General features: G+C 43.9%; 46 protein-coding genes, 2 tRNA genes and 3 rRNA genes (1 of these 51 running past the window's edge). 34 read left to right on the top strand and 17 right to left on the bottom strand.

From position 1 onward, the window contains the following. Positions 1-328, bottom strand: partial view of a YjjG family noncanonical pyrimidine nucleotidase gene (locus ACEN82_RS00255; RefSeq protein ID WP_413321901.1) — the beginning only. Its footprint begins 368 nt before the window's first position; only the first 328 of its 696 coding nucleotides appear in the window; the start codon lies at positions 326-328; the stop codon falls past the left edge of the window. Between the two features lie 165 nt (positions 329-493). Beyond that, positions 494-1138: a uracil phosphoribosyltransferase gene (gene upp / locus ACEN82_RS00250; RefSeq protein ID WP_413321900.1), complete on the bottom strand. Its 645-nt coding sequence runs from the start codon at positions 1136-1138 to the stop codon at positions 494-496. Between the two features lie 132 nt (positions 1139-1270). Between upp and ACEN82_RS00245 the strand changes: the two genes are divergently transcribed. The 6 genes from ACEN82_RS00245 to ACEN82_RS00220 all read left to right on the top strand — a co-directional run bounded on the left by ACEN82_RS00245 (position 1271) and on the right by ACEN82_RS00220 (position 7686). Next, positions 1271-1768, top strand: a complete 498-nt coding sequence (locus ACEN82_RS00245) for a GNAT family N-acetyltransferase (RefSeq protein ID WP_413321899.1) — start codon at positions 1271-1273, stop codon at positions 1766-1768. A 10-nt stretch (positions 1769-1778) separates the two neighbouring features. Continuing rightward, positions 1779-2258: a MarR family transcriptional regulator gene (locus ACEN82_RS00240; RefSeq protein ID WP_274990207.1), complete on the top strand. Its 480-nt coding sequence runs from the start codon at positions 1779-1781 to the stop codon at positions 2256-2258. 106 nt (positions 2259-2364) lie between these two features. Beyond that, the gene (uvrB, locus tag ACEN82_RS00235) at positions 2365-4389 is read left to right on the top strand and encodes an excinuclease ABC subunit UvrB (protein WP_091174530.1); all 2025 of its coding nucleotides are present in this window, start codon (positions 2365-2367) and stop codon (positions 4387-4389) included. Between the two features lie 163 nt (positions 4390-4552). Continuing rightward, positions 4553-4807 (top strand): DUF4834 family protein, encoded by a 255-nt coding sequence (locus ACEN82_RS00230; protein ID WP_091174527.1) that lies wholly within the window; start codon positions 4553-4555, stop codon positions 4805-4807. Between the two features lie 16 nt (positions 4808-4823). Next, positions 4824-5120 (top strand): hypothetical protein, encoded by a 297-nt coding sequence (locus tag ACEN82_RS00225; RefSeq protein ID WP_090534932.1) that lies wholly within the window; start codon positions 4824-4826, stop codon positions 5118-5120. A gap of 85 nt (positions 5121-5205) precedes the next feature. Then, positions 5206-7686: a hypothetical protein gene (locus tag ACEN82_RS00220; protein ID WP_413321898.1), complete on the top strand. Its 2481-nt coding sequence runs from the start codon at positions 5206-5208 to the stop codon at positions 7684-7686. A gap of 282 nt (positions 7687-7968) precedes the next feature. On the opposite strand, the gene ACEN82_RS00215 is transcribed toward ACEN82_RS00220, so the two are convergent. Next, complete coding sequence (locus ACEN82_RS00215; RefSeq protein ID WP_413321897.1) at positions 7969-8721, bottom strand: glycosyltransferase family 2 protein; 753 nt, start codon at positions 8719-8721, stop codon at positions 7969-7971. Further along, a complete protein-coding gene (locus tag ACEN82_RS00210; protein WP_413321896.1) occupies positions 8714-9997 on the bottom strand; it encodes a glycosyltransferase family 4 protein in 1284 nt (427 codons plus the stop codon). The genes ACEN82_RS00215 and ACEN82_RS00210 overlap by 8 nt, the downstream gene beginning before the upstream one ends. Before the next feature lie 37 nt (positions 9998-10034). On the opposite strand from ACEN82_RS00210, the gene ACEN82_RS00205 reads away from it, so the two are divergent. The 3 genes from ACEN82_RS00205 (at position 10035) to ACEN82_RS00195 (ending at position 16617) form a co-directional block, all read left to right on the top strand. Next, positions 10035-13244 carry a S41 family peptidase gene (locus tag ACEN82_RS00205; RefSeq protein ID WP_413321895.1) on the top strand — a complete coding sequence of 1070 codons (3210 nt, stop codon included), beginning with the start codon at positions 10035-10037 and terminating at the stop codon, positions 13242-13244. Positions 13245-13334: 90 nt separating this feature from the next. Next, complete coding sequence (locus ACEN82_RS00200) at positions 13335-14216, top strand: CPBP family intramembrane glutamic endopeptidase (protein WP_413321894.1); 882 nt, start codon at positions 13335-13337, stop codon at positions 14214-14216. 133 nt (positions 14217-14349) lie between these two features. Next, positions 14350-16617, top strand: a complete 2268-nt coding sequence (locus tag ACEN82_RS00195) for an aconitate hydratase (protein WP_413321893.1) — start codon at positions 14350-14352, stop codon at positions 16615-16617. A gap of 326 nt (positions 16618-16943) precedes the next feature. On the opposite strand, the gene nagB is transcribed toward ACEN82_RS00195, so the two are convergent. Together nagB and ACEN82_RS00185 are read right to left on the bottom strand one after the other, a co-directional pair. Further along, positions 16944-18863, bottom strand: coding sequence for a glucosamine-6-phosphate deaminase (nagB, locus tag ACEN82_RS00190; protein ID WP_413321892.1), 1920 nt, complete (start codon positions 18861-18863; stop codon positions 16944-16946). Between the two features lie 1293 nt (positions 18864-20156). Further along, the gene (locus tag ACEN82_RS00185; protein ID WP_495644055.1) at positions 20157-22052 is read right to left on the bottom strand and encodes a Kelch repeat-containing protein; all 1896 of its coding nucleotides are present in this window, start codon (positions 22050-22052) and stop codon (positions 20157-20159) included. Between ACEN82_RS00185 and istA the strand changes: the two genes are divergently transcribed. The 22 genes from istA (at position 22051) to ACEN82_RS00075 (ending at position 43010) form a co-directional block, all read left to right on the top strand. Further along, complete coding sequence (gene istA, locus ACEN82_RS00180; protein WP_495644054.1) at positions 22051-23580, top strand: IS21 family transposase; 1530 nt, start codon at positions 22051-22053, stop codon at positions 23578-23580. The two genes, ACEN82_RS00185 and istA, sit on opposite strands and share 2 nt — an antisense overlap. A gap of 20 nt (positions 23581-23600) precedes the next feature. Next, complete coding sequence (gene istB / locus ACEN82_RS00175; protein WP_495644019.1) at positions 23601-24347, top strand: IS21-like element helper ATPase IstB; 747 nt, start codon at positions 23601-23603, stop codon at positions 24345-24347. A gap of 315 nt (positions 24348-24662) precedes the next feature. Continuing rightward, entirely contained in the window at positions 24663-24812 is a 150-nt protein-coding gene (locus tag ACEN82_RS00170) for a hypothetical protein (protein ID WP_413322719.1), read from the top strand. A gap of 48 nt (positions 24813-24860) precedes the next feature. Then, positions 24861-25190, top strand: coding sequence for a hypothetical protein (locus tag ACEN82_RS00165; RefSeq protein WP_413322718.1), 330 nt, complete (start codon positions 24861-24863; stop codon positions 25188-25190). Positions 25191-25359: 169 nt separating this feature from the next. Then, positions 25360-27162, top strand: coding sequence for a tape measure protein (locus tag ACEN82_RS00160; RefSeq protein ID WP_413322717.1), 1803 nt, complete (start codon positions 25360-25362; stop codon positions 27160-27162). Beyond that, entirely contained in the window at positions 27162-27809 is a 648-nt protein-coding gene (locus ACEN82_RS00155; protein ID WP_413322716.1) for a DUF6046 domain-containing protein, read from the top strand. Before ACEN82_RS00160 ends, ACEN82_RS00155 begins: the two co-directional genes overlap by 1 nt. Next, positions 27809-28804, top strand: a complete 996-nt coding sequence (locus tag ACEN82_RS00150; RefSeq protein WP_413322715.1) for a hypothetical protein — start codon at positions 27809-27811, stop codon at positions 28802-28804. The genes ACEN82_RS00155 and ACEN82_RS00150 overlap by 1 nt, the downstream gene beginning before the upstream one ends. Next, on the top strand, positions 28797-29264 hold the full coding sequence (locus tag ACEN82_RS00145; RefSeq protein ID WP_413322714.1) for a hypothetical protein: 468 nt from the start codon (positions 28797-28799) through the stop codon (positions 29262-29264). Before ACEN82_RS00150 ends, ACEN82_RS00145 begins: the two co-directional genes overlap by 8 nt. Further along, on the top strand, positions 29261-29485 hold the full coding sequence (locus tag ACEN82_RS00140) for a hypothetical protein (RefSeq protein ID WP_413322713.1): 225 nt from the start codon (positions 29261-29263) through the stop codon (positions 29483-29485). The genes ACEN82_RS00145 and ACEN82_RS00140 overlap by 4 nt, the downstream gene beginning before the upstream one ends. Next, positions 29482-29769, top strand: a complete 288-nt coding sequence (locus ACEN82_RS00135) for a hypothetical protein (RefSeq protein WP_413322712.1) — start codon at positions 29482-29484, stop codon at positions 29767-29769. Before ACEN82_RS00140 ends, ACEN82_RS00135 begins: the two co-directional genes overlap by 4 nt. Next, complete coding sequence (locus tag ACEN82_RS00130; protein ID WP_413322711.1) at positions 29759-30076, top strand: hypothetical protein; 318 nt, start codon at positions 29759-29761, stop codon at positions 30074-30076. Before ACEN82_RS00135 ends, ACEN82_RS00130 begins: the two co-directional genes overlap by 11 nt. Continuing rightward, complete coding sequence (locus ACEN82_RS00125) at positions 30077-30910, top strand: hypothetical protein (RefSeq protein WP_413322710.1); 834 nt, start codon at positions 30077-30079, stop codon at positions 30908-30910. Continuing rightward, positions 30897-31370 (top strand): hypothetical protein, encoded by a 474-nt coding sequence (locus ACEN82_RS00120; protein ID WP_413322709.1) that lies wholly within the window; start codon positions 30897-30899, stop codon positions 31368-31370. The genes ACEN82_RS00125 and ACEN82_RS00120 overlap by 14 nt, the downstream gene beginning before the upstream one ends. Continuing rightward, the gene (locus ACEN82_RS00115) at positions 31367-32185 is read left to right on the top strand and encodes a hypothetical protein (protein ID WP_413322708.1); all 819 of its coding nucleotides are present in this window, start codon (positions 31367-31369) and stop codon (positions 32183-32185) included. Before ACEN82_RS00120 ends, ACEN82_RS00115 begins: the two co-directional genes overlap by 4 nt. Beyond that, positions 32182-32601: a hypothetical protein gene (locus ACEN82_RS00110; protein WP_413322707.1), complete on the top strand. Its 420-nt coding sequence runs from the start codon at positions 32182-32184 to the stop codon at positions 32599-32601. Before ACEN82_RS00115 ends, ACEN82_RS00110 begins: the two co-directional genes overlap by 4 nt. A gap of 8 nt (positions 32602-32609) precedes the next feature. Continuing rightward, positions 32610-34682, top strand: a complete 2073-nt coding sequence (locus tag ACEN82_RS00105) for an SGNH/GDSL hydrolase family protein (RefSeq protein WP_413322706.1) — start codon at positions 32610-32612, stop codon at positions 34680-34682. Between the two features lie 34 nt (positions 34683-34716). Further along, on the top strand, positions 34717-35391 hold the full coding sequence (locus ACEN82_RS00100; protein WP_413322705.1) for an SGNH/GDSL hydrolase family protein: 675 nt from the start codon (positions 34717-34719) through the stop codon (positions 35389-35391). Between the two features lie 411 nt (positions 35392-35802). After that, on the top strand, positions 35803-37128 hold the full coding sequence (locus ACEN82_RS00095) for an efflux RND transporter periplasmic adaptor subunit (protein ID WP_413322704.1): 1326 nt from the start codon (positions 35803-35805) through the stop codon (positions 37126-37128). Further along, complete coding sequence (locus tag ACEN82_RS00090) at positions 37128-37877, top strand: ABC transporter ATP-binding protein (RefSeq protein WP_413322703.1); 750 nt, start codon at positions 37128-37130, stop codon at positions 37875-37877. Before ACEN82_RS00095 ends, ACEN82_RS00090 begins: the two co-directional genes overlap by 1 nt. A 12-nt stretch (positions 37878-37889) precedes the next feature. Further along, on the top strand, positions 37890-39107 hold the full coding sequence (locus ACEN82_RS00085) for an ABC transporter permease (RefSeq protein ID WP_413322702.1): 1218 nt from the start codon (positions 37890-37892) through the stop codon (positions 39105-39107). 318 nt (positions 39108-39425) lie between these two features. After that, positions 39426-42227 (top strand): outer membrane beta-barrel family protein, encoded by a 2802-nt coding sequence (locus ACEN82_RS00080; RefSeq protein WP_413322701.1) that lies wholly within the window; start codon positions 39426-39428, stop codon positions 42225-42227. A 6-nt stretch (positions 42228-42233) separates the two neighbouring features. Continuing rightward, the gene (locus ACEN82_RS00075) at positions 42234-43010 is read left to right on the top strand and encodes a GLPGLI family protein (RefSeq protein WP_413322700.1); all 777 of its coding nucleotides are present in this window, start codon (positions 42234-42236) and stop codon (positions 43008-43010) included. 128 nt (positions 43011-43138) lie between these two features. Here ACEN82_RS00075 and ACEN82_RS00070 read toward each other — a convergent pair whose 3' ends face one another. Genes ACEN82_RS00070 through ACEN82_RS00050 form a run of 5 tightly spaced genes read right to left on the bottom strand, consistent with a single transcriptional unit; the run spans position 43139 to position 48506 of the window. Further along, positions 43139-43927, bottom strand: coding sequence for an SDR family oxidoreductase (locus ACEN82_RS00070; protein WP_413322699.1), 789 nt, complete (start codon positions 43925-43927; stop codon positions 43139-43141). Between the two features lie 19 nt (positions 43928-43946). Beyond that, on the bottom strand, positions 43947-45227 hold the full coding sequence (gene fucP, locus ACEN82_RS00065) for an L-fucose:H+ symporter permease (protein WP_413322698.1): 1281 nt from the start codon (positions 45225-45227) through the stop codon (positions 43947-43949). Between the two features lie 32 nt (positions 45228-45259). Next, on the bottom strand, positions 45260-46477 hold the full coding sequence (locus ACEN82_RS00060; RefSeq protein WP_413322697.1) for a DUF6786 family protein: 1218 nt from the start codon (positions 46475-46477) through the stop codon (positions 45260-45262). Between the two features lie 5 nt (positions 46478-46482). Then, positions 46483-47334 carry a fumarylacetoacetate hydrolase family protein gene (locus ACEN82_RS00055; protein WP_413322696.1) on the bottom strand — a complete coding sequence of 284 codons (852 nt, stop codon included), beginning with the start codon at positions 47332-47334 and terminating at the stop codon, positions 46483-46485. Beyond that, a complete protein-coding gene (locus ACEN82_RS00050) occupies positions 47334-48506 on the bottom strand; it encodes a glycoside hydrolase family 172 protein (RefSeq protein ID WP_413322695.1) in 1173 nt (390 codons plus the stop codon). Before ACEN82_RS00050 ends, ACEN82_RS00055 begins: the two co-directional genes overlap by 1 nt. Before the next feature lie 284 nt (positions 48507-48790). Between ACEN82_RS00050 and ACEN82_RS00045 the strand changes: the two genes are divergently transcribed. The 3 genes from ACEN82_RS00045 to ACEN82_RS00035 all read left to right on the top strand — a co-directional run bounded on the left by ACEN82_RS00045 (position 48791) and on the right by ACEN82_RS00035 (position 50559). Beyond that, positions 48791-49375 carry a Crp/Fnr family transcriptional regulator gene (locus ACEN82_RS00045; protein WP_413322694.1) on the top strand — a complete coding sequence of 195 codons (585 nt, stop codon included), beginning with the start codon at positions 48791-48793 and terminating at the stop codon, positions 49373-49375. A 160-nt stretch (positions 49376-49535) separates the two neighbouring features. Next, positions 49536-50252 carry a pirin family protein gene (locus tag ACEN82_RS00040; protein WP_413322693.1) on the top strand — a complete coding sequence of 239 codons (717 nt, stop codon included), beginning with the start codon at positions 49536-49538 and terminating at the stop codon, positions 50250-50252. A gap of 4 nt (positions 50253-50256) precedes the next feature. Beyond that, on the top strand, positions 50257-50559 hold the full coding sequence (locus ACEN82_RS00035) for a hypothetical protein (RefSeq protein WP_413322692.1): 303 nt from the start codon (positions 50257-50259) through the stop codon (positions 50557-50559). A gap of 5 nt (positions 50560-50564) precedes the next feature. On the opposite strand, the gene ACEN82_RS00030 is transcribed toward ACEN82_RS00035, so the two are convergent. From ACEN82_RS00030 to ACEN82_RS00005, 6 genes are all read right to left on the bottom strand, one after another. Beyond that, positions 50565-51392, bottom strand: a complete 828-nt coding sequence (locus ACEN82_RS00030; protein ID WP_413322691.1) for a glycine-rich domain-containing protein — start codon at positions 51390-51392, stop codon at positions 50565-50567. Between the two features lie 401 nt (positions 51393-51793). Continuing rightward, a 5S ribosomal RNA gene (gene rrf / locus ACEN82_RS00025) occupies positions 51794-51905 on the bottom strand. A 198-nt stretch (positions 51906-52103) separates the two neighbouring features. Then, positions 52104-54982: ribosomal RNA gene (locus ACEN82_RS00020) — 23S ribosomal RNA — on the bottom strand. 279 nt (positions 54983-55261) lie between these two features. After that, positions 55262-55334, bottom strand: a tRNA-Ala gene (locus tag ACEN82_RS00015). A 97-nt stretch (positions 55335-55431) separates the two neighbouring features. After that, a tRNA-Ile gene (locus ACEN82_RS00010) sits at positions 55432-55506 on the bottom strand. 212 nt (positions 55507-55718) lie between these two features. Further along, a 16S ribosomal RNA gene (locus ACEN82_RS00005) occupies positions 55719-57237 on the bottom strand. Together the 16S, 23S and 5S rRNA genes with 2 tRNA genes alongside form the textbook arrangement of a ribosomal RNA operon. Between the last annotated feature and the right edge of the window lie 434 nt (positions 57238-57671).

Genomic DNA, 57671 nt, shown 5'->3' with positions numbered 1-57671 from the left:
GAAACAAGTTGGTTTTGGTGGGGCAAAGCTTTACATAAGCATCCTCAAAATCAAGCGGCATCAGGTCGGGATGCAAACCAAGATCAGTAAAGGTTGATTTGAAACGGGCCTCCCGCAGTTCATCTTTGGTGATCTCGCCGATATGATACTGTGCCCAAAGGCGATGATTGTTACGGGTATAAGTTTCGATGAACAATTCGGCAGACTGCAGGCCAATTTCGCCAAGCTGGTGAATAACATATAACTCATGCAGGGCCTCTTCGGCATTTTTATCAAAATCCCAGATGGTATGGTCGAGATCAAAGAAGATGTGTTTGTATTGTTTCATGTCGGATTTCGGATGTTCGATTTCGAATTTTTTTCCCTGCTTAAAAATTCAAAATTAAGAATTTCAATATTACTAAATCCGAAATCCCAATTCCGAAATTCGAAATCAAAATAAATCCCAAATCAAACTAAATCCGAAATCGAACATTCGAAATCCGAAATCAAACTACACTTTTTCCCCAAATGCCAGGTCGCCCGCATCACCCAGGCCGGGTACAATATAAGCTTTGCTGGTCATTTCGTCATCAACAGCGCAGAGCCACAGCTTGGCTTTTGGGAGATTTGCCTTTACATGTGCTACACCTTCGGTGCTGGCAATTACCGCGGCAATGTGCAGCTCCTTTATTTTATATTGAGCCATCAACTCCTTACAAACCGATACAATACTTTGCCCGGTAGCCAGCATGGTATCGCACAAAATAAAGATCTTATCATCAAGGTTAGGGGTTGAGATATGATCCACCTGGATCAAAAAGTTGCCGTTGCGTTTCACCTTGCGATAAGCTGTGATAAATGCAGAGGGCGACCGGTCGAAAACCTGCATAAAACCCTGGTGAAAAGGCAGGCCGGCGCGCAATATAATACCCAGCACCGGTTCATCGGCCGGCATATTAACACTGGCTGTACCTAAGGGGGTTTGAATTTCTTTGGTTTCGTAATATAATGATTTGCTCAGCTCATAAGCCAATACGGCTCCTAACCTTTCCTGGTTCCGCCTAAAACGTGCCTTATCCTGCTGAATAACGGCATCCCGTAATTCGGCAAGGAACTGGTTGGCAATGGTATTGGTTTTATTGAGGATGAAAATCATGCTTAAATTTAAGCGTTTTTAAGCAATAGTATCACTATTTGTTTATTAAATGTCATACCGCACCATGGGAAGGATAATAAATTTTGAATATATGTAGTTAACTACGTAGATTTGTACATAAATATTAAAGTTATGGATACTACACCTGTTATCAGCTCACTCAACAATACTTATTGCCAGCAGATCATTGATATCATTTTACCAATTCAGCAAATAGAATTTAATGTGCCTATCACGCTTGAAGCCCAGCCCGACCTGCTTGATATTGAAACCAATTACCACCAAACCGGCGGTAACTTTTGGGGAGCTACCTACAAGGAACAACTTGTTGGCACCATTGCCCTTATTGCTTTTGATAACAATGCAGCTGCGATACGCAAAATGTTTGTGCTTAAAGAATACCGCGGCAAAGAGCTGGGCATCGCGCAGTTACTACTTAATAATCTCATTGACTATTGTAAACAAAACAACATTGCCCACATTTATTTAGGCACAGTTGAGATGCTGAAAGCCGCTCATCGCTTTTATGAAAAAAATGGCTTTACCCGCCTTGCCAAACAGGATTTGCCTGAATCATTCCCGCTTATGGCTGCGGATACTATTTTTTATGAGTTACATTTGAACAATTAACAGCGGTATAATGAATGTTATTGACGAATCGGGAATTTTAGCAATTTCAACAAGGTTGCAGCGCCTGGCCGAGCAGTTGCGCAAAGATGGTGTGCTCGTATACAAAGCCAGTAATATTGATTTTGAACCCAAATGGTTTCCTGTTATTTACACTTTACACTTTAAGCCGCTTTTAAGCGTAGTGGAAATCGCCGCTGAAATTGGCTACACCCACCCTTCAACCATCAGTCTGTTAAAGGAATTGGAAAAAGAGAAATTGATCCGATCAAAAAAGGACAAGGCCGACGAAAGGAAGCGTCTTATCATGTTAACAACAAAAGGCCAGGAACTTATTGAACGTATGAAACCCGTTTGGGAAATTATGAAAGCGGCCGCCGCGGAAATTGCCGATACCCAAAACAACCTGATGAAGGCTATTATTGAAGCCGAAGAGAAAATAAAGCAGCAGAGTTTTTTGGATAGGGCGTTGCGTTTAAAGGCGGAAATGTAATTTATTACCCTCCGCACAACAATGTTGACATACGGTTGTCATTACCATGTACTTATTTTGATTTGCAAACCCTGTTTCTGGATTATTTGTATTTTTACATAACAACATGGATTTTCAATTAACATCTCAATATAAACCAACCGGCGATCAGCCTGAAGCTATAAGGCAGCTGGTTGAAGGTATCAACAACGGCGACCCCTATCAAACCCTTTTGGGGGTTACCGGATCGGGCAAAACCTTTACGGTTGCCAATATTATAGCACAAACGCAAAAACCTACGCTGATCCTGAGCCACAACAAAACATTAGCGGCACAGCTTTATGGCGAGTTTAAGCAGTTCTTTCCCGAAAACGCGGTGAACTACTTTGTGTCTTACTATGACTATTATCAGCCGGAGGCTTTCATCCCTACCACCAACACCTACATTGAAAAGGACCTGCAGATAAACGAGGAGATAGAAAAGCTTCGTTTACGTACTACTTCGGCTTTAATGTCAGGCAGGCGCGATGTGATCGTGGTATCGTCTATATCCTGCATTTACGGTATGGGCAACCCCGATGATTTTGCCGACTCGGTTTTCAAATTTGCCGTAGGTACCCGTATCAGCAGGAATGCTTTTTTACATCGCCTGGTCGAAATTTTATACGCCCGCACCACTGCCGATTTTAAACGAGGAACATTCAGGGTTAAGGGTGATACCGTCGATATTTTTCCGGCTTACCTGGATTATGCCTACCGCATCTCCTTTTTTGGCGACGATATTGAAGAGTTAAGCGCCTTTGATATCGGCACCGGTAAAACCATCGAAAAAATGACACACATGGTGGTTTATCCGGCCAACCTGTACGTTGCCCCCCGCGAGCGTTTTTTACAATCCATCTGGGCGATACAGGAAGAGCTGGAAACCCGCAAAAAACAGTTTATTGATGACGGCCGATTCCTGGAAGCCAAACGGCTGGAAGAAAGGGTTAATTATGACCTGGAAATGATCCGCGAACTGGGCTACTGTTCGGGCATCGAAAACTACTCCCGCTTTTTTGACGGGCGCAAGCCCGGTGCCAGGCCATTCTGCTTGCTTGATTATTTCCCCGAAGATTACCTGATGGTGATTGACGAAAGTCACGTAACCGTTCCGCAGATCAGAGCGATGTATGGAGGTGACCGTTCGCGCAAGATCTCGCTGGTTGACTATGGCTTCCGCCTGCCGGCAGCTTTGGATAACCGTCCGCTTAATTTCCAGGAGTTTGAAAACCTTGCCCCGCAAACCGTTTATGTAAGCGCTACTCCCGGCGATTTTGAACTTGAAAAATCAGGTGGTGTGGTGGTAGAACAGGTAATCCGCCCTACCGGTTTGCTTGATCCGGTGATTGACGTTCGCCCGGTAATAAACCAGGTGGATGACCTGCTTGACGAAGTAGATAAAACAATTAAAAAAGGCGACCGCGTACTGGTAACCACCCTCACCAAACGCATGGCCGAGGAACTGGCCAAATACATGGACCGGCTGGGCATTAAATGCCGCTACATCCACTCGGAAGTGAAAACCCTGCAGCGTGTAGAAATTTTGCGTGGCTTACGACTTGGTGAATTTGATGTACTGATAGGTATCAACTTACTGCGCGAAGGCTTGGATTTACCTGAAGTATCCTTAGTAGCCATTTTAGATGCGGATAAAGAAGGGTTCCTTCGGTCAGAACGCTCATTGATCCAAACCATAGGCCGTGCAGCACGTAATGACCGTGGCCGTGTGATCATGTATGCTGATACCATAACCGATTCGATGCAGATCACGATGGATGAAACCAACCGCCGCCGCGAAATTCAGATTGCATATAACACGCAACATGGCATTACACCGCTAACGGTTGGCAAAACGCGCGAGGAAATTATGGAGCAAACATCAGTGGTCGACTTTAAGGGAGGTGTACAGCAGGCTTATGTAGAAACTGATACCCTAACACTTGCCGCCGATCCGATAGTTCAGTACATGACCAAAGCCGACCTGAAAAAATCAATCGACAACACCAAAAAAGATATGCTTGCCGCCGCCAAAAACATGGATTTCCTGCTGGCTGCCAAACTGCGCGACGAAATGTTTGCTTTGGAAAAAATGATGGAGGAGAAGTTTTAATTTGAAAATTTATTGATTTGAAGATTTGAAAACGATAGTCCCCACATTTTCAAATCTTCAAATTGCTTTATTTTCAAATTAAAACAGCGTCAGCTATCCTCAAATCATAATAAAACATTTTTACCGTTATATACCTTATATTTGTAAGCTCAAAATTAACAGTATGATTCTCATTCGTTTTCTGATCATATCTATCTGTATATTATACATTATCCGCAGCCTGGCACGTTACCTGCTGCCGTTCCTTTTTGAAAGTGTTGTGAATAAAGCCCAACAGCAATATCAACAGCAACAACGTAACTACAATGAAGGCCCCAAACCTGATGGAAAAATCAGGATCGACCATATTCCGCAGCCCAAAAAAGGCAGTGTGCCCGACAGTGAAGGTGAATTTGTTGATTACGAAGAAGTAAAATAAACCTAACCAATAAATCATGGACACCAACCCTGTATTTAGAAGGCGCCAAAATCATAACAACACGCCCGAGTCAATTACGCTTATTATCACCAATGTGATAGTATTTATTGTTGCTACTCAAATTTTTGCCAATTGTACCAAGATCAGCACTTTTTACTGGGTGATCATGGGTGGGCTGGGCGTTTACAACTTTTTCAACATCCGCAAATACCGCGAAGATTACGGCAAGGCGCAGGTTATTGCTTACGTAATATCTATCATTGTGCTGATTGCCATGTTTTTCCTGCTGCGCAGCCGTGCGCAAACCTGTTAAGTTATTCCTTAACAAAACTTATAATTCCTATTCTCATTGTAATTTCTATTTTTGAGGAATATAATATCCATTTCAAAAAACTTAAATGAATAACTGGTTTAAGCGTAACGGCATTCATTTTGCCATAGCTGCAATTTTTTTAGTGATCTGCTTTATATTTTTAACCCCGGCTTTCCAGGGAAAAACATTAGGCGGTAATGACGTTACAAGGGCACAATCAACCCAAAAAGAAATTAACGATTACAAAGCCAAAGACACTACCATACTATGGACCAACCAGATCTATGGCGGTATGCCTACCTACCAAATATGGGCGCCTTATAAAGCTAACTTAACATCATGGGTTGTAACCGGTATAAACTATACTTTCCCAGCTCCGGTTGGTACAGTATTAATGTTTTTATTAGGTACCTACTTTTTATTTATAGTGTTAAAGGTTAACCCCTGGCTTGCGGCGGCGGGTGCAGTGGCGTTTACCTTTTCATCATATAATATTATCCTGCTAACTGCAGGGCACGCCAACCAGGCTTTCGCGATAGCATTTTTTGGGCCGATACTTGCCGGGATTATCCTTACCCTTCGCGGTAAATATTTATTAGGTTTTTCTGTAACAGCTTTATTTCTTGCCTTGGAGATCAGGGCTAACCACGTGCAGATGACCTACTACCTGATGCTGGCCTTATTGATCATGGTTGGCATTGAACTTTACCATGCCATCAAAAACAAAACCTTAAATGCCTTTTTAAAATCGTTAGGTTATGTTGCTGGCGCAGTTCTATTGAGCGTAGCAGTGAACGCCTCTATCCTTTGGAGCACGGCCGACTATGGCAACGAAACTATTCGTGGCAAATCAAATCTTACTCAGCATACTTCAGAACCAAGTAACGGCCTTGCTAAAGACTACGCTTATGAGTGGAGCCAGGGTGTGGGTGAATGTATCACATTCCTGATTCCTGACGCATACGGAGGAGGCTTTCTTCAAAAAAACAATAGCGCTGATTCACATGTAGTTAAAACTTTAACAGAAAAAGGAAGTGATCCAAATCAGGCTGTCGAAATTTCGGCAAATTATTTACAATCTTACTGGGGGAACAAGCCCTTCACCGGGGGGCCATTCTATTTTGGTGCGGTAATTTGCCTGTTGTTTGTATGGGGCTTAATGATAGTTAAAAACCGTATCAAATGGTGGTTACTTGGCGCTGTGGTTTTAACCATGCTGCTATCTTTCGGCCGGAACTGGCCTTATGTATCTGATCTTTTCTTTAACTACTTCCCGCTTTACAATAAGTTCCGCGCGGTTGAATCAATACTGGCAGTTGCGGGTTTTTGCTTCCCAATCCTTGCTGTGTTGGCAGTTAACGAGGCTATTGTAAATGAGGACAAAGCAAACCTGTTCAAAAAATTAAAAATCGCATTTTATATTACAGGTGGTATTGTATTGATTGTAGCTGTGGTGCCTTCACTGCTTTTGTCTTTCAGCGTAAGTGAGCAGCAGGCTGGTGTTATTGCACAAATAGGCCAGGCGCTTAAAACTGACAGCTCAGCCCTTACCCGCGCTTTAATTGCCGACAGGGAATCAATGGCGCAGGCCGACGCTATCCGCTCACTTATCTTCATCGCTATTGCATTTGGGATTGCCTGGGCATTCCTTAAAAAGAAGATCAACCCAACCGCTGCATCACTTGCTTTCCTGGCCCTGATCCTCGTTGACCTTTGGGGTATCGATAAACGCTATTTAAATCAAGACCACTTCGCGCCGAAACAGGATAATGAAACGCCACAGCCGCGCGAGGTTGACCAGTTTATCATGAAAGATAAAGACCCGGATTTTAGGGTGTTTGACGCCACACAATCAATCAAAGGCGATGGCCTTACACCATTTTTCTACAAGTCATTGGGTGGTTACTCGGCAGCAAGGCTAAAACGCTGGGAAGAGCTTGTTGATAATCAACTAAGCAAAAGCATTAACCAGGATGTTTTGGATATGATGAACGTGAAGTACATTATTAATTCTGATCCAAAAACCCAAAACGTAGGTATGCAGGTCAATCAAACTGCCTGTGGCCATGCGTGGTTTGTTAAAAGCATTAAATATGCTGACAATGCCGATCAGGAAATGGTTGCCATCAGCAGCTTTACACCAAAAGATGAAGCTATTGTTGATAAACAATACAAAAGCATTATCGACGAAAAAACTTTGGGAGCAGGTGCCGGCGAAGGCAAAATTGAGCTTACCAGCTACTCGCCCGATCATATGGTTTACACAAGCGGTTCTACCACCTCACAAATTGCGGTGTTCTCTGAAGTATACTATAACAAAGGCTGGAAAATGTATATCGACGGTGTTGAGAAACCTTATTTCCGTGCCGATTATCTTCTGCGCGCAGCTCAGATCCCGATCGGTAACCACAAAATTGAATTTATTTTCCACCCGGCATCATATTACACCGGCGAGAATATTTCATTAGCAGGTTCAATCCTACTGGTGCTTGCCTTAGGTGGTGCCGCTTATACCGAAAACAAAAAGAAAGCTCCGGCTGCAAAGCCAGCTGATAAAAAAGCTTAAGCAATTTTATATTCAAAAGAAAAGCGATGGGCAGTGTTCATCGCTTTTTTTGTGGAATTTATTCAATCAGTTATCCCTTATATTAGCGCAAGTCTTGAGCGGAGAGATGTGCGATTGCTGACTTGTGCTTTCCGATATGTATCGTCCTAAAATAAGTTTACAGATTAATTGATAAATCCTGCTATAGGTTTACCACACAGGCACAAGTGAGCCTTGCTCAATCAACCGCACAACACTTGCGCCAGAGAAGGGCGCCAGAGAAGAGCATATTATTGCATTTGATTAATCATTCGTCCTTCTATTCTTCAACCAGTACCAGCCCAAATTAAAGGCGATAACAAAATGGTTTAAAACAGTCGGGATCAAACCATAATTCCGCTTCATGATCTCAAAACGCTCCATCAAGCTTTGGCGGTGCCTTTTCTTCGACATGCCCCCTACCAGGTATTTGGCCACGTAACGGTTAACGTTCACAATCTTTTTAGCCTTTTTTGCCGCGCGGATTATCCAGTCGATATCCGAACTCAATTGATATCTTGGGTCATAGGGTTCTGCCAGCGAACGCCTGATATAGATAGCCTGGTGACTAATGCTCATGCCATATTTAAAACCACGCCAGGTAAACTTTGCGGGTGCTTTGTGACGGCGCTGCCCTAAACTACTCCCGTCATCGGCTATCATTTCTGTTTCGCCATAGTAGATATCAGCTCCATCCGCCGCGGCAAAAACAGCGGCAACGGTTTCGTTATCATAAAACTCATCTCCCGAGTTCATGAAGATCACATAATCGCCGGTAGCTAAAGCAAGCCCTTTATTCATGGCATCATAAATGCCCTCATCTTTTTCGCTGATGAATTTGGTTATTTGACTTTTATACTTGTCAATTACCTGTAGGGTACCATCATTAGATAAACCATCGACAATAACGTATTCGATATTGCTATACGTTTGGTTGATTACCGACTGTATGGTACGCTCAATGTCCCTAACGTTATTGTAAACAATAGTGATAACGCTTAGTCTTGGATTAAACATTATTCCCTCCCTTACTCAGTAATTGTCGATAAACTTCGATATGTTTTCTGGCTATTACTTCTTCCGAAAACCTATCCATAATGGTTTGCCGGGTCTGCTGGTTCAACTTGTCCTTTTCAGGATGTTTAATGATCCATTCCATCCCATCAGTAAAACTTTCGGATGAACGATAGGTGGCAAGGTAACCACTATACTGGTGCCGCACCATATCCGGGATGCCTCCTGTAGTAAAAGCGATTACGGGTGTACCGCAACTCAGGCTTTCCATTACGGTGTAAGGTAAATTATCCTCAAGCGAAGGGATTAAAAAAGCATCGGCCGCGGCGTAGTGCAGGGCCAGTTTCTCATCGTTATTGATGGTTCCTAAAAAGCTGGTTTTAAAAGGAAAGTCGGGCAGGTTTTCTGTGCCCCGGTTTCCAAAAACCACCAGTTCTACCTGATCTGTCTCTGCACCTAAACGCTGTCTTAGTAATTCCATACTTTCCAACAGATATTGAGTGCCTTTATGCAGATCTTTACGCGATGGCATAAATCCGCTTAAAAAGATAAATTTATCCGTCGGCAGGCCCGCTTTGGCTTTCGCCTCCTTTTTGTTTATCGGTTTAAAAACATCGGTTTCCAGCGTATTTGGAATATTGCTTGCGGCTTTGCCCTGCATCAAACTGCTTTTCTTTACAGAATCTTGCATCCATAAACTTGGGGCGATAATGTTGAAGTCGAGTTGCTGATAAGCCTTATTTTTTTGCTGCCAGATGCGGTGCGAAATGTCATCATCGGCAGAGTTGATCAGCAGCGGGCAGTTACCGCATTGTTGCTGGTAATGATCACAAGTATAACGCACATGGCAGCCGCCGGTAAAAGCGTTACTGTCATGAAATGTCCATACTATGGGCTTGCCTAATTTTTTAAGTTCGGCTATATGTTTGGGATCTAAAAAACCATGATTGATCCAGTGCAGGTGGATGATATCGGCATTTTTAACGTCAGGATGTTTAATTACCGAACGGCCAAACCAGGTGAAAGAAAACGGGGTACGGCTATCGGGTTTTAAAAAGCGTTTGGCCAATATCCGTTCCAGGATAATAGTAGCGGCGGCGTATGATTTTTGAATGATATTACCGTTAAAAGTCTTGATATCAGGATTATTTCCAAATTTATAATGTACTATAATTTTAGAATCGATATTTTGGCTAAGTAATGCCCGGTTAAGGCGCATGCAGGCCCTGCCCGCGCCGCCATTACCGTCATACGTATTGAGGTGCACCACTTTTAACATGGCTCAAAAATACATTTATTCATAAAACTTAAACCATATGAAGAAACTATACATCGTATTGTTTTTGGCAGCACTGTGCCAAACCAGCCTTAAAGCCCAAACCACCGGAAGCTATTTTACATCTAACCCAACCCTTACACCCGACGGCAAAACCGTAATTTTCAGCTACGAAGGCGATCTTTGGAAAGCCGATATCAACAGCACAGCCGCCACGCGATTGACCGCCATGCAGGGCGAAGAAACCAGTCCACGCGTATCGCCCGACGGGCAATGGCTGGCCTTTTCATCAAACCAGTTTGGCAATAACGATGTATACGTAATGCCCCTCGCCGGCGGCGATATCAAACAGCTTACCTATAACGATGCCGGCGATAATGTGGATTCCTGGAGCTGGGATTCGAAATCCATTTACTTTAACTCAAGCCGTTACAATGGTTTCAGTGAATACAAAGTAGCCGCTACCGGCGGAACACCCGTTAGGCTGTTTGGTCATTATTTTAATACCATACACGGTGTTGTTGAGCATCCGCAAACCGGCGAGCTATTTTTCAGCAATACCTGGGAGAGCATTTATTTCCCCACCCGTAAGCACTATAAAGGCGCTTACAATCCCGATATTCAATCGTACAACCCTAAAACCAAAGCCTATAAAAAATATACCGACTGGCAGGGTAAGGATTTCTGGACCACCGTTGATCAAAAAGGCAACATCTATTTTGTATCTGATGAAGGCAACGAGGAATATAACCTGTATACCTTTATTGATGGTAAAAAAAACGCGTTAACCCAGTTCCCCACCTCTCTCAAACGCCCGCAGGTAAGTGCCGATGGCAGCAAGGTTGTTTTCGAAAAGGATTACCAGATTTTTGTGTACGATGTGGCATCCAAACAAACTCAGAAGCTAAGCTTAAACCTGTTCCGCAATAATGTACTGCCTAAAGACCAATCGTTTGAAACAGGCGGTAAAATTGAAGGAGCAGCATTATCACCCGATGGCAAAAAGCTTGCTTTTGTATCCCGCGGCGAATTATTTGTAAGCGATGCCGAAGGTAAATTCGGCAAAAAACTGGAACGTAATACCAGCGAACGGGTTACCGAGGTAAGCTGGATGAGCGATAACAAAACCCTTATTTTTGGTCAAACCCTGGGTGGCTATCCTAACTGGTACACCATAGCAGCCGATGGCAGCGGTGCCGAAAAACAGCTTACCACAGATAAAGGCAGCAATCGCCTGCTGAGCATGAATAAAGACCGCACACAGGCCATTTATCTGAGCGGCCGTAATGAACTGAAACTTTTGGATCTGAAAACACTCACATCAAAAACTATTGTTACCGATGAGTTTTGGGGATTCTACAACCCTCCTCCGCGCTTTTCGCCAAATGGCGAGTACGTGGTATACAACGCTTACCGCAATTTTGAGATGGACGTTTTTGTTTATGAGATAAAAACCGGGAAAATACTGAACCTTACCAATAGCGGTGTTACAGAATCGGCGCCATTCTGGTCGCCGGATGGTAAGTATATTTATTTTGCGTCATCCCGTACGCAGCCCGAGTATCCTTACGGCTCAAAAGATGCTCACGTTTACCGCATGCCTTTGCAAAAGTATGATGATCCTTTTAAGATGGATAAGTTTACGGCCCTGTTTAAAGAGGAGAAAAAAGACGACGATAAAAACAAAAAGGATAAGGACAAAAAAGCGTCTAACAAAAAGAAACCTTTATCTGAGCAGCCAACGCCTAAACCGCCTGCCGATATTGTGATAGACACCGAAGAACCGATGAAAAGACTGGAACGCATCAGCCCGGAGTTTGGCCAGGCCCAGGGACCTTATGTGATTCAAAAAGGAGATAAAACATTGGTATACTATGCCTCAAACCATAGCGAAGGCAAAGGGGCACTTTACCGTACCACCCTTGAAGCTTTTGAAAACCCCAAAACCGAAAAAGTTGGCGGCGGCGACTTCGGCAATTACGACATTTTTGGCAATGGCGATAAATATTTTGTACTGGCCGGAGGCAATATCTACACCCTAAACATCGATGCCAACAAAGTGGATAAGTTAGATATCAATTATAGCTTTACGCGTAACATGGCCGGGGAATTTACACAGATGTTTGATGAAACCTGGGCCGGACTGGATGAAAACTATTACGACGGCAATTTCCACGGAGCCGACTGGAAAAAGGTTCATGACAGCTATAAAACATTTGTCCCTTATATTAATAACCGGGCCGACCTGCGCCTGTTGCTGAATGATATGCTTGGCGAGCTCAATTCATCGCACCAGGGCTTTTACTCAAACGGCAACGAGGAAAAGAAAACCCTCAGCTACCGTACCATGGAAACCGGAATTATTTTTGACAATGACTCACCATACAAAGTTAGCGGTATAGCTACCCGCAGTAATGCCGATAAAGCAGGTATCGATGTAAAACCGGGTGATATCCTGAAAGCAGTGAACGGCGTTACGGTTGATGAAAAGCAGGACCGTAATTATTACTTCAGCAAACCATCGCTTGATAAAGAAATTGAACTGACCTTTAACCGCGGCGGCAAAGATATTAAAGTGAAGCTTCACCCTGAATCGACGGGCGATCTGTCAGGCAATCTTTACGACGACTGGATCAAGACCAATGCTAAAACAGTTGCAGAAAAGAGCAAAAACCGCATCGCCTACTCATACATGAAAAACATGGGCGATGGCGCCCTGGAAGATTTCCTGGAAGATATGGTTGATGATGCTTATAATAAAGATGCTCTTATCCTCGACCTGAGATATAATACAGGCGGTAACGTACATGATAATGTTTTAAAATTCTTGTCGCAAAAACCCTATTTGCAATGGGCTTACCGCGACGGTAAAAAAACACAGCAATCAAACTTTGCACCGGCGGCCAAACCGATCATCCTGCTCATGAATGAGCAAACCCTAAGCGATGGCGAAATGACCTCACAAGGCTTTAAACAATTGGGCCTTGGCAAGATCATCGGCACCGAAACTTACCGCTGGATCATTTTTACCAGTGGCAAAGGTTTGGTTGACGGATCATTCTACCGTATCCCGGCCTGGGGCTGCTATACGCTTGATGGCAAAGACATTGAAAAAACAGGCGTAACACCAGACATTTATGTAAAAACAGATTTTGCTGACAGGATTGAAAATAAAGATCCGCAATTAGATAGGGCTATTGAGGAGATTTTGAAACAGTTGCCTCCTGCTACATCAAAAGGAGAAAAATAATCTGTTCATATTTTATCGAACTATTTTTTAATTTTAAATTGGCTGGTCGTTTATCATGACCGGTCAATTTTTTTCCTAAACAATCGCAAAATGTCTGAAATAACAAACATCGAACTAAATGCAGAAGAGCCTGAAAACATTGCTCTCGCTCCGCAAACAGCCTATCCTAACGTAACATCTGTTGTAAAGTTATTTTTCGTGTATCTTGTTTTTCTGATCATCGTTGCAATAATCGCCGGCATCATATTTATGAATACTCCACAAGAATTTCCGGCTGTGAAATCGATATTCAAAGTATTGATGAATGCTGCTCCCATACTAATGGCAATACAGTATACTTTAAAAAGGAGTGAAAAACAACAAGGTTATCCATCAACCATAAATTATAATAAAATCAAGGGGTGGCTTATCCCGGTATTGATCATAGCGGCAGCGGCATTCTCAATCGTCTTAGAACGAATTTCAGTCTTGCTACCAATGCCACTGAAAATTCGCGAGATATTTGAGCGGATGTTCACGAGAGATATATTCTCTTTCATGAGTGTTGTTATTATAGCTCCAATCATCGAGGAAATATTGTGCAGGGGCATTATTTTAAAAGGGCTTTTAAAAAATTATTCGCCTAACAAAGCTGTATTCATTTCTGCGATCCTTTTTAGCACACTGCACTTAAATCCCTGGCAGGCCATTCCAGCGTTTTTCGGAGGTTTATTTTTAGGTTGGATTTATAATAAAACGCAATCCGTAATTCCGGGAATGATTTTTCATGCTGCCATAAATACTACAGGATTTGCATTTTTGTTTTTAGGGAATTCCAAACAAGACCTACCTGATATTTTTGGAAAGATGTATTATCCGGTTCTGTTGATGTCCGCATTAGTTTTCACTGTATCGTGCATCTTCATCAACAAAAAAGTGAAGGTTGCCGTAACCAACCAATCTCTAACCACTAACCTCCAATCACTTATTTAGAACATATCCAAATAACATTTGTATAAAGCACTAACAGCTTTCAAATGTTATTTTTTGTAAATTCGCCGCTCTAAGGCCGGATAACGGGCTTAACGTCAATTTCTTTTACTTTTCACCTAAAAATCAAATACAAATGGCTTTTGATTTAGATATGATCAAAAAGGTTTACGACCGCTACAGCACCCGCGTTGAGGCTGCACGTAAAGCGACCGGTAAACCCCTAACTTTAACCGAAAAGATTTTATATGCCCACCTTAGCGAAGGCGATGCTCAAAAAGCATTCGGTCGCGGGGTTGACTATGTTGATTTTGCACCAGACCGTGTAGCCATGCAGGATGCTACTGCGCAAATGGCCCTTTTGCAGTTCATGCAAGCTGGTCGCCCGCAGGTTGCCGTTCCATCTACCGTACATTGCGATCACTTAATTCAGGCAAAAATCGGCGCTGTTGAAGATTTAAGTACTGCTGTTGACGTTAACCGCGAAGTTTATGACTTCCTGGCTTCAGTATCTGATAAATATGGCATTGGTTTCTGGAAAGCCGGTGCAGGTATCATTCACCAGGTAGTGTTGGAAAACTACGCTTTCCCGGGTGGTATGATGATCGGTACTGACTCACATACACCTAATGCAGGTGGTTTGGGTATGATTGCTATTGGTGTTGGTGGCGCTGATGCCTGCGACGTAATGGCCGGCTTACCATGGGAGCTTAAATTCCCTAAACTAATCGGTGTTAAATTAACCGGTAAACTTTCTGGCTGGACTTCAGCTAAAGACGTTATCCTGCGTGTTGCTGGTATCCTTACTGTAAAAGGTGGTACCGGTGCTATTGTTGAATACTTTGGCGAAGGCGCACGTTCAATGTCTGCAACCGGTAAAGGTACTATCTGTAACATGGGTGCAGAGATTGGTGCTACTACTTCTATCTTCGGTTACGACGAAAAAGCTGCTGCTTACCTGAAAGGTACAAAACGTGCCGATATCGCTGAACTTGCTGATGCTATTGCTGAGCACTTAACCGGCGACGAAGAAGTTTACGCTAATCCTGAACAATATTTTGACCAGGTTATTGAGATCAACCTGAGCGAACTTGAACCACACGTAAACGGTCCGTTCACTCCGGATTTGGCATGGCCTATCTCTAAATTTGCTACCGCTGTTAAAGAAAACGGCTGGCCTACCAAATTAGAGGTTGGTTTGATTGGCTCATGTACCAACTCATCTTACGAAGACATCACCCGTTCGGCTTCTATCGCTAAACAGGCTATCGATAAAAAATTAAAAACTCAGGCCGAGTTTACCATCACTCCGGGTTCTGAGCAGGTACGTTACACTGTTGACCGTGACGGTTACCTTGCAACTTTCGCCGAAATGGGCGGTGTGGTATTGGCTAACGCCTGCGGACCATGTATCGGCCAGTGGGCCCGTCATACTGATGATCCTACCCGTAAAAACTCTATCATCACTTCGTTTAACCGTAACTTCGCTAAACGCCAGGATGGTAACCCTAACACCCACGCATTCGTAGCGTCTCCTGAAATTGTTACTGCCTTCGCTATTGCAGGTGATTTAACCTTTAACCCACTTACCGATACGTTAACTAACGAAGCCGGTGAGCAGGTTAAATTTGATGAGCCTCAAGGTATCGAACTGCCTGTAAAAGGGTTCGCTGTTGAAGATGCAGGCTACCAGGCACCAGCCGAGGACGGCAGCAAAGTAGAAGTTATCGTTTCCCCAACTTCATCACGTTTACAATTACTTGAGCCATTTAAAGCATGGGAAGGTACCGACATTACAGGCCTGAAATTGCTGATTAAAGCTAAAGGCAAATGTACTACCGACCACATTTCTATGGCTGGCCCATGGTTGAAATTCCGCGGTCACCTGGATAACATTTCAAACAACATGCTGATCGGTGCTATCAACTACTTTAACCTTACTGCCGATAGCGTTAAAAACGAATTAACCGGCGAATACGGTCCTGTTCCGGCTACTCAGCGTGCTTACAAAGCAGCAGGTATCGGTTCGATTGTAGTAGGCGACGAAAACTATGGCGAAGGCTCATCACGTGAACACGCGGCTATGGAACCACGTCACTTGGGTGTACGTGCCATATTGGTAAAATCATTTGCCCGGATCCACGAAACCAACCTTAAAAAACAAGGTATGCTGGGTATCACCTTCGCTGATCCTAACGATTACGAAAAGATCCAGGAAGATGACACTATCGATATCACCGGCTTAACTACTTTTGCCCCAGGCCAGCAGTTAACCGTGGTATTACACCATAAAGATGGTTCAACCGAATCATTCCCTGTAAACCACACTTACAATGCCCAGCAAATTGAGTGGTTTAAAGCAGGCGGTGCGTTGAATATCATCCGCAAGCAAATGGCATCTTAATTTCGGATATCGGAATTTTGATTTCGGATTTAATATTGAAGGCCTTCCCATTTTGGGGAGGCTTTTTTGTTGGGTAAAAATATAGATAAGCGTCATTGCGAGGTACGAAGCAATCCCCGATTTGCAGAGCGACTATACAAGTGCCTCTGTACGGTTCGCGATTGCTTCGTGCCTCGCAATGACGCGTGATAAAGCTTTGTCCTTTCCCTGGCCGTGTCCCTGCGGCCAACTATATACAAAAAAAAAGCGCCCGTGATAACACGGACGCTGGGGGTAGATGTATTTTTCAATTCTATGAACCATCAACCATGATCCATGAACTAATTTTAGAATTTATACCTCACAAACGCTTCCATGGCTTCGTATTCAGCCAAACCAAGGCGGTCATAACGTTGGGCGGTGTCGCGGGTGCGGTCTTCTGCCCTTACCCAGAACTCCCTTGCATCATCACCAGGGAATACAGGTGTATCTTTTTGCGATTGGTGTTTGAAGATCGCGTTACGCTTGCGGATCACCTCCTGTGGCGACAATGGTACCGCCATCTCTATCTCATAAGTCTCAAACTCATGCCATGCACCGCGGTACATCCACAGCCAGCAATCTTCTACCCAGGCTTCTTTACCTTTTAACCTGTCCAGTGCAGCTAAGATGATCTTGAAACACACCAGGTGGGTACCATTAGGATCTGCAAAATCGCCTGCCGCGAAGATCTGCTGTGGTTTTACTTTTTGAAGCAGGTCGATAGTCAATTGAATATCTTCCTCACCTACCGAATTCTTTTTGGTCTTACCGGTTTCGTAAAACGGCAAGGCCATGAAGTGGATATGATCATCCTGTAAGCCTGCATACCTTGCACCTGAAATCGCTTCCGTTTTCCGGATGAAGCCTTTTACATTCCTGATCTCCTGGGTATCAATTTCGTTTGGTTGTTTGGTTGGGAAGAAGGCACGCATGTCTTCATAGGATTTCTGAAGATGAGTTGTGTCTTCGCCGATGCTTTTTGTAAAGTCGATAGCAAATTCCATGTACCTCAGCACGTCGTCATCCCATACGGCGGTATTGCCTGATGTTTGGTACGCCACGTGTACATCATGCCCCTGGTCTACCAGGCGGATAAATGTACCACCCATCGAAATTACGTCATCATCCGGGTGTGGAGAGAAAATAATACTTCTTTTTTTGGCTGGCAATGCCCTTTCCGGCCTTTGCGAATCGTCGGCATCCGGTTTACCGCCCGGCCAGCCGGTAATGGTATGCTGAATTTGGTTAAAAATATCAATATTGATATTATATACAGGGCCCTGCTCTACTGCAAGTTGCGCCATGCCGTGGTTATTGTAATCTTCTTCAGTTAGTTTCAATACCGGTTTGTTAACCTCATTGGCTAACCAGATCACAGCCTTTTTCTTTAACTGGTTATCCCACACGCAATCTTTTACTAACCATGGAGTATCAAACCTGGTCAATTCTGACGCTGCATCTGCATCCAGTACAAACTCTACATGTTGTGACAATTGCAGGTAGGTTGCAGGTACTTCACCCGAGATCTCCCCTTCTACCGCTTTCTTGATGATCGGCGCTTTCTTCTTGTTCCAGGCCATCAGGATGATTTCCCTGGCTTTGAAAATAGTACCGATACCCATTGTAATGGCTTTAGTGGGCACGTCAGCCTTACCACCGAAATCGCGGGCCGCGTCACGCCTGGTCAGGTCATCTAAAGTAACCATCCTCGTACCTGAATTAGGCGCAGAGCCCGGCTCGTTAAAGCCGATGTGACCTGTACGACCGATGCCCAGGATCTGAAGGTCTAAGCCACCCAATTCTTCTATCTGCTTTTCATAGGCTAAACAGAACGCTACAACTTCGTCTTTATCCAAAGTACCATCAGGGATGTGCACATTGGCTTTATCTATATCAATATGGCTGAACAGGTTTTCGTACATAAAAGTCACATAGCTTTGCGCTGCTGTGGGTTTCATTGGGTAGTACTCATCCAGGTTGAAAGTGATCACATTCTTAAAGCTCAAGCCTGCTTCTTTGTGCTGTCTTACCAGTTCGGCATATACCCCTATCGGGGTTACACCGGTGGCAAGTCCCAATACCGCTTTTTCGCCTTTGGCTTGTTTCGCGCGGATCAGATCTGCTATCCGGTTCGCTACCGCTACCGAGGCTTCCTGCTGGTTGTTGTAAACGCTTACCGGTAACTTCTCGTAACGTGTCTCTTCCAATAAATTTAATCGTGCCATAATTTTCTCAGAACCTATATATTATATGTTAAAGTTTAAAAAGTCGCTATACAAAAAACCCCCGCCAAGGGCGAGGATTTTTATCAAACCAATTAACAAAAATGTTTATCCTCACCGACATGAGGGTAAAGTAAAGTGCGTATAATAATATGCTGTGCATTATCAATACAAACTTACTAAAACAAAATTTGAATTAAAAGAACTTTTTAAATTTTTTTAATAAGTATTTTATCTTGGAAAGGATAGGACGGGGTTCATTTTGGCTAAAATTCACCCATATTAGTGAAGCTTATCCTAAGTAATAGGAAGAATCCTCTTTTCTCTCGCATCGTGACTTACGAAAATCATCATTCCCCTGGCTCAATCAAAATCAGGTGTCATGCTGAGTGATTTAAATCCGGTGGCCTCTGAAGGTAAAATGACATCTGCGTCACGTCATTGCTATAAGGAATGAAGCAACCCCCGACAGGCTGCTAACGGGCTTCATTAGTATTTGACTTACATCGTCGCGCTCCTGGCCGCGCGGGGCCAGTTACTTTTGTCGCCACAAAAGTAACCAAAAAGGCTTGCAGCAGAGAGGCTTCTTTGCGCACAACCGGGGCCCATAGCCCTCGGCGCGGCCTTCACCCTGCAAAACGAACAGAACCACGGGCTGCAATTATTTTGCCCCCATTTGCACGCAATGCCTCCGCTTCTGCAAAAACTTGCTATGCCCCTGCAGTCGCACCGCCCAGCATCGTTCTGCTCGTTTTCACTCGAAGCTGATCTGCTGCGAAAAACCACATTTTTTATCTTGTCATGGGTAGCTCGTCGAAGTATGGCGGGCAAGGCCTCTGCGCACAACCCTTCGACGGGTTCAGGGTGACAGGCCTTCTTTGATTAATTTATTTTTCCGTTAGAGTCATATAATTTAACATGCCACTTAGACCCTCCCCAAAAAGGCAAAAGAGTTCCTGATGGGCAGGAATACTCTTTTTGCTAACCAATTATAAAACATAAATCATGAGATGAGAAGAGATGCAGGGGTGGAATCGAACCATCCGTTTGCTGCCGGCCAGCACCTGCCATTTAGTTTAAAAATGAACCCCATTTGCAAACTAATCTGTTGCAAATATATAAATATTCTATTAAATCTATATATTTAGTAGAATATATTCATAAAACATTCATTTTCTTTATGAAACGAATCCATTAAATAAACAAAACGCATTGATAATCAAGATATTATAATTAATCTTTGAGCATTCTGCTTTCAGGCTTTCGTACCCAAAAGCCTTCATTACAAGATCATTATTAGCGCAGATCAGACTTATTAGAACAGATCTTTTCGAAAGGGACTGGGTATTCTTCGCCTAATGACTTTTCATATTCAGCGCTAAACTCCTCATAAACTTTCCGGGCATGTTCAATGCCTTTAGTACGCCTCAGGGCTTTGAGCTTAAACTTAATACCGATATCATTAAAAGGATCGATATTCAACACGATGCGGGCTATCTCCAGCGTTTTTTTATAATCAAAAGCATCATAAGCCTTTTTTATCACCGGCAAAATAACCGGCATCAGCGCTTCTTCGTACTCCTGCTTAAAATCATCAAGCCAAATTTCAGGAATATGCTGCAATAGCCCGCCACGGGCAACTAAGTCGAGATAATTGAACGCAGAGGGTTCACCAACATTAGTTTGTTTAAGTGCTTCCCTCACCACAAAATAATCGCAATAAAAATCTTCGGTGCTGATAAAGCTATAGGTATCATTTAAAAAGGCAAGTTCCAGGCCATCTATATCCGAAAGTATGTTACGGAGGTGATTGATGGTTACACCGCGAATATTCTTAGTTTTGACCACATCCTTATCAGGCCATAGCGTAGTGGAGATCTTTTTTGATATCACACCGTTCTTTTCGCGACTATTCAACAAAATAAGAATAAACAGCTGCTTGATCTTGGGACTGAACAGGTAAGTAATATCCCGTTTATTTTTATCATAAACAGTAAACTCGCCCAAGAGGTAAACAGCGTTGGCTTTGTTACCCATTTCAGTTTCAATTTTTTGTTCGGCAATACGATCCTCGTTAACAGTAACGGGTTCATCGTTATCCTTTCTCCGCCTTAAGAAAAACATGACAATTCCGCATAACAATACAAATGCAGACGCGCCACCCAATATCCTGTATAAAGTAAAAGATTTGCTTTTGGGCTGGTGGGCAGCCACAAATGCCTCCTGGCTCACGGGCGGTGCGGTAAGTGCAAAGATTTTTATGGTTGATCGCGACGGGGTTTCAAACTCCTGTGTAGTACAATAAAATACATCCTGCTTAGCATCATAAAACAGGTTATGGTCTGTTTCTATCCGTTCGGACACAACCGGGATGGTACCGCTTACTACCTGATATGAACCATCTTTTATTGAAAATTTGTACAGACGTAAACTCGTTTTGGGCCGTTCGTGCGGATAGCATAGTACATAAAGAAACCGCTTATCCTTTGATACAATGAGATTATTGGCTGGTACAAATGCTTCTTCATCCGGCTTGATCTCCCAGAGCTTTTTTATGCTATGCTTGTCCAGGTTAATCCGGTACAGGTCATAATAGTGCATCCCGCCTACTACCTGGTTGCCCGACTGGTTGCCGTAGCCGCCAAAAATGTAAACATCGTTGTTTTGATCAGCCGTACTTGCAGCCGAAAAGAACCGGGGGTTGATCACATCGCCGGTAAAACTTTGTTGCTGCCAGGTATCTGCGGCTTTATCGTATTTAAAAAAGTTATTATAGTATTTAAAAGAGCCGTACCCGCCAAAAAGGTAAAAGTTATTAAAGTATTTATCGTAAAAAATATTATGATGATGCCTTTGCTCCGTTATGGTCGCCTTGCCATAAAAATCCCAGCTAAGGCTGTCCAGGTTAAAAGAAGCGATACTTGGAGAAGGCTGCGGGGCCCTAAGTACTTCATACAAATAGCATTCATTCTCCTTAAGGTTTACAATACTTTTGCCCAGGTGCAAGGGTGGAGATTCTGATGAACGTGACCACTCCAATCCGGCGCAAGCTGACCACCCATTCCGGGCGAAACTGACCACCTGATTCCGGGGCAAATTGACCACCGCAAACACGTAGCAAATGCTGTAAAAGAGACCATCTTTTGAGGGCAAAGACACCTTCCTAAGCATGGCCAACTTAACAATCAGCATGAGTAAGATCAGAAAGATACTAAGGATGTACAGCCAGCAGCGGCCATTAATGACCATCGCTGCCCAGGCCGATGCATCGAGAAACACGGTAAAAAAGTATGTAGCAGCCTTTAAAGCAACCGGCTTTACCTTTGATGAGGTTAACGCGTTGAATGACCAGGAACTGGAAGATTTGTTCGGAAAGTCCAAAGAACACCCGCCTAACGCGCGTATGCAGTCCATGCTACGCTGCTTTCCTCACGTGGATAAAGAGCTGAAAAAGACCGGCATGAACCGGCAAATACTATGGGAGGCTTATTACAAAGAGTTTCCTGATGGCTATCTGTACAGCCAGTTTTGCTTTTATTATAACCAGTGGAAGGCCAGGGTTAACCCGACTATGCACATGGATCATAAGGCTGGGGATAAGCTATACGTCGATTTTGCGGGTGAAAAGATGAGTATCACCGATAAGGATACCGGGGAGATCACACCTGTAGAGGTTTTTGTAGCTATTTTGGGCGCAAGCCAGTTAACCTATGTTGAGGCTGTAATGAGCCAGCAGAAGGAAGACTTTATTGCGGCCTGCGAGAACACCCTGCACTTTATCGGCGGCGTCCCTGCCGCCATTGTACCAGATAACCTGAAGGCCGCCGTAACCAAAAGCAGCCGCTACGAACCCACCCTGAACGAAACATTTGAGGACTTTGCAGATCATTACGGAACGACTGTATTACCAGCTCGGGCATACCGCCCTCGTGATAAAGCATTGGTAGAAGGTGCGGTAAAGATTATTTATACCAAGATATACGCACCATTAAACAAACAGGTGTATCATTCTTTAACGGAGCTTAATGCAGCAATCTGGCAGACCCTTGAAGTTCATAACACCCAGATGCTCAAAGGCCGTAACTACAGCCGCAGGTTACAGTTTGAGGAGATCGAACGCAGTGCGCTTGCTCCATTACCCGCCCTGCGTTACCAGTTCAAGAAGCAATTAAAGGCCAGGGTGATCAAGAACGGCCATGTTAACCTCGGCCCTGACAAGCATTATTACAGTGTGCCTTACCGCTTTATTGGCAAGCGGGTCAAGTTATTATACTCCCGCACGACGGTAGAAGTGTACTATAACTATGAGCGCATCGCCCTGCATAAGCGCAATAAAAACCCCTATGGCTATACTACGGATAAGGAGCACATGGCCAGTACTCACCGCTTTAAAAGCGACTGGACGCCGGATATGTTCCTGGATTGGGCAGCCTCCATCCACGAGGATGTAAGGCTGTATATCCTTCAAATACTGGAGCGCAAGCAGCACCCGGAACAGGCTTATAAGTCTTGCCTGGGGGTGCTTGGCTTTGCAAAAAAAGCCGGGAACGAAAGGCTGACCATTGCCTGCCAGCGAGCATTGAGCTACGGTGTGTATAACTATAAAACGATACAAACCATACTGGAAAACAAGATGGACAACTACGAGGAAAGCTTATTTGCCGATGAGCTGCCGATGCCAGATCATGGCAATATCCGGGGAGAAGACTATTACAAATAACTATTTAAAACAACAATAACATGAACACAAGCACCTTAGACAAACTGCGGAAGATGAAGTTCTTCGGCATGTTCCATGCCTTTAAAAGCAGCATGGAAACCGGTAAAACAAATGATTACACAGCAGACGAACTGCTGGCACACCTGGTAGAAGCCGAGTGGGACGACCGTCAGAACAGGCGTATTGATCGTACCATCCAGTATGCCAAGTTCCGCTATAAAGCTGCTATAGAGGATGTTCATTACCATGCAGATCGGACAATCGACCGTAATCAGATCATGCGTTTGGCAGACTGTACGTTTATTGATCGCTTTGAGAACCTACTGATAACCGGCAGTACCGGTATCGGTAAAAGCTATGTGGCTTCTGCTATCGGCCACCAGGCCTGCATATTGGGCTACCGGGTACTATATACCAGCACGCCCAAGCTATTCGCTAAACTGAAGATGGCAAAGGCGGACGGTTCCTATATCAAGGAGCTGGCTAAGCTGGAAAGAACACAAGTGCTTATACTGGATGACTTTGGGATACAGCCTTTTGATGCACAGAGCAGAGCCGCATTAATGGAGATCATAGAGGACCGGCATGGCAAGACTTCTCTGATCATTACCTCACAGTTGCCGGTCAGTAAATGGTTCGAGGTGATCGGTGAAAAAACGATTGCTGATGCTATACTTGACCGGATCGTTCATGATGCACACCGCATCGAGTTAAAAGGGGAATCTATGAGAAAAAAACGCAGTATCGAACCGGTAAACAGCCTCTAATGAAATTGCCTTTTAAATAACTATTTTTGTACACGCTTTTACAGCGTTTGCTGCAACTCAAAAGTCAGCTAACCCAGTGGTCAATTTGGCCCGGAACAGGGTGGTCAACATCTCCATAACTTACACAAAGAAGTAGAAAAAGAAGCTTACTACGCTGCCGGGACTAAGCCCGTTGGTATTGGCGACGGAAACGAAAAGTTTGAAGGTGCATCATTAAAAGTGCTAAAAAACGGCTTGACAAAAATGAACGAGGCGGCGCGAAAGGCCGGTTATGCTGATATAACAAAGGTTCCTTGCCAACTAATAGTTATCACTGTGAAATACAAAGAAGGCTTTGGCCGTCCGCTTCAGATTGATACGCTTTACGGTTGTGCCTTTACCAAGTTTGAAAAAGGCATGGAGCAAGGCGCTAAGTTTATGGAAGTGGAGCTGCCTTTTATGTTCCTTGACCTGGACGAAAAATAATAACAATCTTTTAAAACTCTTTAAATGCTTTAAAAAGCAAGCTTATAAATGAAAACAAGTAAAGTAAGGCCGGTTGGTTCATCTAATGTAACCCCCGAAGTAATAGCAGCCTGGAAAGCTGAATACCCCAAAGGTATTTGGGAACTTGAAGTAGACGGTAAGAAAGCCTACTTCCGTAAGCCTACCCGCGATGAACTAAAAGCGGCGATGGTGCTAATGGCTAAAAATGACCCTATTGGCATGTGTGAAGATATTATGGCTTCAACATACCTGGGCGGCGACGAAGAAATACTTTCTGAAGATGAATACTTCTTTCCGGCGGCAACCGAATATCAGGCCTTACTTGAAATGAAGCAGGCCGAAATAAAAAAGTTGTAGACGAAGCATCGGGCAAAGAGGAAGATAATTGGCTAAGCTACATTGATACCCTCTTTGCCTACTATTTGCCCGGCGTGGATGTTTCGTCCCTTTCTGATGAACGCTGGGCGGAAATGTACAAGCAGCTTGCGGATATCCGCGAAAAAGAAAATAGTAACAAAGAACCCTAATGGCTAACCTGGTTGATTTTTTAGTACGCATTAAAGACATGGCTACAAATCCCTTGCAGCGAATAGCAAGTGCAGGGGAAAGTAGCTTTAGGCGTTTGGAAAACGGCATAAACCGGGTAACTGGTCGAATGGGCGGGCTTAAAATGTCCATACAGGATATTGACCGCAAATTAGCCGATTTGCAAAGAACGCGTGAAATTAGCCTTGATGGTAGACAGATCAGGCAAATAAACCGTGAAATATCCCAATTGGAAGCCAGGCGCGACCGGCTGACAAACACAAGCCGGGGCGGTAATGGTATGGGCGGATTTTTCCGAAATGCACTTGCTATTGCTGGTATAGGTAGCATCACAGCGTTGGGCGGTACATTTCTTAAAGCCGGTATGGAGCGGCAAATGAACGAAACAACGTTTTCCGTATTGGCCGGGCAAAAAAACGGTGGTAAACTATCCAATGGCTTGTTGAAGTTTGCCAGTGACACCATTTACGGAGATGAAGTTTATGGCGAAGCCAAAACCATGTTGGGGTTCGGTATAGCTGCTAAAAATATCATGCCTGCCATGAACATGATTGGCAACGTAGCTATGGGTAATTCTGAAAAGATGCAAAGCCTTACGCTTGCCTTCAGTCAAACCTATGCAGCCGGTAAATTGATGGGGCAAGATTTATTGCAATACATCAATGCAGGCTTTAACCCATTGCAGGAAATTTCAAAGAAAACCGGCAAATCCATTGGCGAACTTAAAACACAAATGGAGAAGGGTAAAATATCCTTTCAGGATGTTGTGGGGGCGTTTCAGTCGGCTACGGGCGAAGGCGGAAGGTTTCATAATATGATGCAAAAACTTCAGGAAACCCCGGCGGGAAAATGGCAAGCCTTCACAGGTGCATTATCAACCCTTGCCGGTACCATTGGCGTAGCCCTATTGCCTGTATTAGGCTTGTTCACCGATATAATGAACGGGTTGTTAAATAATTCAAGTCTTATGTACGGACTTGCGGCTGCTATAATTGCTTTGGCGGTTGGTTGGGGTATTTATGCAATAGCTACTAATACAGCGGCAATTGCTCAAGCGCTTTTGAATTTTGCTATGTTTTTGCCGGTAGTATTAATAGCGTTAATCATTGGCCTGGTTGTGATGGTTGCAAAACGTTGGGACGGTTGGGGTAAGTCAATTAAAGCTTTGTGGGAAATAATTAAATCGTTCTGCAGTATTGTCGGCGTGACCTTCAAAGAGTTTTTCCAACAACTTGTATTCGGGTTTGAATACGTTTGGCTGAAAGCAAAGAGTACGTTTCAATTTATCGCCGCTTTGATTGGTAATACCATACAGGCGATGAATCTTGCTCTTAATGGTCAATTTGGGGCGGCTAAAAAAGTCCTAACCGCTCATATTACAACTGATGCTGATAAGGAATTAGATAAGCTTAAAGCAGAGCGTAAAAGCCAACAGGCGGAAAATGTTAAATCAGTTGTTGGCAGTGTAAAAAACATTATTCAACAATCGAAAAACGTTGGCCTTACCAGGAGCAAAGATAGTTCAGGTAAAAGCCCTGTTGATGCTTTTACAAATGGCAAATTTGATACAAGCGGTTCGGGCGGTTCACCATCAAGTTCAAGCGGTACAAATTCAGCCATAACCGGCGGCGGCGTTCGCCACATCACAATTAATGTCGCAAAGTTTCAGGATAAGACAGAAATACACACATCAACATTCCGCGAAAGTGTTACCGAAATGGAAGATTATCTAAAAGAAATGTTCCTGCGGATAACAAACAGCGCGGCTTCAACAGTAAGTTAATGGAAATCGGAGCAGCTACAAATATTGCTAAAGGCGCTGGTTACGCAACCGGAAATCAATTGCTTATCAACCTGCCTGATGTGTTTAAAACCATATACGGTTACTTGCCGCAAACGGTGCCGGGCTTGCCGGTTTCTGATGATAGCAACCCCTTTAGTGTGGGTACAACTTCAACCGAGAAAAGAACAACGTTGAAAGGATCGCCGCTTTACGGCTTATCTGATGTTTTAGGCAGGGAAGTATTTTGCCCTGTTACTATCAATGTTGCAGGTAAAGATTATGGTTTCCCTTACGCTGTTTTAGGACTGCGAAGCAGGAAGATTTTAAAAGAAACCCCGATGACAGAGCGCGGCGGTCGGGTTATCGAACAAATTGGCGTTGATGCCTGGGAAATAATTCTTAAGGGCTTTTTTCTACATCCGTTAAATCAATTCCCAGATGAAGAATTGGATATGTTGAACCAAGTCTATAAGTATAACGAACCAGTAAAGCTGAAGTGTGCCTTATCCGATTTGTTTTTAGATACCGACGACCGGGTGGTAATTGCATCGCTTGACATACCGGAAAAAGCAAAAATCATCGGTGTTAAGGATTTCGCATTTACCATGATTCAAAACACAATATTGGACTTAACGAAGGTAGATTGATGTTTAGGTTAACGAGTATAGTGCAAATTGGTTCGTATCAGCTTCGCGGTGGTGTAAACAATGTTGCCATTAAGCGAAGTGTAAAGGACATGATAGATACCGCTATCATTAAAATACCCGGTATTGGCCGCGTAACTGGTAAGGATACTTTGCCAGCTTCGAGTATCGAAACTTCAAAGCTTTTCCAGGAAGGCGACAAGGTAAGTATACTGTTAGGATATAACAATGATAATAGGAACGAGTTTCAAGGCTTCGTAAGGCGTGTAACACCTTCAATTCCGGTAACAATAGAATGTGAAGGATACGCCTGGCAGCTACGTCGTAAGCGGGTTTTAAAAAGTTGGAAATCGGTAACATTAAAAGAGTTTTTAAAGGAACTTGTAAGTGATACAGATATCAAGCTAAGCCCCTTCATTCCTGATATGTCTTTAACCAATTTAACTGTCAATCATGCTAATGCTTTAAAGACACTGGAATACATAAAAGACAAATTGCATTTAGCAGTATACTTTCAGTTTGATACCCTGTATGTGGGTTTAGAAGAAGGGGTACCAGGAAGCCGGGTAAAGTATCGGTTGGGCTATAACACTATCCGCGACGACCAATTAAAATATCGGCTGGCTTCAGATACAAAAGTATTGGTACGCCTGGTTACCGGCAAAGGCAAAAAAGCTAAGCGCGCACTTATTGAGGTTGGCGACAAGGATGGAAGCTTAATAGAAAAAACTATAACCAATGTAACAAGCGACGCGGATTTAAAGCGCATCGCAAACGATTTGCTTACGCAAGCTAAATACACTGGTTATGAAGGTTCGATAACCGGCTTCTTGCAACCTTATTGCCAACCATGCGATACAGCGGGAATTATTGACAGGATGTATAACGAACGAGGCGGAAACTACTTTGCGGAAGGCGTGGAAGTTGATTTTGGAACGAACGGGGCGCAAAGAAAAGTACATATCGGGAGATCATTAAGCGGCGCGGCAAATGGATAAGAGAGAAGAACAAATAAGGGCAAACCTAAAGCGAATTGCTGGTGAACATGCCCCGGATTTTCTATTTGACGGTACGGTTGTTTCAATTGATGCAGAAAACTACTTGGTTGACGTAGAGTTGGACACCGGCGGCGTGCTATATGAATGCCGATTGCGGACATTGGCAACCGGCAATAAAAGCATCGATGTATTGCCCAAAGAAGGTTCGGCGGTTGTGATTGCAAAAGTGACTGAAGGTGATTACCTGGTATTATGTGCTGATGAAATAACCAATTATCAGATTACAATCGGCACCGCAATTTTTAATATAACTGAAGAAGGCACGTTGATTAAAAAGGGTGATGAAACCCTGAAAGCGGTTTTAAATGAAATGGTAGATCAAATGCTCAAAATATACGCGCCTAAAGATGTTGCCGGAATAACAGCGATTAAGGAACGACTTAACAACCTTTTAAAATGAGTTTAAACAAAGAGCAATTGGAAGAAGATTTATCCGGCCTGTTTGATGATACGTTGGCAGATCAGGGAAGTGAGGCTGATTCTAAGGAGTTATTTGTAAAGAGATTGGCGGGTATTATTGACGGTTACGTTAAGTCGGCAAAGGTGGTTTATTCAGGCGGATTGATTGCACCAAGCGGCGGCGGAGCGGTAACAGGCACCATAAATCATACTATAGAATGAAAGATTACATGTTGGACGATACTAACGATTTGCGCATTGAAAACGGCGATTTCGTTTTGGGAGATAGCGATTTACAGCACCAAAAACTTTTATTGTTTGCTGAAAAAGGCGCTTACAAGCAGTACCCAACTACCGGAGTTGGCATCATGTCATTTTTAAACGATGACAGCGAAGCCGATATGTTGCGTGAAATCCGCCTGCAATTTGCACAGGACGGAATGCAGGTTGATCGATTGGCATATAAAGACGGAAACCTTCAAGTAATTGCAAATTATGGCAACTGATTTAAACACAAAACCTGTAGAGGTTTTAGAAGGCCAAACGTTAGCCGATTTGGCAATTCAAAATTTCGGCAGTATTGAAGCTTGGTTTTCATTTGCCGAATTAAATGGCAAAGCTATAACAGATGATTTGTATAGCGGTCAGGTTTTGCAATACAGTACAACGCCTAACAACAAACAGGTTTTGCAAACCTATACCGACAACGGATATAAACCGGCTTCAGCTACTACGGTGCCAGGCCAGGAGCAACCCGACCAGTTAACGGGAATTGATTATTGGATTATTGGAAACGATTTTATTGTAAGTTAAATGGCAAGGACAATAGATTACTGGTATCAGCAAATTATAACGCAAAAGAATAACACGCCGGAATTATCCGGGCTAACAAGTACAAGCAAAACGGCAAACTTTAGCCTTTGGGCATTTATTGTTGCTGTAGCCATTGCGGCGCTTGATAACTTATTTGACTTGCATAAAAGCAATGTTGATGACGAATTAGCTACCTTAAAACCGCACGGGTTAAAATGGTATAGGGATTTGGCTTTGCGCTTTCAATATGGGCAAGAACTAATTGCGGATTCCGACCAATACGCCAACACTGGTTTAACAACTGAACAAATTGCAGCCCAAAAAATAATCACCCAGGCAGCGGTAACAGAGATTGACGGGAAATTGAGGCTTAAGGTCGTGAAGCTTGTAAATGATGATTATGCGCAATTAAGCACCGACGAAATGACGGCATTGTTGGCGTACGTTGCTTCAACAAAAGATGCAGGCGTAAAAGTCACAACTGATAGCTTACCACCGGATAGCCTAAAGCTTTCTATTGATGTTTTTTATAACCCACTTGTGTTAAAAGGAGATGGGAGCCGAATTGATGGTGAGGTTCAAACGCCGGTACCTGATGCTATTGCTACTTATTTAAAAAACCTTCTGTTTAATGGTGAATATTCAAATATGAGGTTGGTAGATCAATTACAGCAGGTTGACGGGGTAGCATTGGCAACCATCAAATTATCACAGGCGAAATACGGTTTGTTCCCTTTCTCTAACATCGACGAAGTGTATATACCGGATGCCGGTTATTTAAGGATTGCAACCGGCGATTTAACCATTAACTACAGGCAGTATGTTCAATATTGATTTTAGCAAACTCATAGCTATTTGCCTTCCTGCATTTTTAAGGAAGCCAATATTCTTCGCCTGGTTAAAAACGTTGTGCTTGCCGGTCATTCAGATTTATAATGAGTTCTTAAAAAAGCGGGATGCCGATTTATATACAATAAGGCATGATAGCCGGGTGTTCAGCATCGAAGCCGTTTTAAATGATCGCTTTGATACCGATGAAAGGCGGATTTATATAACCGACGGATTCACTAAAGACAGGATTTACATATACACACCAACCGAAGTTAAGCCGCTTTACCTGGGCGTAACTTATTTGTATAACCCCGAAGATTATACAGATACCGGTGTAGACTTCATTGTTTGGGTGCCGAATCCAATAATCCTAAGTGACCAGGATTTAATAGAGTTAAACGCACAGGTAAAGAAATACAAGCTTGGCGGAAAAAGATTTAAAGTTTACAGAATAGCGATATGAATAAAATAGATTTTACCCAAACGGGCGGATTTCCGTTTGACGAAAGTACGTTACGCTTTTTACAAGACAGTATTTTCATGTCGGCAAATACAGCGCGACTTGCCGGGCGGCTCGCTATCCTTTCAGGTTGCGTAGTTGACGGATTAAATGCCGGTGACGGCGTGGTTATAATAGATGGTGAAATATTGCCATTTGTTGGAGGTGCTATTGAAGAAAAGGTAATCATCGTTGAAAACATTTCAACGCTTCCGTTTCAAAATGGGGATAACAAAGGCGTGGTTTTTACAAGGTATGCGAAGTTTGGGGACGATGGTGTAACTAATAATTCATGGTCTGCCTTTAAACGTAATACAACGGAAGGCATATTGGCAAGGTTGGAACGTCTTGAATGGCTTACCGCGCCTGATTTGATAGACGGCGGTAGTATGAGGCTTTGGCGCAAACCTTCATCTGTTGCATTGCCCGCCGGTTGGCGTGAAGTGGTAGATTGGCAAGATCGGGTACTTAGAGGCCGAAAGCCAGGTATTACAGGATTTGAAGTAGGTGACATTGGTGGGCAAGATGATTTTACCTTAGACATGGGGTATATTCCCGAACACTCCCACGGTTATAAAAGGGTACGTACAGATAATATTGGTGAAATATACGAGCCAAACACCCTTAAAAGCGATGACGAACGTGGATTGCATACCGGTGATAGCGTTCAAACGGATAAAGCAGGGTCGGCTACACCAAAGCCGGTGCCGACATTGCCGAAATATCGAATAGTTATGTTTATCGAACCAATTCCGAACTATATACCTAACGCAGCATGACAGTAAGGAGCATTTTAAAACAATGGTTCAGCACGGCTAAAAAGCCGACCGCTGGACAATTTGCCGAATGGATTGATAGCTTTTGGCATAAATCTGAAGATTCCATCCCCGTAAGTGCAATTGACAATTTATCAAATACATTGGCGGGTAAAGCATCGACGGCGCAAGTAACTTCGGAAGCCAGTATTAGGACTTTAGTAGACCAAAATTTACAAAATCAAATAAACGCTTTGGCCGGTAGTTTCGATATGCGTGCATTTATATCGCTTGCGCCTGTTTGCGAAAATGAAGCCGATGCACAGGCCGCAGAGCTTACCGCTTACACTTTGTACAAAACATCAACCGGCGAATTAAGATATAAGCTTCCGGTAGATGATGAAACATTTACCTACACATTACCCCTTATTTTAAGCTAACTATTATCATGAATACAACAATCCCAACCAAAAACACAGGAGATCATTTAGAAGCCGCCGAGGTGAACGATATGGCATCGGCTATCAATAGCAAACAAGATGCACTTGGTTTTACGCCCGAAAATTCGGCAAACAAAAATGTCGTAAATGGTTATGCAGGCTTAGATTCTACCGGCAAGGTTGCGGCGGCTCAATTGCCGTCGTATGTTGATGACGTTTTAGAGTTCGCTAATTTCGCATCCCTTCCTGGTTCTGGTGAAACTGGAAAAATTTATATCACAACTGATACCAACAGTGAATACCGTTGGAGCGGTTCGGCCTATATTCAAATTGTCGCTTCACCTGGAACTACTGATGCCGTACCGGAGGGAACGACCAATAAATACTTTACAGCATCGAGGGTATTAACTTCAGTGTTAACAGGAATCGGCTTTGGTACATCTACAGCCGTTTCTGCAACCGATACTATACTACAAGCATTCGGAAAGCTACAGGCGCAAATAACCGGATTATTCAAGATACCAACCGGCGGTACAACCGGCCAAATATTGGCTAAAAACAGTAACACCGATGGTGATTTGAAATGGATTAACGCACCTTCAGGCGGTGGCGGTGGTTCGTCTGAACCATCGGGGCAAATCAAATCTTTCAGAGTTGATTACGGCGCGGTTGGTGATGGTGTTACAGATGATACAGCGGCTATAAACGCTGCATTAGCCGCCGAAAAGGTTATAGAAGATAGTGGCGACTTTTTTGTGTCGTCAATACCAGTTAATAAATACGGTACTAAAGTTCAGGGCAATTTGCGCATTTTAAGAAATAGTCCCAATGGCAACGCTATAAAACAGCAGCTAAACAGCTACGCGGATGATCATCAACACATATTCGGAACTGAATATTTGAGTTCGTTCCACAAAAAATTATACGCTAATCAAACAGCGTCGTCACCAACAGCGTTAAAGATCATATTTTCAGGAGATAGTACAACGGCGGGTGGTGATGAAGGTAGTGATACCGCAATCGACCAGGTGTGTATCAGGTTAGCGGCTCGGGATTATATACCCAATCTAACATTTGTGAATCATGGTTATGGAGGGCAAAGCACAGTTAGTTGGCTTTCTACTTACTTGGCGGACGATTTGGCGCAAAATCCTCATGTTTATGTTTTGAGGTGGGGTATTAATGATACTAACGGTTCTACACCGCAACAACTTCTTGATAGGATGGATACCGGATTAAGTACTATTCGTGGAAATTCAAATTTTACAAAGGATAAACTGGCTATCATCCTTTGTTCTATGAATACTACTACAGATGATAATCAGAACCATCAAGGGGAAATTTTTAACGAGGAATACAATAAGGGTTTACGCGTACTTGCGCGAAAATATTGCTGCTGCTATATGGATATATATGCTCTATGGCAAGATGCCAGAAACGGGCAAGATTATTTCAACCCTTACGATGTAGGTAGACCAAACGAATTAATTCATCCTGGAAAGTCGCTAAAGGTACTTATTGCCTGTAAAACATACGAAGTGCTGTTCCCGCTTTATTATCGCCGGAACGATATCGTAGACAAAAGCCAATCGGGTAGGTTATCAACTGCTTTGCCTGGTGCTTACGCTTTAGGTTTGACTTATGAGTATGTCCTTTCAGCCGACGGATGGCCAATAAACGGTTTTCTAACAACTCATAGTATGTCTACAGCTATGTATAGGCAGGAATTAACAGCCTTTTCAAGTGGAGAGACGAAGTTGTATATAAGGATTGGTTGGGGCGTATCAGGTTGGCAGCCATGGTATACGTTAGAGCCGCTAAAAACACAAGTCGCATTTATGGGTGGCGGTGGTGGTTTTGGTTCTATACCATTTACCCAAGCCTACACTGTTTGGCCGGAGGGCATGAGTCTCGATTATGTCAATTTAGGTGACGGTTGGCCGGTAAATGGTTGCTTAGTAACCAATAAAAACAATGGCGTATTTCAGCAAACTTTGACCAGTACCAGCGCTCCCGTAAGGCAGTTTACACGCTGTTCTTATGCAGGTGCCGGAACATTTAAGGAAGTTACATTGACTTAATAAATTATATCTTCGTTGTAATATTATGGCATCGATGTTTAATGATAAATTCAAAAAGAGCCTTTTAATAGGCTCTTTATTACTTAATATCTTATTTGTATTAGTTTTTATAGGTAAGCGGTTTTATTATAGCCACTATCAATTGTTTCATCACGTTATAACCATGGATGAACGTTGGGCAAATTACTTGAAGTCAAATCCGGCCGGGGAAGTTGTTTTTTTAGGTACAAGTATTACCGAGGGGTTCGACGTTAAACAGGAGTTTGATAGCCCGAAAGTTAAAAACATGGGTTTTGCAGGTAGTATTTCCGAAAACGGTATACAGGTAATTAACAGGCTAATTTATCGTAAGCCTGCAAAAGTATTTATAGAGTTTGGTGTAAATGATTTCAAGTATGGTATAAGTGAGGATACAGTTAAGTCTCACCTTATTCGGATGATTGACATAATAAAACAACAATCACCTAAAACGGTAATCTTTGTGCAATCTGTATTCCCTACTGATAGGGATTCGCTAAATAATAAAATCCTTTCTTACAACAAGCAAGCCAACGAGATATGCAAGCAAAAAGACGTGACATTTCTTAATTTATATCCTTCTTTTCTACGTGGTAATAAGATTGATAAAGATTTAACTTTTGATGGTACACATTTTACCGAAGCCGGTTATTTTTATTGGCGTAAGCTTATAAGTGAAGTAGTAAATTAGTTAGTGCTGTTATTTTTAAAGCGCCTTTAAATTAAGTTTAAAGGCGCTTTTTTTATTATAAACTCCCGGCGCAAGGCCTTAGCAAATTAGGTTGATTTTTTTTTGAGCGCTCACAAAGCTTAAAAAGTGGTTCAAATACCAAAAAATCAAAGTGCAGCCTGTAAAATATTGTGTTTTTTATGTGCGAAATGAGGCAGTTAGGAGCGGTTGGTTTAACCCTTTTTTAAGTCGTTCGGTTTGCCGAAAAACGGGACAAATCGTTTTCGGTTTTTGGGTCGTATGGTTTTGGCGATTTTACTTGTTTGTACAGGCCCAGCAGTCATTTGTGCAGGCTAAATACAATGCCCTGCTCACATTAAAGATCTATGATTTTTACAGGGGAGTACCTATTAAATTATAATACCGGTTATCATGAAAAGCAGTTATAAAAAGATACTCATTATTGCAGGCATAGTGGTGGCGCTGGTGCTGATCTGGTTCCTGTTTATCAGGAAAAAGGAAGAACCTGTTGTGCTGCAAACCCAAAAGCCGGCTTTGGGCTATATAGCCCAAAGCGTAACAGCCACAGGCCGTATTGAGCCGGTTGATACCGTAACGGTAGGTACCCAGGTATCGGGCATAATTAAATATGTGTATGCCGATTTTAATTCGAAAGTTAAAAAAGGACAGCTCATTGCCGAACTGGACAAGTCGCTTTTACAGGCCACGGTTGATCAGGCTAAGGGAACGCTGCTTAACGCGCAAAGCCAGCTTGTATTTGCGCAAAATAACTTCGGCAGGCAAAACCTGTTGTTCAAAACCGATGCTATCAGTAAGGCCGATTATGACACCGCTCTCAACACCCTCAACGCCGCAAAAGCTTCGGTTAAAAGTGCTGAAGCACAAGTCCGTTCGGCCGAAAAGAACTTATCATATGCGGATATCTACTCGCCTATTGATGGCGTGGTGCTTAACCGCAATGTGAGCGTAGGCCAAACAGTCGCGGCAAGTTTCAGCACCCCAACGCTGTTTGTACTTGCAAAGGATATTACCAAAATGGAGGTTGAAGCCAATGTGGATGAAGCCGATATAGGCGACGTAAAAGCGGGCAACAGGGCTTCATTTACGGTTGATGCTTTTATTAACGATCAGTTTGCCGGTACGGTTGAAGATATCAGGCTGCACCCTTCGGTATCATCAAACGTGGTTACTTATACCACTATTATCAACGCACCTAACGATGATATGAAACTGAAGCCTGGCATGACCGCCAGTATCATCATTTATACCAAAGAAGTGAACAACGCCCTGCTGATCCCGGCCAAAGCATTAAGCTTTATACCCGATTCGACATTGATGAAGGATTATGAAATAGTAGGTAAAATAGGGCACAAGGGCAATAAGAAAAGAAGTGGCAGACAAGGCGAAAATAGTACCGCGGGGAGCACCGGTAACGGCGGAGCCAATGATAACGCAGCAGCCATACACACTGCAAAAAGCCGCAAAGATAGCAGCGGCGTAAATAAACAAACAGCTATTGTATGGGTATTAAAGGGTAAAAAAATAGTCCGCAAAAAAATCCAGACAGGCTTGAATGACAATACCCAGGTTGAGGTATTGTCAGGCTTAACTGCCGATGATGCAGTGATCACCGGTATTACCGGTGGCTCTTCAAGCTCATCAACAGCTGCTGCTAAACCAGCCGGTAGTCCGTTTATGCCGCAAAGGCCACGTGGCGGAGGGGGAGGACGCCGGTAATGAGCAAGAAGATTTTAGATATACGTGAACTGAAGCGCGAATTTCAGATGGGCAGCGAAACGGTACGCGCGCTTAAAGGGATTTCTTTTGATGTAGAAGCAGGCGAATTTGTAACCATTATGGGAAGCAGCGGCAGCGGTAAAACCACCCTGCTTAATATTTTAGGCTGTTTGGACAAGCCTTCTATAGGTGATTATTTTTTAGATGGCGTAGACGTAAAAAAGTTATCGCGCGATGAATTGGCCCAACTGCGCAACCGCAAAATAGGTTTCGTTTTCCAGGCCTACAATCTGTTACCCCGCACATCGGCATTGGAAAATGTGGAGTTGCCACTTTTGTACAACAGGGAGATCAGCGTAAGCGAGCGACGCGACAGGGCTATTCATGCATTAGAAGCGGTAAAACTGGCCGAACGTTTGGATCATACACCAAGCCAGCTTTCGGGCGGGCAGCAGCAGCGTGTAGCCATAGCCCGTGCCCTGGTGAATGAACCCGTAATGATCCTGGCCGATGAAGCAACGGGTAACCTGGACAGCCGCACATCCTACGAAATCATGTCATTAATGCAGGAGCTCAACTCGCAGCAGGGCAAAACCATTGTATTTGTAACACATGAGCCTGATATCGCCTCATTCAGCAGCCGTACCATTCAACTCCGCGATGGCAGGATCCAGAAGGATACCCCGAATACCAATCAACGCTCGGCAAAAGAAGTGCTGGCAGGCCTGCCCATTACCGATGATTATTAAAGTTAAGCAGCCATGAATCTCTTCAACCTTATACGGATAGCTTACAAAGCCCTTCAACGAAATAAACTAAGGGCCTTTTTAACGATGCTGGGTATTATTATCGGTGTAGCATCGGTAATAGCGATGGTGGCTATCGGGCAGGGATCAAAACAAAGTATTCACGACCAGCTATCGAGCATGGGCTCAAACATGATCACTGTGCTGCCAAGCAGTAACCTTAACGGCGGTGTACGCATTGCGGGCTCAAGCTTTCAAACCCTAACACAAAAAGATATAGTTGCCCTGCAAAAGGCGCAATACATTACCGAGCTTTCACCTTCAATAACCTCAAAAGGGCAAGCCATTAATGGTGCACTAAACTGGCCTACTACCATACAGGGCGTTAGTCCCGATTATTTAGATATCCGCAAGCTGAGTTTAAAAGATGGGATCGCATTTACTGAGCAGGATGTGATGACCTCGGCTAAGGTTTGTTTGATAGGACAAACGGTTATCGACAATCTTTTTCCTAATGGCGAAAATCCTATTGGCAAAGTAATCCGCTTTAACAAGATCCCTTTCCAGGTCATTGGCATCCTGAACCCCAAAGGTCAAAACGCCTTCGGGCAGGATCAGGACGATATCCTGATAGCGCCTTATACCACCATTCAAAAAAGGATTCTGGCAACAATCTATTACCAGAATATTTATGCCTCGGCAGCCAACGAACAGGTGACAGATGCAGCCGTAACCGAAATGACCCAGATCCTCCGTGATTCGCACAGGCTGCGCGACAGTGAGGATAACGACTTCACCGTGCGTACCCAGGCCGAGCTCATTAATACCTTAAGCTCAACCAGCGGATTGCTCACCGTACTGCTCACCGTAATTGCCGGCATTTCCCTTGTAATAGGCGGTATCGGCATCATGAATATCATGTATGTTTCGGTAACGGAGCGCACCCGCGAGATAGGTCTGCGCATGTCTATCGGTGCCCGTGGAAAAGATATTATGCTTCAATTTTTGATGGAGGCCATCCTGATCAGTATCACAGGCGGCATTATCGGTGTAGCACTGGGCATTGTATCATCAAACTTAGTTACGCTTACCTTATCGTGGCCAACTATTGTATCCGAATCATCTGTATTGTTGTCGTTTGTGGTTTGCGCCATTACGGGGATCTTTTTTGGATATTACCCGGCGCAAAAGGCAACGAGGTTGGATCCTATTGAGGCGTTGAGGTATGAATAAAAAGTGATAATCGGCGGCCAGAGGCCGTGAGATAGTTGCCACTCGGCTGGAGCCGAGCGGCGGCGTGACATTAGGGTTTATTACTTATAACAAAACTTAAAAAGACCGCCGCCGCTCGCGCCCTCGCGAGTGGCAGTTATGCCCCGGCCTCTGGCCGGTCTGCACCATGCATCATCATCTGCAAAAACAAAATTTAACACTTCCAACCACGACTAAATGTTAAATTTTGGCGATGAAATGTTAAATCTACAGTATAAAATGTTAAACCCCTTGCACAACTAACTATTTAGTTATATTTTGGCTTTCATAATCAACCTTATGAAAATCACAATTATTGGATTACTGCTATTTCTCATGGGCGCAGTAAATTTATCAGCCCAAACCAATTACAGCATTAAAGGAACGATAGCCGATACCGTTTCTAATTCTAAATTAGCCAACGCAAGCATTAGCGTTATAACTGCTAAAGATTCTATCCTGCAAAAATTTACGCGCGTTAAGGATGACGGTACTTTTACCATTAACAATTTAAGCAAGGGCAAGTACATTGTACTGGCAACCTACCCCGGTTATGCTGATTTTGTAGAACGTTTTACGTTAGATTCGGCGCATACCACGCAGAATTTCGGCCGCATCAGCATGCTGCTTAAAGAGCGTCTTTTACAGGAAGTAATTGTAAAAGGAAAAGCGGCAGCCATTAAAATTAAAGGCGATACCACCGAGTTTAATCCTGCAGCCTACAATATCCAGCCTAACTCAAAAGTTGAAGACCTCCTGAAACAGCTGCCAGGTATTGAGGTGGATAAAGACGGCAAGATCACGGCACAAGGCCAAACGGTAAAAAAAGTGTTGGTTGATGGCGAAGAGTTTTTTGGCGATGACCCTACCCTGGTTACCAAAAACCTGCGCGCCGATATGGTAGATAAAGTACAGCTTTATGATAAGACGAGCGATCAGGCTGCCTTTACGGGCATCGATGATGGCGTAAAGGATAAAACCATCAACATTAAACTTAAAGAAGATAAAAAGAACGGTTACTTTGGTAAACTTGACGGCGGTATAGGTACCGAAGGCTATTACCAGGGTCAGGCCTTATTTAACCGTTTTAAAGGAAAACAAAAATTTTCACTTTATGGTACCCTCGGCAACACCGGCAAAACAGGTTTAGGCTGGGAAGATAATAACAAATATGGCGGTGGCGGCAATATGGAGTTTGGCGACGATGGCGGCATCTATATTTTCGGAGGAGGCGGTGACGATTTGGATAGTTTTGACGGCAGGTATAATGGCGAAGGTAAACCTGTAGCCCGCACCGGTGGCGCACATTATGACACGAAATGGAACAATGATAAGGAATCTATTAACACAAACTATAAAATAGGTTCACTTACCGTTGATGGCACCAAGAACACCCAGCAGCAAAATAACTTCCCGGGTAACATATCAAACACCAATAGCGACCAAAACAATCACAATTACATGTTCCGCCAAAAGCTGGATGTAAATTACCAGGTAAAGCTCGACTCGATGCAAAACCTGAAGATCACCGCTGACGGAACCTTAAAAAACAGCAATACCAGGAGCAATTTTGCTACACAAACCCGCCGTTTGGATGGCAGCCTTATCAACAGTAATGATCGTGAAAACAGTGCCAATGTTGACGGTAAGGTGTTTAATGCAAACGCTTTCTATACCAAAAAATTCAAGAAAAAAAGCCGCACACTTTCGGTAAACTTCAGAACTGCTTACAATGAAAGTGACTCCAAAGGCTTCTTAAAATCTAATACACAGTTTTATGATTCAGTTGGGACTTATGTAAGGAAAGACACGATAGATCAATACAAAGTAAATAAAACCAAAAGCACCAACATCAATACAAACATTACCTATACCGAGCCATTAGCAAAAGATTTCACCCTTGCCGTTAGCTATGCTTTAGCTGTAAATAACTCAACAGCCGACAGGCGTACCTTTAACAAGAATGCAAGCGCGGGGCCTTACAGCATGCTCGACAGTATTTACAGCAGCGACTACAAACTGAACCAGCTTTCAAACCAGGGAGGCGCTGTATTTAACCTGCAAAAACAAAAATACTCGTTTAATATAGGCACTAAAGTAGCTGGTGTAAGGTTTAAACAGGTTGATGAATTCGGGCGGTTCTCTGACCTCGTACGCAATTTCACTAACTGGTACCCTCAGGCATCTTTTCAATATAAATTCACCAAACAGTCAAGCTTGAGGCTGAGTTACAATGGTAACACCACGCAGCCTAATATCGACCAGATCCAGCCGGTGCGTGTAAATACCGATCCGCTGAATATACAGGTTGGTAACTCCGGATTAAAGCCATCGTTTACGAACAGGTATAATATCAGTTACAACTCATACAAGGTGATCAGCAACCAGTATATCTGGATCAGCGGATCATATTCAACTACCAGTAACCCTATTGTAAGTAACGTAATGCGCGATACTACAACCGGTATCAGCACTTACCAATCATCAAACCTAAAAAACAAATCAACCAGCAACTTTTGGGTGAATAGCTATTTTGAAAGGAAAGTTCCTGGCATAGGTATCAACGCCGGGCTTGAAATTTATGGCAACGGCAATACTTATTACAATCTGTCAAACAATGTACTAAACGAAACCAAATCGTACAGCTATTCGGGCAGCATCAGGCTATCTAAATACAAGGAAAAGAAATATGACGCCTGGATTTCGGCAGGGCCTACTTATACTATTAACTCTTCATCGCTGAATACAGTGCTGAATAATAATGGTCGCGGATTTAACGCCAACGGAGGGTTTAATGTCTACCTTCCCGGCAAATTCCAAATCGGCTCGGACGGAAACTATACTTATAATGCACCGACAAAATCATTCCCACAGGATTTCAGAAGGTTCCTGCTAAATGCAAACATATCGAGGACATTCATGAAAGATGCCTTGAAAGCTACCATTTCGGGTAATGATCTGTTAAACCAAAATACCGGCTATAACCGCACCGGATCGGCCAATGTGCTTACCCAGGAGCGTTATACTACCATCAGAAGATATTTTATGTTTTCCCTTACCTGGGATTTTAACAAAGTTGGAGGCGGCGCACCTAAAAAATAACTTATCATGAAAAAGATTTTAACCTTAACAATCATACTGATATTTAGCGCAAACATGTTATTTGCGCAAGGCAATAAACACTTTACCTTTCACGGTACCATTGAGTATAACAAAACCTCAAATGTATGGGCTATGCTGCAAAAAGCCATTAATAAAGATAACGAAATGTGGTACCAGCCCAGGTATGAACAATATAAAAAAACCAAGCCCCAGTTTAAGGTATTAAAAAGCACGCTGAAATTTGGCAACAACCAAACGCTGTTTACACCTATTGAACCAGAAACACCAACAGCCGGTTACTGGAGTGAGCCGATGATGACGGCTCAAAACAGCACCATATTTTCTGATTTTAATACCGGCATGAGCACGAGCCAAAAAAGTGTATTTGAAGAAACCTTTTTAGTGAAAGATACCACCCGTCATATCAAATGGAAACTTACCGGCGAAACCCGGGAAATTGCCGGATACCCTTGTCGCCGGGCCAACGGCCTGATTCTTGATTCGATTTATGTAGTAGCCTTTTATACCGAAGAAATCCCTGTTTCGGGCGGTCCCGAATCATTTAATGGCTTGCCGGGGATGATATTAGGCGTAGCTCTCCCGCACGAAAACGTAACCTGGTTTGCCACTAAAGTTACAGAACAACCTATTGACGAAAAATCATTAACAGCACCTAAAAAAGGCAAAGCAGCCACGAACAAAAGCTTCATGACCATATTGCAAAATGCCATGAAAGATTGGGGTACGGAGGGAAAAGAGTATTTGAAGGGGTTTTCGTTGTAAGGATAAACTATTTCATATTAATAAAACGTCATTGCGAGGTACGAAGCAATCGCGAGCTATACAGAGCGGCTCTGTAAGTTGGGGATTGCTTCGTACCTCGCAATGACGATTTTATAATAAATTAATCCCTACGCATTAGCCAGCGCCCTGTCCAAATGCACATATCCACCATCAACATAAATTAACTGCCCGGTGGTATGGCTTGATACCGGCGACAATAAAAATGCAACGGTATTGGCAATTTCTTCAGCAGTGGTCATCCGGTTGCCTAATGGAATCTTTGCTTCGATCTCTTTCAGCTTTGCCTGAGGATCGGGCAGGGTCTTGATCCAATTAGCGTAAAGCGGTGTCCAGCATTCGGCTACTACCAGTGCGTTAACACGGATGCCATATTTTAACAGTTCAACCGCCCACTCGCGGGTAAGCGCGTTACGGCCACCATTTGATGCCGCATAGCCCGAGGTATTCCCCTGGCCGGTATCAGCAGTTTTCGAAGTAATGTTGAGGATGGCTCCTTTTGATTTTTTTAGTTCGGGCAAGGCGTGATGCGCCATCAGGTAATAATGCACCACGTTCTTATGCAACGATGCCATGAACCCCTCGTAGTCGCCGCTCTCTAAACCAACGCCGTCGTTTACACCAGCATTGTTCACCAATCCGTCGATACGGCCAAATTGCGCTATTACTTTATTCACAGCATTTTCACATGCTTTAGGATCAGTAAGTTCGGCCACTACCTGGTATGCCTTATGCCCCGCTGCTTCTACAGCTTCAACCGTTTTCAGGTTATCTCCCTCTCCGCGGCCTATTATAACCGGAATAGCGCCTTCAGAAGCCAACACCTTCACTATGCCCTCGCCTATACCCTTGGCACCTCCGGTAACTATAATTACCTTATCTGTAAGTTGTAAATTCATTTTATTTATAATAGATATATTAGTGACTGCCGGCCATTACCAGCTTCTTAACTTTATGATTATTGATGGCAAAGATCAGGATGCCAAAAAAGCAAATACCGGGCACAACATAAGCCCATTGGATGCTATGTGTTGCATCAGATACCCTGCCCATGATTACCGGAAAGATAGCGCCGCCTACAATACCCATAATTACCAGCGACGAACCTAATTTGGTTTTAGCGCCAAGTCCGCGGATACTTAATGAAAATATGGTAGGGAACATGATAGACATGAAAAACCAAACACACATTAACGCATAAACCGCAAACGCGCCATGTAATGTAACGGCCATAGCAATCAGGAAAATATTAATAATGGCATAAGTGATGAGGAGCTTTACCGGACTAAAATAACGCATCAGCAAAGTGCCTATAAACCTGCCGGCCATAAATCCGGCCGAAGCAATGGTTAAATAATAAGAAGCCGGCTTTTCGGCAAACCCGGCAACTTTTTCAGAAAAGCGGATAAAAAAGCTGCTTACACCGGCTTGTGCACCTACGTATAGAAACTCGGCAAAGATCCCAGCCCTCAGGCTTTTTATTCTTAACAACTCGGCTATGCGGGTGCCCAACGGCCTGTTATCATTGATTGCGTCCTCGCTGGTTTCTTCAACAATTGGCGGGAAGTGTGTGCGGTAAATTAAAAAAGCTACCACAAGCACTGCTACGCCAATTACCAAAAATGGCAATTGAACCGATGAAGCTTCATGGTTAAGGTACTCATTCAATTGTTCGGGTGACATTTTGCTTGATTCGGCATCTGTCAAAACCTTGCCCGATAAAATATATTTACCGCCAATGAGCGGTGCCAGTGTAGCAGCCAATCCGTTGAAAGATTGCGAAAAGTTGATCCTTCTTTCAGCACCAGCCGGATCTCCTAATACCGTTATGTAAGGATTAGCGGCTGTTTCCAAAAAGGCCGCTCCCGAAAATACAATGAATAACGCTGCTAAAAAGAACGCGTAGTTGCGTACCGCCGCAGCAGGGAAAAACAGGAATGCTCCTGTTGAAAAAAGTATCAAACCTAAGATGATCCCACCCTTGTAGCCATATTTTTTCATGAACTGCGCGGCCGGAATGGGTAATATAAAATAGGCAATATAGGATGCCGAATCGATCAGTGAGGATTGCAGGTCATTAAGCTGACAGGCTTTTTTTAAGTGCGGAATTAGTATCGGATTAAGATTGAGCGCAAATCCCCAGATAAAGAACAGGGAGGTAATTAATGCTACTGCGAACAGGGCGTTGTTTTTTGACATTAGTGTTTATTGGTTGGTTGTATATTGATCTGTTATTTAAATGTTGCTGAAATATCATCCAGTGAAATCCCCAGCGTTTTTAATGCTATTTTATTTAATGCGGCTTTATTACCGGTGAAATGGAATACACTATGTTTATGTGTAAGCTTTTCGCCCGGCTTCAGGAACGCGGCGAGTGATACGCTTTCTATCTCATAAAAAGGCCCCATTTGTTTACCATTGGCCAGTGGGCCATCGTTATAAGCATTTACCGCGTCGCCGCTGTAAGGCGCAGTATCTGTTTTCCATTCCTGGTTTAGGTAGGATGCTGTACTATCCACATCAAACATGGTTATGGTTAAAACATCGTTCTCGGCATCGTAACTGCCAGCCATATTTTTTGCCCGGTTTGGCGGGATGCCCAGTTTACCGCGACTTTTGCCATCGGCCTTAAACAGCAGAATGCCGCTTTTATAAGTTATCCTATCCTTCGGAATCTCGCCGAAATAATTGGTAGTGGCTACTTTCCCTTTCGCATTTTCATTATAGGGAACTACAATCACCACTTTGGGCGAAGGGGTAAACATATCTAAATTCCACAAACAAGGTGCGCCTGTAGCTTTATCCCAAGCTTTATCTCCTACATTAATGAGGGAATTTACAGTATTAAAACCAACTGTTTTTACAGCTGTATCCGCATCAATACTTAATACTTGCTGAATTGCTTTTGGCTCCATGATCTCCACATCCCGCTCCAGCTTTATTGATAATCCGGTGCCGGCATAATTTTGCAGATGCGTGCTTTTGCTCATCGATACCTTTTTATCCGAAGCTGAAATGAGTTCCCAGCTTTCATTATCAACAGCAGCCGGCGTATGCCAATTGGCAAACTCCATTTTGGTGCCCGGCTTAAAGAAAAGCGAGAATTGCCCGCCTTCCGGCCCAAGCCACAGGCGATCTTCGCCGCCAAAGGCATTCATATGCGGGTCGGGCTGATTCTGGTCGAACGTTTCATATTTGATCCATCCGAAACTTCTGCCGTTTAAGCCATCGGCAGTTGAGGTGAAAACCTTTGCCTGGTATTTTGGCGATACGATCACCTGACCCAAACCGCTGTCATCTTTTAAAACGATAACACTATCCTTTGCTTTTAAAAAATCAAGATCTGATCCAAAAGTTCCTTTCATAGGTAGTTGAGGGTTGCGTATGGTACACGACACCGAAGCGGCAAACAGCAAAACTAATGATGACTTTTTTAAAAGTTGCACCATACCGCTTATTTATGTTTAGGATTTAAGCCAATCACATTCACCATTGTGCCGATATGGTCAATACTGATCTCCACAACGTCGCCGGCTTGCAAAGTAAAACTTGGCGGCGGCACCAGGCAGGTGCCCGTCATTAAAAAGCATCCGTTAGGAAAATCACATTCGCTGTACAAATAACCGGTAAGTTCTGTAAAAGAGCGTTTGATCCGCGATACTGTTGTTTCATCTTCAAAAACCAACTCGCCATCACGCTTAATATTCATGCTGATCACCATTTCGCCGGGAATGGGCGACGAGGTAACATATAAACAAGGCCCAAGAGCGGCGCTTTTTTCATATACTTTAGCCTGCGGAAGGTACAAAGCATTTTCGCCCTCGATACTCCGGGAGCTCATATCATTGCCAATGGTATATCCCTGGATATTACCATTGCTATTCACAAATAGCGTAAGTTCAGGCTCTGGCACATCCCACTCCGAGTCTTTGCGGATGTAAACCTCGCCGTTATGCCCGGATACCCGGTGAGCAAGGGCTTTGAAAAAAAGCTCAGGCCGGGGTGCGTCATAAACCTTATCATACAAACTCGCGCCGGTTTCTGATTCCTCCATGCGGGCATCACGGCTACGTAAATAAGTTACGCCGGCGGCCCACACTTCCTGGGTACCAATTGGCGGCAATATTTTGCCGTTTAGATATTCATTCTCCACCTCGGCGCTTAAAGCCGTAGTGTCGGCAGTGATCGATTTCAGGTAAGCGGCTAAAGCATCCCTGTTGATGAGTTTATCCCATTCATCATCAATAATATATGATGAACCGTTATGTTGCAATAGGCTGCCCTTGGCAAGTTTATATAGTTTCATTAGTTTACTTCCAGTTCGTCTTTTGAGGGGAGTTTAGGGAAAGGGCCATGTTCGCCGGTTTGATACCAAAACACGGTTGAAGCGATATCGTCCTGCAAGGGCATGTAACGGCCATCATGCCGCCAGCCCAATGCCTGTATGGTAACTTTCAAACTTTTTTCAAAGCGGATTGGATCAACGATATGCCAGCGGTACATGCCAAAACGCTGTGCAATTTCATAGTGCCCATCGCCGCGGATTACCTGCGGCAAGCCGCTGTAGGGGTTGCAAAATTCGGTGTATTCCGTTCCGGGTTTCTCTTTACCATCAGCATCCTTGTGGCGGGTATCAAAATCATATGATCCGCAGAAATAATCTTCCGTGCCAGTACCGTTTATGGTAGGGAATTTGGTATCGCCATCCATAAAAAACTTGATCTCACCTTCGCCCCACCAGCCATTTTTATTTGAGCCATAAGCGATGTAAGTACCTACGTATTGCCCTTTGCCTTTAATGCTATCCACCAAAACAAAATCTTTTTTATAAGGCAGCGGGTTTACCCTGCGAAATTGCGCATGGAAATAACCTGCATCCTCGGGGACATCGGTCAGGGTATAATCAACCTGGTAATATAACACCATGTCCGCATCGTCGATATTTTCCATAGTAATGCGGCATTTTTTTCGGAACGGCATTGGCCAGTAACAATTGAATGCGCTACCGGGGTTTACTGCAACGGCAAGAGAACTTACCAGCGCATATTTACCCCAACCCATGCAAAAAAAGTCGCCCACGGGCACTTCTACCGAAGGGGCGGTTTCATCATCCCAATAAAAACGGATTATGGAATAGCGCCAGTTACCGGTAGGGGTCATCCAAATGTGCTGAATAGCGCCCGATCCGTTAATTTCGGCAACGGTAAAAGTTGTATGTTTTTTGATGACAACGCTTGGGCTTACCTTCCAAGTCTGGCCTAAGTCGCGGGATGCGTTAGCGCCTGTACCTGTTGTGGCCATACCACCTTTACCTTTTTCGCCGGTAAAATTTTCCGGACTGATAGATCTTGTTTTGGCATCAGATGTACGATAAAGGTTGCCGAGCCCAACATCAAGACCGTTAAATTTTTGCTGCGCATCAACAAACGAAGCAACAATAACACACAGGCAGATCGTTAAAAAATAATTTTTCACCATAAAACTTATCTTTAAAATCAATTAACGCAGTAATTGGTAATGCGCTCCAGGTTTATTTGTTTATGCTTCAGGCCTTGGTTAAAAAGCCATTCACAATCATATTGATAATTTTTTGCTATCCATACCGCTTTATAAGCATAACATGCGCATATTTTGGCATGGCTTAACTACAGTTGATAAAGCTAATTTAAAAATTATTAAATAATGCCCTGTACCTGTAAAAAACAGGATAGATTAATTGTCCATTCTTCGATAAATAAGCTAAATAAACCACATTTTTGCATATGCCGTTTGATCTGATACTTAACAATCTCGAAAAACACATCCACTTAACCCGCGAAGAACAGGAAATTTTTACGGCTTATTTACAGCCTAAAAAAATAAAACGTAAACAGTTTTTGCTTACTTATGGTGAAGTATGCAAGTATTCGGCTTTTGTAACGGCCGGTTGTTTAAGAGGCTATACCGTAGATAAAAGTGGCATTGAACACGTATTAAGTTTTGCCCCTGCCGATTGGTGGATAGCAGATATGTATAGCCTCATTTCGCAGAAACCAGGCATACAAAATATCGAAGCTTTAGAAGATACCGATGTGCTGCTGCTATCAAAAGCCAACCAGGAAAAATTATATATACAGATACCTAAGTTTGAGCACTTTTTCAGGATCCTGACCGAAAACTCACTGGTAGCCAGTCAGCAGCGTCTTATAGATAGTCTGAGCCTTACCGCCGAAGACCGTTATTATAATTTTTGCAAACGCTACCCTACACTGATAGATCATCTCCCACAAAAACAAATAGCCTCCTATATAGGTGTAACCCCCGAGTTTTTTAGCCGGATGAAAAGCGAAATGGTGAGGAAGAAGTAGAACCTCACCTAAATCCTCTCCAAAGGAGAGGACTTTAAAAGCAAGATCATGCTCCCTCTCCTTTGGAGAGGGCCGGGGTGAGGTTAATTTCTTAACCTACATCAAGTGCCGCCAACCAGCGACCCTTTAACTTTGTATTACAATTTAAAGGAAACACACCATGGCACAGACCATTTTACATAAAGCCAACACCCGCGGCCATGCAGATCACGGATGGTTACACAGCTACCAATCATTTAGTTTTGCTGGTTATTACAATCCTCAACGGATGAACTTTGGCGCTTTGAGGGTGTTGAACGATGATACCGTTGATCCGGGTATGGGTTTCGGCAAACACCCGCATGATAACATGGAGATCATTTCCATTCCGCTGGAAGGCGACCTCGAGCATAAGGACAGCATGAACAATGTAGCTGTTATCAAAAACGGAGATATCCAGGCGATGAGTGCCGGTACCGGAATTTTTCACAGCGAATATAATTTTGACCGTACCAGCGAAGTTAAGTTTCTTCAAATCTGGATTTACCCTAACAAACGGAACGTTGAACCACGTTATGATCAGATTTCATTAAATCTTGAAGACCGTCATAATAAATTACAGCAGGTATTATCTCCCAATCCGGATGATGCCGGTGTATGGATCCATCAGGATGCGTGGTTTCATTTAGGCAAATTTGACAAAGGGGTTAGTACCGAATATAACCTCAAGAAAGAGGGCAACGGCGTTTATGCGTTTGTGTTAAGCGGCGAAGTGATTATTAATGGCGAAACTTTAAATAGCCGCGATGCTTTGGGTATTTGGGATACCGACAAATTTACCGTTGAAGCAGGTACAGATTCTGAGTTTTTGTTGATTGATGTACCGATGAAATTTTAAGATCATGGAAAAGACACAGATACTGGTAATTGGCCGGCATCCAGAAATATTAGCCACAGTAGTGAGATTAGTAAACAATAATCCTGACTGGAACGCAACTGGCTGCCTCAGCGATGAGGAAGCCATTGCTGCGTTCCCTACGCAAGACTTTAAAGTGGTGTTATTAGGTGGAGGGGTTGATGAGATATCGGAAGTTAAACTGAACGAATATTTCTGTAATGAAAAACCAGAAATTAAGATCGTACAACATTTTGGAGGTGGAAGCGGATTGCTCTCGGCTGAGATTTTTGAGGCATTAGGTAGCTGATTAACTTAATGGCTGCTGCAACCACTACATCCTGAAGCAGAGCACCCTGAGCAACCGCTTCCACATCCACTGCCCCCGCCGCTATGGCACCCATGACCAGAATGTCCGTGATGGCCCGGATCGAAACCACCATCAGCTCCGCAGCCGACGGTACTACAACCAGTCCCACCACCATTACCGTCACGATCCCGTTTATCATCATTGCGCCCTTCACTATGATAACTTAATATGGTAACACCAACAAACAGTACCAGGAAAATTAACATAAAAATATCATTATCTGAGGCCTGTATGCATATCCATGAAACAAGGATCAACATCCCCATCAGCAACAATACTTTAATTCGTCGAGGTTTACGGATAAGCCAGTATTTATCCAGATTCACTCGTTGAAAATTAATCTCTTTAAAGCGGACTTCGTTTCCAGGCCAAATATCAGCAGGCGACTGTTCGTTAAAACAGTTAAAATATAATTGGCCGGTATCAGTATAAAACGTGTCATACTTTACTGCTTCGCTATTTCCACCTTTAGTAGGATTATGATGGATCTCCCTTCCGAGTGTGTCACGGCAAAGATCTATCCAATATGACCGGGTAAAAGTTAAATGCAGGTGCCAGGCCTGATCAATAGCATCGGAAGGTGTTGCACCATGTTCGGAGATACAACAAAGAAAAATAAAACGTTTGTATTCAGCAATCACCCTACGGGTATAAACTAAGTTCCATCCATTCTCGCGCGCCAGGCGTTCGGAAAATTTGAAAGCAGCTTCAGGATCATCCAATTGAAAATCCAGGATCTTTTGCCAAAGCGCGGCTTGTTCTGCTGTAAGCATATGTTTAGGTATATACTCTAAAAATAGCAAAATAATATGGTAATGAAATGTTTATTGGTGATAGTGTTCGTTATCTTGTTATCGCTCGGACTTTGTTCATTTTGTTAAGAAAAAGAACAAAGCCAACCCGCGGCAACTGAGCGGGCCAATGTCAGTTAAATACAACAATGATTTATTGGGGGCGTTGCCTGCGGCCGGGCTATTCGCTCATACTGCACGGGCATTAGCCCCAGGCCGGTATCCGCTCCTATCCCTAACGCGGGTTTGAGGTGAGTGGTTGATTGGGGAATGATGAGTGGTTTTTGATTGAAATGAAGGATTCTTCAAAGTCCATTAAACGCAAAAAAGCCTTAGGTATTAGCTAAGGCTTTTGCGATTATTGCACTATTGCAAGTGATAAAGGGTGGCACCGACCTACTCTCCCACGTTTTACCGCAGTACCATCGGCTCTGGCGGGCTTGACTTCTCTGTTCGGAATGGGAAGAGGTAGACACCGCCGATATAGGCACCTGAATATTTTATAGATTTGAGATGTTAGACTTGAGTATTGAGATTTTTATCTCATGTCTCATATCTGTTGTCTCATATCTAAGACAATTATTGAAAGAAGTACTTGAACTTAAGAGAAAACAACAGCTTTTGTTGTTTATCTGTTTGTCTTGGATTAGAGGCAGCGACTAATCTCTTAATCTCTAACCTCTAATCTCTGCTTTGAAGAAAGCTTCGGGCAATTAGTATTACTCGGCTATGATGTCACCACCTTTATACCTGTAACCTATCAACGTAGTAGTCTCCTACGACCCTCAATGGAAGTCTCATCTTGTGGCTAGTTTCGCACTTAGATGCTTTCAGCGCTTATCTATTCCCAACGTAGCTACTCTGCAGTACACCTGGCGGCATAACAGATTCACCAGAGGTTAGTCCAACCCGGTCCTCTCGTACTAAGGTCAGCCCCACTCAAACTTCCTACGCCCACAACAGATAGGGACCGAACTGTCTCGCGACGTTCTGAACCCAGCTCGCGTGCCACTTTAATGAGCGAACAGCTCAACCCTTGGGACCTTCTCCAGCCCCAGGATGTGACGAGCCGACATCGAGGTGCCAAACCTCCCCGTCGATATGAGCTCTTGGGGGAGATCAGCCTGTTATCCCCAGCGTACCTTTTATCCTTTGAGCGATGGCCCTTCCATGCAGAACCACCGGATCACTATATCCGTCTTTCGACCCAGCTCGACTTGTCTGTCTCACTGTCAAGCAAGCTTTTGCTATTGCACTCCGCGTACGGTTACCAAGCGTACTGAGCTTACCTTTGAAAGCCTCCGTTACCTTTTTGGAGGCGACCACCCCAGTCAAACTACCCGCCAAACAATGTTCTCCACTTTGTAGAGTTAGACACCAAATACAGAAAGGGTGGTATTTCAACGTTGACTAACCAACTCCTAGCGAAGCTGGATCACAGTCTCCCACCTATCCTACACATCCTGTATCCGATATCAATGTTAAGCTATAGTGAAGGTGCATGGGGTCTTTCCGTCCCGTTGCGGGTAACCGGCGTCTTCACCGATACCACAATTTCACCGAGCTCATGGCTGAGACAGCGCCCAGATCGTTACACCATTCGTGCAGGTCGGAACTTACCCGACAAGGAATTTCGCTACCTTAGGACCGTTATAGTTACGGCCGCCGTTTACTGGGGCTTCGATTCAATGCTTCGCCTTGCGACTAACATCCCCTCTTAACCTTCCAGCACCGGGCAGGTGTCAGGCCATATACGTCATCTTGCGATTTTGCATAGCCATGTGTTTTTGTTAAACAGTCATCTGGGCCTTTTCACTGCGGCTGACATTGCTGCCAGCGCCCCTTCTCCCGAAGTTACAGGGCCATTTTGCCGAGTTCCTTAGCCATGATTCACTCGAGCACCTTAGGATTCTCTCCTCGACTACCTGTGTCGGTTTACGGTACGGGTTTTTATTACCTGAAGCTTAGCGGGTTTTCTTGGAAGTCTGATTACCTGAACTATCACCTTGTCCGAAGATTCGGTGTACTATCAGCTTTCAGCAAAGTCTGCGTACTTAACTACAAACTCTATACCTACAGCCTTTAACGAACTATTCCGTCAGTTCGCGTCAGTGTCACTACTCCGTCACCGCATCGCAGTAATAAAAAGTACTGGAATATTAACCAGTTGTCCATCGGCTACGCCTGTCGGCTTCACCTTAGGCCCCGACTAACCCTGATCCGATTAGCGTTGATCAGGAAACCTTAGTCTTTCGGTGGGCGGGTTTCTCTCCCGCCTTATCGTTACTTATGCCTACATTTGCTTTTCTATTCCCTCCACAGTCAGTTACCTTCCTGCTTCGCCGGATAATAGAATGCTCCCCTACCAGTCACATTACTGTGAATCCATAGCTTCGGTATACTGCTTGATGCCCGTTTATTATCCATGCCCGATCGCTCGACTAGTGAGCTGTTACGCACTCTTTAAATGAATGGCTGCTTCCAAGCCAACATCCTAGCTGTCTGTGCAATCGGACCTCGTTAGTTCAACTTAGCAATAATTTAGGGACCTTAGCTGATGGTCTGGGTTCTTTCCCTCTCGGCCATGGACCTTAGCACCCATAGCCTCACTCCAGCGTATATTATAAAGCATTCGGAGTTTATCTGGATTTGGTAGGATTTGACTCCCCCGCACCCAATTAGTAGCTCTACCTCTTTATAACTCAACCGCTAAGGCTGTTCCTAAAAACATTTCGGGGAGTACGAGCTATTTCCCAGTTTGATTAGCCTTTCACCCCTACCCACAAGTCATCCGGAAACTTTTCAACGTTTATCGGTTCGGTCCTCCAGTACCTGTTACGGCACCTTCAACCTGCCCATGGGTAGATCACAAGGTTTCGCGTCTACCTCCCCTGACTATACGCCCTTTTCAGACTCGCTTTCGCTTCGGATCCGTGTCTTAAACACTTAACCTTGCCAGGGAAGAGTAACTCGTAGGCTCATTATGCAAAAGGCACGCCGTCACCCGTTTGAGCTCCGACCGCTTGTAAGTACACGGTTTCAGGTTCTATTTCACTCCCCTGTTCGGGGTTCTTTTCACCTTTCCCTCACGGTACTGGTTCACTATCGGTCTCTCAGGAGTATTTAGCCTTACCGGATGGTGCCGGCAAATTCCCACAAGGCGTCTCCGACCTCGCGGTACTCAGGATACCACTATCCTACTATCAATTACCCGTACGCAGCTCTCATGCTCTATGGCCGGGTTTCCCACCCCGTTCCGGTTCTCTTTAATATTCATGTTGTGGTCCTACAACCCCTGCTATGCCGTAACATAACAGGTTTGGGCTTCTTCCATTTCGCTCGCCACTACTCTGGAAATCACTATTGTTTTCTCTTCCTCTGCTTACTTAGATGTTTCAGTTCGGCAGGTTAGCGCATTTATGCAGTTATTCTTCAAATAACTAGGTTTCCCCATTCGGAAATCTGCGGATCAAATCATATTTGCTAATCCCCGCAGCTTATCGCAGCTTATCACGTCCTTCTTCGCCTCTGAGAGCCAAGGCATCCCCCGTGTACCCTTTCTTACTTTCTTCTACTCTTGCGCCTTTTGCGCCGCAAGGTATGTCTTTATTTTAGTCCGTCGTTCGACAGAGTCAAGAGTTCAGGAGTCAGGAAGCAAGATTAATCTTGTTTCCTTATTCTTGTAATCTTGGTTCTCAATCAAACAACTTCCTATCTGTTGTTTTCTCTTGTTTTCAATTACTTCTTCCAATATGTCAAAGAACGTTTTGTTGAGCTGAAAGCTAAATGCTTAAGGCTAAAAGCTTTTGAAGGCTTTCTGCTTTAGGCTTTGCGCTTTAAGCTTAACATCGTGGAGAATAACGGATTCGAACCGTTGACCCCCTGCGTGCAAGGCAGGTGCTCTAGCCAGCTGAGCTAATCCCCGTTAGATGAGCGATCAGAGATTGGTTGATCAGTGATTAGTTCTTTTTCCTAATCTCTATTCTCTAACCTCTTCTTGCCTGCGGCTTGCGCCGCACAGTAGTCCCGAGCAGATTTGAACTGCTGACCCCTACATTATCAGTGTAGTGCTCTAACCAAGCTGAGCTACAGGACTATTTGTTTTTAGTTGCAGTTATCAGTTGCAGTTTGCAGGACTTTTCTGCCTACTGCTGCTGCCACTGCTTACTGCCACTTGTCCTGTGCTTACTTTCGTTTGCACATTCCACAGATGGCTTCATCTTCTGGGTTTCCTTTTGTCTTTTTGTTTGTGTTTTAAGAAATATCATGTAGGTAACAGTTCCGAATTACTCAGAGATACTGCTCCAGAAAGGAGGTATTCCAGCCACACCTTCCGGTACGGCTACCTTGTTACGACTTAGCCCCAGTTACCGACTTTACCCTAGGACGCTCCTTGCGGTTACGCACTTCAGGCACTTCCAGCTTCCATGGCTTGACGGGCGGTGTGTACAAGGCCCGGGAACGTATTCACCGCGTCATTGCTGATACGCGATTACTAGCGAATCCAACTTCACGGGGTCGAGTTGCAGACCCCGATCCGAACTGTGAATGGCTTTAAGAGATTGGCATCCTGTTGCCAGGTAGCTGCCCTCTGTACCATCCATTGTAGCACGTGTGTAGCCCCGGACGTAAGGGCCATGATGACTTGACGTCGTCCCCTCCTTCCTCTCTATTTGCATAGGCAGTCTGTTTAGAGTCCCCACCTTAAATGCTGGCAACTAAACATAGGGGTTGCGCTCGTTGCGGGACTTAACCCAACACCTCACGGCACGAGCTGACGACAGCCATGCAGCACCTAGTTTCGTGTTCCGAAGAACTGTGACGTCTCTGTCACATTCACTAACTTTCAAGCCCGGGTAAGGTTCCTCGCGTATCATCGAATTAAACCACATGCTCCTCCGCTTGTGCGGGCCCCCGTCAATTCCTTTGAGTTTCACCCTTGCGGGCGTACTCCTAGGTGGAACACTTAACGCTTTCGCTTAGACGCTGACCGTATATCGCCAACATCGAGTGTTCATCGTTTAGGGCGTGGACTACCAGGGTATCTAATCCTGTTTGATCCCCACGCTTTCGTGCCTCAGCGTCAATCATACTTTAGTAAGCTGCCTTCGCAATTGGTGTTCTGTGACATATCTATGCATTTCACCGCTACTTGTCACATTCCGCCTACCTCAAGTACATTCAAGCTCTTCAGTATCAAGGGCACTGCGATAGTTGAGCTACCGTCTTTCACCCCTGACTTAAAAAGCCGCCTACGCACCCTTTAAACCCAATAAATCCGGATAACGCTTGGATCCTCCGTATTACCGCGGCTGCTGGCACGGAGTTAGCCGATCCTTATTCTCAAGGTACATTCAACTTCTTACACGTAAGAAGGTTTATTCCCCTGCAAAAGCAGTTTACAACCCGTAGGGCCGTCTTCCTGCACGCGGCATGGCTGGTTCAGACTTCCGTCCATTGACCAATATTCCTTACTGCTGCCTCCCGTAGGAGTCTGGTCCGTGTCTCAGTACCAGTGTGGGGGGTCATCCTCTCAGATCCCCTAAACATCGTCGCCTTGGTATGCCGTTACCACACCAACTAGCTAATGTTGCGCATGCCCATCTTAGTCCTATAAATATTTGATATTAAAGCGATGCCACTTCAATATGTTATGCGGTCTTAATCTCTCTTTCGAGAGGCTATCCCCCTGACTAAGGTAGGTTACATACGTGTTACGCACCCGTGCGCCACTCTCATTAGGAGCAAGCTCCCAAATCCCGTCCGACTTGCATGTATTAGGCCTGCCGCTAGCGTTCATCCTGAGTAGGATCAAACTCTCCATTGTAAAATGTTTTGTTTAACCACTGACCCTATTATTAATTAATAGAATCTGTATTATATATCTTTATACAGTCTCTCTTCTTTTTGTAACTCTTCAATCTCCCTCAGCCTTAGCTTTGGTTGATCTCCCGTTACGCTACATGATTTCCATTTCTTAAAAGAACTTTTTCGCCTCATCATCCGAATCAGCTATATAATTTCACCTTACTTTCGCTTGGTTCAACTTGTCAGTTTATTTCCCCGAAAATCGCTTCCGGCTCTTTTGTTTTACTCATTAACTATCGTTAACTTTCTTCCTTCTCTTATTGACCGAACTCACTCAGCCTCAACTTCTTTCGCTCTCTCAAGCACCCTTCCGTTTGGGTCTGCAAAGGTAGAAAACCTTTTCTTATTTCCAAAACTTTTTTATTTTTTTATTTCTAAAGTTTTGATAGCGCT

It is taken from the genome of Mucilaginibacter sp. Mucisp73 (genome assembly GCF_059491465.1).
This window is presented reverse-complemented; position numbering and strand designations above follow the sequence as displayed.

What these genes read in the sequence shown, in the direction of transcription:
- ACEN82_RS00200 (WP_413321894.1), top strand. Translation starts at nt 13,335, where the DNA reads ATGTCTGAAATAACAAACATCGAACTAAATGCAGAAGAGCCTGAAAAC.
- ACEN82_RS00090 (WP_413322703.1), top strand. Translation starts at nt 37,128, where the DNA reads ATGAGCAAGAAGATTTTAGATATACGTGAACTGAAGCGCGAATTTCAG.
- istB (WP_495644019.1), top strand. Translation starts at nt 23,601, where the DNA reads ATGAACACAAGCACCTTAGACAAACTGCGGAAGATGAAGTTCTTCGGC.
- uvrB (WP_091174530.1), top strand. Translation starts at nt 2,365, where the DNA reads ATGGATTTTCAATTAACATCTCAATATAAACCAACCGGCGATCAGCCT.
- istA (WP_495644054.1), top strand. Translation starts at nt 22,051, where the DNA reads ATGAGTAAGATCAGAAAGATACTAAGGATGTACAGCCAGCAGCGGCCA.
- ACEN82_RS00035 (WP_413322692.1), top strand. Translation starts at nt 50,257, where the DNA reads ATGGAAAAGACACAGATACTGGTAATTGGCCGGCATCCAGAAATATTA.
- ACEN82_RS00105 (WP_413322706.1), top strand. Translation starts at nt 32,610, where the DNA reads ATGAATACAACAATCCCAACCAAAAACACAGGAGATCATTTAGAAGCC.
- ACEN82_RS00030 (WP_413322691.1), bottom strand. Translation starts at nt 51,392, where the DNA reads ATGCTTACAGCAGAACAAGCCGCGCTTTGGCAAAAGATCCTGGATTTT.
- ACEN82_RS00045 (WP_413322694.1), top strand. Translation starts at nt 48,791, where the DNA reads ATGCCGTTTGATCTGATACTTAACAATCTCGAAAAACACATCCACTTA.
- ACEN82_RS00165 (WP_413322718.1), top strand. Translation starts at nt 24,861, where the DNA reads ATGAAAACAAGTAAAGTAAGGCCGGTTGGTTCATCTAATGTAACCCCC.
- ACEN82_RS00060 (WP_413322697.1), bottom strand. Translation starts at nt 46,477, where the DNA reads ATGGTGCAACTTTTAAAAAAGTCATCATTAGTTTTGCTGTTTGCCGCT.
- fucP (WP_413322698.1), bottom strand. Translation starts at nt 45,227, where the DNA reads ATGTCAAAAAACAACGCCCTGTTCGCAGTAGCATTAATTACCTCCCTG.
- ACEN82_RS00050 (WP_413322695.1), bottom strand. Translation starts at nt 48,506, where the DNA reads ATGGTGAAAAATTATTTTTTAACGATCTGCCTGTGTGTTATTGTTGCT.
- ACEN82_RS00130 (WP_413322711.1), top strand. Translation starts at nt 29,759, where the DNA reads ATGGCAACTGATTTAAACACAAAACCTGTAGAGGTTTTAGAAGGCCAA.
- ACEN82_RS00055 (WP_413322696.1), bottom strand. Translation starts at nt 47,334, where the DNA reads ATGAAACTATATAAACTTGCCAAGGGCAGCCTATTGCAACATAACGGT.
- ACEN82_RS00125 (WP_413322710.1), top strand. Translation starts at nt 30,077, where the DNA reads ATGGCAAGGACAATAGATTACTGGTATCAGCAAATTATAACGCAAAAG.
- ACEN82_RS00120 (WP_413322709.1), top strand. Translation starts at nt 30,897, where the DNA reads ATGTTCAATATTGATTTTAGCAAACTCATAGCTATTTGCCTTCCTGCA.
- ACEN82_RS00095 (WP_413322704.1), top strand. Translation starts at nt 35,803, where the DNA reads ATGAAAAGCAGTTATAAAAAGATACTCATTATTGCAGGCATAGTGGTG.
- nagB (WP_413321892.1), bottom strand. Translation starts at nt 18,863, where the DNA reads ATGGCACGATTAAATTTATTGGAAGAGACACGTTACGAGAAGTTACCG.
- upp (WP_413321900.1), bottom strand. Translation starts at nt 1,138, where the DNA reads ATGATTTTCATCCTCAATAAAACCAATACCATTGCCAACCAGTTCCTT.
- ACEN82_RS00115 (WP_413322708.1), top strand. Translation starts at nt 31,367, where the DNA reads ATGAATAAAATAGATTTTACCCAAACGGGCGGATTTCCGTTTGACGAA.
- ACEN82_RS00140 (WP_413322713.1), top strand. Translation starts at nt 29,261, where the DNA reads ATGAGTTTAAACAAAGAGCAATTGGAAGAAGATTTATCCGGCCTGTTT.
- ACEN82_RS00100 (WP_413322705.1), top strand. Translation starts at nt 34,717, where the DNA reads ATGTTTAATGATAAATTCAAAAAGAGCCTTTTAATAGGCTCTTTATTA.
- ACEN82_RS00245 (WP_413321899.1), top strand. Translation starts at nt 1,271, where the DNA reads ATGGATACTACACCTGTTATCAGCTCACTCAACAATACTTATTGCCAG.
- ACEN82_RS00110 (WP_413322707.1), top strand. Translation starts at nt 32,182, where the DNA reads ATGACAGTAAGGAGCATTTTAAAACAATGGTTCAGCACGGCTAAAAAG.
- ACEN82_RS00070 (WP_413322699.1), bottom strand. Translation starts at nt 43,927, where the DNA reads ATGAATTTACAACTTACAGATAAGGTAATTATAGTTACCGGAGGTGCC.
- ACEN82_RS00185 (WP_495644055.1), bottom strand. Translation starts at nt 22,052, where the DNA reads ATGCTGATTGTTAAGTTGGCCATGCTTAGGAAGGTGTCTTTGCCCTCA.
- ACEN82_RS00215 (WP_413321897.1), bottom strand. Translation starts at nt 8,721, where the DNA reads ATGTTTAATCCAAGACTAAGCGTTATCACTATTGTTTACAATAACGTT.
- ACEN82_RS00085 (WP_413322702.1), top strand. Translation starts at nt 37,890, where the DNA reads ATGAATCTCTTCAACCTTATACGGATAGCTTACAAAGCCCTTCAACGA.
- ACEN82_RS00080 (WP_413322701.1), top strand. Translation starts at nt 39,426, where the DNA reads ATGAAAATCACAATTATTGGATTACTGCTATTTCTCATGGGCGCAGTA.
- ACEN82_RS00160 (WP_413322717.1), top strand. Translation starts at nt 25,360, where the DNA reads ATGGCTAACCTGGTTGATTTTTTAGTACGCATTAAAGACATGGCTACA.
- ACEN82_RS00230 (WP_091174527.1), top strand. Translation starts at nt 4,553, where the DNA reads ATGATTCTCATTCGTTTTCTGATCATATCTATCTGTATATTATACATT.
- ACEN82_RS00225 (WP_090534932.1), top strand. Translation starts at nt 4,824, where the DNA reads ATGGACACCAACCCTGTATTTAGAAGGCGCCAAAATCATAACAACACG.
- ACEN82_RS00150 (WP_413322715.1), top strand. Translation starts at nt 27,809, where the DNA reads ATGTTTAGGTTAACGAGTATAGTGCAAATTGGTTCGTATCAGCTTCGC.
- ACEN82_RS00220 (WP_413321898.1), top strand. Translation starts at nt 5,206, where the DNA reads ATGAATAACTGGTTTAAGCGTAACGGCATTCATTTTGCCATAGCTGCA.
- ACEN82_RS00135 (WP_413322712.1), top strand. Translation starts at nt 29,482, where the DNA reads ATGAAAGATTACATGTTGGACGATACTAACGATTTGCGCATTGAAAAC.
- ACEN82_RS00155 (WP_413322716.1), top strand. Translation starts at nt 27,162, where the DNA reads ATGGAAATCGGAGCAGCTACAAATATTGCTAAAGGCGCTGGTTACGCA.
- ACEN82_RS00205 (WP_413321895.1), top strand. Translation starts at nt 10,035, where the DNA reads ATGAAGAAACTATACATCGTATTGTTTTTGGCAGCACTGTGCCAAACC.
- ACEN82_RS00240 (WP_274990207.1), top strand. Translation starts at nt 1,779, where the DNA reads ATGAATGTTATTGACGAATCGGGAATTTTAGCAATTTCAACAAGGTTG.
- ACEN82_RS00040 (WP_413322693.1), top strand. Translation starts at nt 49,536, where the DNA reads ATGGCACAGACCATTTTACATAAAGCCAACACCCGCGGCCATGCAGAT.
- ACEN82_RS00210 (WP_413321896.1), bottom strand. Translation starts at nt 9,997, where the DNA reads ATGTTAAAAGTGGTGCACCTCAATACGTATGACGGTAATGGCGGCGCG.
- ACEN82_RS00075 (WP_413322700.1), top strand. Translation starts at nt 42,234, where the DNA reads ATGAAAAAGATTTTAACCTTAACAATCATACTGATATTTAGCGCAAAC.
- ACEN82_RS00145 (WP_413322714.1), top strand. Translation starts at nt 28,797, where the DNA reads ATGGATAAGAGAGAAGAACAAATAAGGGCAAACCTAAAGCGAATTGCT.
- ACEN82_RS00195 (WP_413321893.1), top strand. Translation starts at nt 14,350, where the DNA reads ATGGCTTTTGATTTAGATATGATCAAAAAGGTTTACGACCGCTACAGC.